The organism is Corallococcus sp. BB11-1 (genome assembly GCF_026626625.1).
Lineage (GTDB): Bacteria > Myxococcota > Myxococcia > Myxococcales > Myxococcaceae > Corallococcus > Corallococcus soli.
The window spans coordinates 1-57,671 of sequence record NZ_JAPNJY010000035.1; the positions used below are offsets into that span (position 1 = coordinate 1).

Annotated in this window: 35 protein-coding genes and 2 pseudogenes (1 of these 37 running past the window's edge); 12 read left to right on the forward strand and 25 right to left on the reverse strand. The window is 71.3% G+C overall.

The genetic code is table 11. The features are described from left to right. From OV207_RS29265 to OV207_RS29275, 3 genes are all read right to left on the reverse strand, one after another. On the reverse strand, nucleotides 1-686 hold a 686-nt coding region (locus tag OV207_RS29265), incomplete at its 3' end, for a SpoVR family protein (protein WP_267558362.1). Between the two features lie 50 nt (nucleotides 687-736). Further along, nucleotides 737-1,846 (reverse strand): DUF444 family protein, encoded by a 1,110-nt coding sequence (locus tag OV207_RS29270; RefSeq protein WP_193349236.1) that lies wholly within the window; start codon nucleotides 1,844-1,846, stop codon nucleotides 737-739. 31 nt (nucleotides 1,847-1,877) lie between these two features. Continuing rightward, a complete protein-coding gene (locus OV207_RS29275; RefSeq protein ID WP_193349237.1) occupies nucleotides 1,878-3,941 on the reverse strand; it encodes a PrkA family serine protein kinase in 2,064 nt (687 codons plus the stop codon). A 572-nt stretch (nucleotides 3,942-4,513) separates the two neighbouring features. Between OV207_RS29275 and OV207_RS29280 the strand changes: the two genes are divergently transcribed. Further along, complete coding sequence (locus OV207_RS29280) at nucleotides 4,514-6,100, forward strand: ArnT family glycosyltransferase (protein WP_267558366.1); 1,587 nt, start codon at nucleotides 4,514-4,516, stop codon at nucleotides 6,098-6,100. Between the two features lie 48 nt (nucleotides 6,101-6,148). Here the strand turns inward: OV207_RS29280 and ruvX are convergent, their stop codons facing one another. Beyond that, the gene (gene ruvX, locus OV207_RS29285; RefSeq protein WP_267558368.1) at nucleotides 6,149-6,607 is read right to left on the reverse strand and encodes a Holliday junction resolvase RuvX; all 459 of its coding nucleotides are present in this window, start codon (nucleotides 6,605-6,607) and stop codon (nucleotides 6,149-6,151) included. A 213-nt stretch (nucleotides 6,608-6,820) separates the two neighbouring features. Here ruvX and OV207_RS29290 point away from each other — a divergent pair, with 213 nt between their 5' ends. Together OV207_RS29290 and OV207_RS29295 are read left to right on the forward strand one after the other, a co-directional pair. Continuing rightward, nucleotides 6,821-8,362, forward strand: a complete 1,542-nt coding sequence (locus tag OV207_RS29290) for a hypothetical protein (RefSeq protein WP_267558370.1) — start codon at nucleotides 6,821-6,823, stop codon at nucleotides 8,360-8,362. 8 nt (nucleotides 8,363-8,370) lie between these two features. Beyond that, nucleotides 8,371-8,889 (forward strand): tetratricopeptide repeat protein, encoded by a 519-nt coding sequence (locus OV207_RS29295; RefSeq protein ID WP_267558371.1) that lies wholly within the window; start codon nucleotides 8,371-8,373, stop codon nucleotides 8,887-8,889. A 208-nt stretch (nucleotides 8,890-9,097) separates the two neighbouring features. On the opposite strand, the gene OV207_RS29300 is transcribed toward OV207_RS29295, so the two are convergent. The 4 genes from OV207_RS29300 to OV207_RS29315 form a co-directional block, all read right to left on the reverse strand. Next, nucleotides 9,098-10,291: a M48 family metalloprotease gene (locus OV207_RS29300; protein ID WP_267558373.1), complete on the reverse strand. Its 1,194-nt coding sequence runs from the start codon at nucleotides 10,289-10,291 to the stop codon at nucleotides 9,098-9,100. Nucleotides 10,292-10,360: 69 nt separating this feature from the next. After that, nucleotides 10,361-11,527, reverse strand: coding sequence for a tetratricopeptide repeat protein (locus tag OV207_RS29305; RefSeq protein ID WP_420715274.1), 1,167 nt, complete (start codon nucleotides 11,525-11,527; stop codon nucleotides 10,361-10,363). Between the two features lie 221 nt (nucleotides 11,528-11,748). Continuing rightward, complete coding sequence (locus OV207_RS29310) at nucleotides 11,749-12,861, reverse strand: ArsA family ATPase (RefSeq protein ID WP_267558375.1); 1,113 nt, start codon at nucleotides 12,859-12,861, stop codon at nucleotides 11,749-11,751. Then, on the reverse strand, nucleotides 12,858-13,778 hold the full coding sequence (locus OV207_RS29315) for an ArsA family ATPase (protein ID WP_267558377.1): 921 nt from the start codon (nucleotides 13,776-13,778) through the stop codon (nucleotides 12,858-12,860). The genes OV207_RS29310 and OV207_RS29315 overlap by 4 nt, the downstream gene beginning before the upstream one ends. 188 nt (nucleotides 13,779-13,966) lie before the next feature. On the opposite strand from OV207_RS29315, the gene OV207_RS29320 reads away from it, so the two are divergent. Continuing rightward, entirely contained in the window at nucleotides 13,967-14,281 is a 315-nt protein-coding gene (locus tag OV207_RS29320) for a hypothetical protein (RefSeq protein WP_267558378.1), read from the forward strand. Between the two features lie 25 nt (nucleotides 14,282-14,306). After that, nucleotides 14,307-15,113 carry a ParA family protein gene (locus OV207_RS29325; protein ID WP_267558380.1) on the forward strand — a complete coding sequence of 269 codons (807 nt, stop codon included), beginning with the start codon at nucleotides 14,307-14,309 and terminating at the stop codon, nucleotides 15,111-15,113. Nucleotides 15,114-15,171: 58 nt separating this feature from the next. Here OV207_RS29325 and OV207_RS29330 read toward each other — a convergent pair whose 3' ends face one another. Next, nucleotides 15,172-15,852 carry a polyhydroxyalkanoate synthesis regulator DNA-binding domain-containing protein gene (locus OV207_RS29330; protein ID WP_267558381.1) on the reverse strand — a complete coding sequence of 227 codons (681 nt, stop codon included), beginning with the start codon at nucleotides 15,850-15,852 and terminating at the stop codon, nucleotides 15,172-15,174. A gap of 168 nt (nucleotides 15,853-16,020) precedes the next feature. Between OV207_RS29330 and OV207_RS37830 the strand changes: the two are divergent. The 3 genes and pseudogenes from OV207_RS37830 to OV207_RS29340 form a co-directional block, all read left to right on the forward strand. Next, nucleotides 16,021-16,119: pseudogene (locus OV207_RS37830) on the forward strand (zinc-ribbon domain-containing protein); the annotation flags it as partial. Nucleotides 16,120-17,139: 1,020 nt separating this feature from the next. Continuing rightward, nucleotides 17,140-18,162, forward strand: a complete 1,023-nt coding sequence (locus tag OV207_RS29335) for a DUF3426 domain-containing protein (RefSeq protein ID WP_267558382.1) — start codon at nucleotides 17,140-17,142, stop codon at nucleotides 18,160-18,162. 7 nt (nucleotides 18,163-18,169) lie between these two features. Next, nucleotides 18,170-18,958, forward strand: coding sequence for a hypothetical protein (locus tag OV207_RS29340; RefSeq protein ID WP_193349259.1), 789 nt, complete (start codon nucleotides 18,170-18,172; stop codon nucleotides 18,956-18,958). Here OV207_RS29340 and OV207_RS29345 read toward each other — a convergent pair. Further along, nucleotides 18,955-19,176, reverse strand: a complete 222-nt coding sequence (locus tag OV207_RS29345; RefSeq protein ID WP_227027337.1) for a twin-arginine translocase TatA/TatE family subunit — start codon at nucleotides 19,174-19,176, stop codon at nucleotides 18,955-18,957. The two genes, OV207_RS29340 and OV207_RS29345, sit on opposite strands and share 4 nt — an antisense overlap. 118 nt (nucleotides 19,177-19,294) lie before the next feature. On the opposite strand from OV207_RS29345, the gene OV207_RS29350 reads away from it, so the two are divergent. Beyond that, complete coding sequence (locus OV207_RS29350) at nucleotides 19,295-20,038, forward strand: glycerophosphodiester phosphodiesterase (RefSeq protein WP_267558383.1); 744 nt, start codon at nucleotides 19,295-19,297, stop codon at nucleotides 20,036-20,038. On the opposite strand, the gene OV207_RS29355 is transcribed toward OV207_RS29350, so the two are convergent. From OV207_RS29355 to OV207_RS29365, 3 genes are all read right to left on the reverse strand, one after another. Beyond that, nucleotides 20,035-20,934: a hypothetical protein gene (locus OV207_RS29355; RefSeq protein ID WP_267558385.1), complete on the reverse strand. Its 900-nt coding sequence runs from the start codon at nucleotides 20,932-20,934 to the stop codon at nucleotides 20,035-20,037. The genes OV207_RS29350 and OV207_RS29355 overlap by 4 nt on opposite strands. Nucleotides 20,935-21,128: 194 nt before the next feature. Continuing rightward, nucleotides 21,129-24,374 carry an MXAN_5808 family serine peptidase gene (locus OV207_RS29360; RefSeq protein ID WP_267558386.1) on the reverse strand — a complete coding sequence of 1,082 codons (3,246 nt, stop codon included), beginning with the start codon at nucleotides 24,372-24,374 and terminating at the stop codon, nucleotides 21,129-21,131. A gap of 228 nt (nucleotides 24,375-24,602) precedes the next feature. Then, nucleotides 24,603-25,421, reverse strand: coding sequence for an EI24 domain-containing protein (locus OV207_RS29365; RefSeq protein WP_267558387.1), 819 nt, complete (start codon nucleotides 25,419-25,421; stop codon nucleotides 24,603-24,605). 59 nt (nucleotides 25,422-25,480) lie between these two features. On the opposite strand from OV207_RS29365, the gene OV207_RS29370 reads away from it, so the two are divergent. Further along, the gene (locus tag OV207_RS29370; protein WP_267558388.1) at nucleotides 25,481-26,818 is read left to right on the forward strand and encodes a glutamate--cysteine ligase; all 1,338 of its coding nucleotides are present in this window, start codon (nucleotides 25,481-25,483) and stop codon (nucleotides 26,816-26,818) included. A gap of 39 nt (nucleotides 26,819-26,857) precedes the next feature. Here the strand turns inward: OV207_RS29370 and OV207_RS29375 are convergent, their stop codons facing one another. The 5 genes and pseudogenes from OV207_RS29375 to alaS form a co-directional block, all read right to left on the reverse strand. Further along, on the reverse strand, nucleotides 26,858-27,481 hold the full coding sequence (locus tag OV207_RS29375) for a hypothetical protein (RefSeq protein WP_193349273.1): 624 nt from the start codon (nucleotides 27,479-27,481) through the stop codon (nucleotides 26,858-26,860). A gap of 107 nt (nucleotides 27,482-27,588) precedes the next feature. Then, nucleotides 27,589-29,187, reverse strand: coding sequence for an Hsp70 family protein (locus OV207_RS29380; RefSeq protein ID WP_267558729.1), 1,599 nt, complete (start codon nucleotides 29,185-29,187; stop codon nucleotides 27,589-27,591). Between the two features lie 4,128 nt (nucleotides 29,188-33,315). Next, nucleotides 33,316-33,609, reverse strand: a pseudogene (locus OV207_RS29385) (TIGR02266 family protein); the annotation flags it as partial. Then, a complete protein-coding gene (locus tag OV207_RS29390) occupies nucleotides 33,606-34,268 on the reverse strand; it encodes a hypothetical protein (protein ID WP_267558389.1) in 663 nt (220 codons plus the stop codon). The pseudogene OV207_RS29385 and the gene OV207_RS29390, both read right to left, overlap by 4 nt. Then, nucleotides 34,265-36,958: an alanine--tRNA ligase gene (gene alaS / locus OV207_RS29395; RefSeq protein ID WP_267558390.1), complete on the reverse strand. Its 2,694-nt coding sequence runs from the start codon at nucleotides 36,956-36,958 to the stop codon at nucleotides 34,265-34,267. The genes OV207_RS29390 and alaS overlap by 4 nt, the downstream gene beginning before the upstream one ends. A gap of 1,387 nt (nucleotides 36,959-38,345) precedes the next feature. On the opposite strand from alaS, the gene OV207_RS29400 reads away from it, so the two are divergent. Next, nucleotides 38,346-38,771, forward strand: coding sequence for a YeeE/YedE family protein (locus tag OV207_RS29400; protein WP_267558391.1), 426 nt, complete (start codon nucleotides 38,346-38,348; stop codon nucleotides 38,769-38,771). Beyond that, the gene (locus OV207_RS29405) at nucleotides 38,768-39,187 is read left to right on the forward strand and encodes a DUF6691 family protein (RefSeq protein WP_267558392.1); all 420 of its coding nucleotides are present in this window, start codon (nucleotides 38,768-38,770) and stop codon (nucleotides 39,185-39,187) included. Before OV207_RS29400 ends, OV207_RS29405 begins: the two co-directional genes overlap by 4 nt. A 377-nt stretch (nucleotides 39,188-39,564) precedes the next feature. Here the strand turns inward: OV207_RS29405 and OV207_RS29410 are convergent, their stop codons facing one another. The 7 genes in view from OV207_RS29410 to OV207_RS29440 are tightly spaced (at most 52 nt apart) and all read right to left on the reverse strand, a layout consistent with a single transcriptional unit that may run on beyond the window. After that, complete coding sequence (locus tag OV207_RS29410) at nucleotides 39,565-40,008, reverse strand: serine O-acetyltransferase (protein ID WP_193349281.1); 444 nt, start codon at nucleotides 40,006-40,008, stop codon at nucleotides 39,565-39,567. Next, entirely contained in the window at nucleotides 39,990-41,201 is a 1,212-nt protein-coding gene (locus OV207_RS29415; protein WP_267558393.1) for a GNAT family N-acetyltransferase, read from the reverse strand. The genes OV207_RS29410 and OV207_RS29415 overlap by 19 nt, the downstream gene beginning before the upstream one ends. A 35-nt stretch (nucleotides 41,202-41,236) precedes the next feature. After that, on the reverse strand, nucleotides 41,237-45,880 hold the full coding sequence (locus OV207_RS29420; RefSeq protein WP_267558395.1) for a hypothetical protein: 4,644 nt from the start codon (nucleotides 45,878-45,880) through the stop codon (nucleotides 41,237-41,239). A 52-nt stretch (nucleotides 45,881-45,932) separates the two neighbouring features. Then, nucleotides 45,933-50,936, reverse strand: coding sequence for a hypothetical protein (locus tag OV207_RS29425; protein WP_267558396.1), 5,004 nt, complete (start codon nucleotides 50,934-50,936; stop codon nucleotides 45,933-45,935). A 6-nt stretch (nucleotides 50,937-50,942) separates the two neighbouring features. Beyond that, complete coding sequence (locus OV207_RS29430) at nucleotides 50,943-52,064, reverse strand: hypothetical protein (RefSeq protein ID WP_267558397.1); 1,122 nt, start codon at nucleotides 52,062-52,064, stop codon at nucleotides 50,943-50,945. 35 nt (nucleotides 52,065-52,099) lie between these two features. Then, entirely contained in the window at nucleotides 52,100-54,739 is a 2,640-nt protein-coding gene (locus OV207_RS29435) for a hypothetical protein (protein WP_267558398.1), read from the reverse strand. Continuing rightward, nucleotides 54,736-57,671 carry the 3' portion of a poly-gamma-glutamate biosynthesis protein PgsC/CapC gene (locus tag OV207_RS29440; protein WP_267558399.1) on the reverse strand. The gene runs 250 nt beyond the window's last position, so the window shows 2,936 of its 3,186 coding nt (coding positions 251-3,186); the start codon falls outside the window, past its right edge; it ends in the stop codon at nucleotides 54,736-54,738. Before OV207_RS29440 ends, OV207_RS29435 begins: the two co-directional genes overlap by 4 nt.

Genomic DNA, 57,671 nt, shown 5'->3' on the forward strand with positions numbered 1-57,671 from the left:
CGCTCCGGGAAGCGCTTGCGCTGCGCCTTCTCATCTTCGGAGTGCTTGCGCTGCGAGTCCAGGAACTCCGAAGGGTTGATGTAGCCGCGCATGTACTCGCGGTTGACCTTGAAGCCCTCCACGCGCTCGTTGGACTTGAGCTCCTCCTCCGCGCGCTGCGGGTCGGGGTTGCGGCGGATGTGGGGCGCGTGCTGGTCAATGAGGTTCTCCAGCGACAGCGTCCGGTCGATGAAGTCCTCCACCTTCTCCACGCCAATCTTGTCCACCCAGCGGCGGACGCGGGTGGCGTGGTTGGCCATGTCGTCAATCATCCGGCGGTTGGTGTGCCGGAAGGAGAAGTTGTTCTTGAAGAAGTCGCAGTGCCCGTAGACGTGGGACATGACCAGCTTCTGGTCCACCTCCGGGTTGCTCTCCATCAAGTAGGCGTAGCAGGGGTCATTGTTGATGACGAGCTCGTAGATTTTGGAGAGCCCGTACTCGTACCCCTTCGCCAGCTGCTCGTACTCCATGCCCCAGCGCCAGTGGGGATAGCGGGTGGGGAAGCCGCCGTAGGCGGCGACCATGTTCATCTCGTCGTAGCTGACCATCTCGAAGACGGTGTCGAAGAAGTCCAGGCCGAATTCCTTGGCATAGCCGTGGATTTCGTCCCGCAGCGACGCGAGGCGGGGTGTCAGGCTCTTGGGCATCGGACGGGTGCTCCGCTGAAGGTTGCTCCGATAGGGGATGGACGACCGCTTCAGCGGCCCTTGCCGAGGAAGTCCTTGATGGACGCGTAGATGGCGTCCTTGTCCGCGATCTCGCTCAACGACACGTTGTTCGTGTCACCCACCGCCTCGCGCAGGTCCTTGATGAACTGCCCGCTGCCGTAGGGGGACTCGACCTGGCCGTAGGCGAACTGGTTCACCTGCGGGAGGATGTCGTTGCGCAGCATCTCAATGCACTGGCGCGTGTCGTCCGCGCTCCAGTTGTCACCGTCGCTGAAGTGGAACGGGTAGATGTTCCACGCGCTCTTCGGGTAGTCCGCCTGGATGATCTCCCGGCACAGCTTGTAGGCGCTGGAGATCATCGTCCCGCCGGACTCGCGGGTGTGGAAGAACGTGTCGCGGTCCACTTCGCGGGCGACGGCGTCATGGATGATGTAGCGCGACTCCAGCCCCTTGTACTGGTGCTTGAGCCACGTATCGAGCCAGAAGCTCTCGATGCGGACGATCTCCTTCTGCTCGTCCCCCATCGAACCGGACACGTCCATCATGTAGATGATGACCGCGTTGGTGTCTGGCAGCTCCTGGAGCTTGTAGCTGCGGTAGCGCCGGTCCTCGCGCGTGGGGATGATGACCGGCATCTTCGGGTCGTAGGTGCCGGTGGCGATCTGCCGCTTCAGGGCCTGCTTGAAGGTGCGCTTGAAGTGACGCAGCGACTCCGGGCCGGTGGTGTTGACGCCCGTGTACTTCACCTTCTGCGTGACGATGCGCTCGCTCTGCCGCCGCTCGATGCGCGGCAGTTGCAGCTCTTCGCCCAGTATCTGCGCCAGCTCCTCCAGGGTGACGTCCACCTCTAGGGCGTGGTCTCCCTCGCCCTGGCCGGCCTGGTGTCCGTCCCCGGGCTCCACCGCCCCGGGGCCCAGCTGCTGACCCACCTCGCCCTCGCCCTGCCCGACGCCGCCCTGCTCCTTGTGGCCGTACTTGAAGCGCGGGATGTCGATGAAGGGGATGGGGATGCTGATGGCATCCTTGCCCTTCTTGCCCAGCATCTCGCCCTTCTGCACGTACTTGCGCAGGTTGGCTTTGATCTTCCCGCGGACGATCTGTTTGAAGCGGGAATGGTCCTGGTGGATCTTCAAGGTCACGGCGGCACGTCCCCTGTGTGATGTCCGTCAGTTACTCCTTCGCGTCACCACGGGCGAAGATGCTGGCCACGAAGTTGAGGACGTCCGTGGAGCAGATCTCGCAGTACCCGTAGTTCTTCATCATCCGGTCCTTCACCAGATCGATCTTCTCCTGGGTCTCCTTGTCCACGACGGAGGACACGAGGTTCTTGAGCTTGATGCTGTCCTTCTGGTCTTCGAACAGCTTCAGCTCCAGCGCCTTGTGCAGCCGTTCGTTGGTCCGGTAGTTGAAGGTCTTGCCCTCCACGGCGAGCGCGCCGATGTAGTTCATGATCTCCCCGCGGAAGTCGTCCTTGCGGCTCTCCGGGATGTCGATCTTCTCTTCAATCGAACGCATGAGGCGCTCGTCAGGGACTTCGTAGATGCCGGTGTACTTGTTGCGGACCTTCTCCTTCTGGGTGAAGGCCTTGATGTTGTCGATGTAGTTGCCGCACAGCTTGCCGATGGCGTCCTCGTCGGCGCTGATGGCGCGCTGGACCTCGTTCTTGACGATGTCCTCGTACTCCTGCTTCACCGTGGTGAGCAGCTCCTTCATCCGCTTGCGCGCGTCCTCGTTGTTGATGAGGGAGTGCGTCTTCAAGCCGGCTTCCAGCTCGTTGAGCACCATGAAGGGGTTGATGCAGCCCTCGCCCTTGTCGCTCACCAGGGCGTTGGAGATTTTATCCTGGATGTAGCGGGCGCTGATGCCCTCCAGGCCCTCGCGCACGCTCTCCTTGCGCAGCTCCTTGATGTTGTCCTCGGTGAAGTTGGGCAGCGTCTTCCCGTTGTAGAGCTTGAGCTTCTGCAGGAGCGACAGGTTGTGCTTCTTGGGCTCCTCCAGGCGCGTGAGGACGGCCCACATGGCGGCCATCTCCAGCGTGTGCGGCGCGATGTGCTTGCCCTTGATGGCGCGGGAGTTGAAGTCCTTCTCGTAGATCTTCACCTCCTCCGTGAGCTTGGTGATGTACGGGATGTCAATCTTCACCGTACGGTCACGCAGCGCCTCCATGAACTCGTTGCTCTCCAGCTTCTTGTATTCAGGCTCGTTGGTATGCCCGATGATGACTTCGTCGATGTCCGTCTGCGGGAACTTCTTCGGCTTGATCTTGTGCTCCTGCGACGCGCCGAGCAGGTCGTAGAGGAACGCGACGTCCAGCTTGAGCACTTCGACGAATTCAATGACGCCGCGGTTGGCGATGTTGAACTCGCCGTCGAAGTTGAAGGCGCGCGGGTCGGAGTCCGAGCCGTACTCGGCGATCTTCCGGTAGTTGATGTCGCCGGTGAGTTCGGTGGAGTCCTGGTTCTTCTCATCCTTGGGCTGGAACGTGCCAATGCCGACGCGGTCCTTCTCGCTGAAGATGAGCCGGTTGACGTGCACGTGGTTCATGACCTGGGCGAAGTCGCCGCCGTACTGGGTCATGAGCTCCTTGAAGACGAAGCGGCAGGCGGGGCACAGCTCGCAGCCGTCCGGGATGGTGTAGCCGGACTCCGGCGGGGACAGCTCCGCGAAGATCTTCGGACGCCACTCCTTGGGGATGAGGTTGAGCGGCTCCTCGTTCATGGGGCACTTCATCTTCTCCTTCGTCACCGTGCCGTCCGGCTGCTTCTTGTCGGTGAGCCAGGAGAAGGTGTAGGCGGCGCCCTCCGGGACCTTGGAGTATTCCTCCATGCCCTTCTTGAGCAGGCGGGCGATGGTGGACTTGGACGACCCCACGGGCCCGTGCAGGAGGATGACGCGCTTCTCCGTGCCGTAGCCCTGCGCCGCGGACTTGAAGACGTTCACCAGCTTCATCAGCGGGACGTCCAGGCCGAAGATGGCGTCACGGCCGCCGAAGCGCTCGTCACTGAAGAAGTGGTAGCGCGTCAGCTTCTTCTTGTTGTCGATGTACTCCGACTTCCCGTGACTGAGGATCATGTCGTAGATCCTCTGGAAGGCGGTGCGGGTGACCTTGGGGTTCTTGCGGACGATTTCGAGGTAGTCCTCGAAAGAGCCGTCCCAATTGAGTTCCGCGTAGGTCTTCACGTCCTGGAACGCGGCGATTCTGGAGACCCACGAGCCCTTCTCAGCGTCCTTCATGTCTCTCCCTCGAGGCCACCCGGAGGGGCGCGAACGGTCGCGTCCTCTTCGGAGAAGCCAACATGGTGAACCTGGAGGGCTGGAAGGCCATTCCACACCCACCCCGATGAGGTCCCAGGCGACGACAATCGCGAAGCTCTCGCCCCTTCGGGACCCCGCCGCGGAGTGGGACCGCGCGTCAGCTCGTGTCGGAGAGAAAGCGCTCTCCTTCACGGGGTGAAAAGGCACTTTGATTATAAGGACCGTGGCCCGCGCTGGGAGGAGCCCCCCCGGTGCGATGTGTCGGGTCCCACCGCGTCCAACCGCGCACTTCCCGACGATTGGACCGCTGCTGGAGGACACCCCGTCCGGGGGAACCCCCACTGTGGGGCGGCGTCTCCGTCCGCTCCACATGTCGGCGTGATGGCCTGTTCCGCATTCCGTCCCGCCCAGAAGGGTGCGTAACGGCGCGAATCCCGCGCTGCCCGGGGAAGTGGTGGCGCGGGGGAGGTGCGGCAGGCGGGCGGGCATCAGGCAGGTGGGCGGGTCGCCGGCTTGGCTTTGAGCGCTGCCTGCGTATCCTCGCGCGCGCCATGGTCCCCGCATCGAGTCCCGCCTCCCTTGTGTCCACCCCCGCCGCGCCTGGCCTGTCCGCGGTGCCCGCGCCACGGCCCGAGCCGTCGATGCGCTGGTTGGTGGGCCTCTTGCTCATGGCGGCGCTGCTGCCCCGGTTGGGCGTGTTCTTCATCAACGAGAACCTCTACGGCGACGCGGTGGTGCGCACGGAGCTGGCGGAGCGGTGGTGGTCAGCTCCGCACGTCATCACCTCCTACAAGGACGGGACGTACCAGTTCGGCCCCCTGCACCTGTACCTGGTGGGCCCGCTGCTGTCGGTGTTCGACCGGGACGTGGCGGGCCGGCTGGTGAGCCTGGTGTTCGGCGTGCTGTCGGTGGTGCCGCTGTTCGCGCTGACGCGGCGGTTGTTCGGCTGGCGCGCGGGCGTGGCGGCGGGGCTGGCCTTCAGCGCGTGGGGCATGCACCTGCAGATGTCCACCACCGCGGGCAGCGAGGCGGTGTCGCTGTTCTTCATGCTGGGCGTGTTCGCGCTGCTGGCGGAGGGGGTGGAGGAGAACCGCTTCCAGCCGCTGTTCTGGGGCGCGGTGCTGCTCAACTTCGCGTGCGCGCTGCGCTACGACGCGTGGATGTACATCCCGCTGCTCACCGCGGCGCTGGTGTTCAGCAGCGAGGACCGGGTGGCGTCGCTCACGCGCGCGGTGGGCTTCGGGCTGGTGTGCCTGCCGTTCCCGCTCCTGTGGATGCAGGGCAACGAGATGGCGCACGGCGACCCGTTCTTCCCTCTAAAGGCAGTGGAGGACTTCCACCGGCAGTGGGTGGTGGACTCCGGTGGGGCCGGGGGCTCCGTGGGGTGGCGGCTGCAGCAGCTGGGGTTCTGGCCGGCGGTGGCGCTGTTCACGCTGACGCCCGGCGTGGCGCTGCTGGGCGCGGTGGGCATGGTGAAGGCGTGGAAGCAGCACCCGGAGACGCGCTGGCTGGTGGCGGCGGCGGTGCTGCCGGCGCTGTACTTCACCCTGCGCGCGGCGGTGCTGCTGAGCTTCGTGCCCCTGGCGCGCTTCACGGTGACGCAGCTGGTGCTGCTGCCCGTGTTCCTCGCGCCGGGCTTCGCGGCGGTGGTGGCGGGCCGGGGCGTCTTCGCGCGCCGCGCGGTGGTGGGCGTGAGCGCGGTGCTGGCGGTGGTGATGCCGGTGGCGCTGGGCATCTACACGTTCCGCACGGAGGGCGGGCTGCACGACTCGCTGCGCCCGGTGAGCCCCACGTCCACCAACCCGGTGGCGGTGATGCAGGTGGCGCGCTTCCTCAAGGAGGAGGTGGCGGCCAGGGGCGGCGCGGCGGCCATCGACGACGACCCGCGCTACATGGACCTGCAGGTGGCCTTCTTCTCCAACCTGCCGGAGATGCGCATGGCGCGCGTGCGCTGGGACACCTTCCGCCAGCGCCTCCAGGAGGCGAAGCCGGACGTGCTGGTGCGCTTCGACCAGGGAAACCTGCTGAAGGACCCGGGCGTGAAGCTGGAAGGGCGGACGCTGACGCTCGACGGCGTGGCGTACGTGGAGCAGGACGGCTTCTCCGCCCCCCTGCACGTCTACCGCCGCCAGCCGTAGCGTGGCGGCCCGGCCCCCGGCGGCTCCAGGGGGCGTCCCGGGCGGCCCTCAAGCCTCCGGGTCGTAGTCCTCGGGGTCATAGCCCTCTTCAACGGGGGCGCGGTGCGCGTCCAGCCAGCCCTGGAGGATGAACTGCGCGGCGAGCTGATCGATGACCTCGCGCCGCTTCGCGCGGCTGACGTCCGCCTCCAGCAGGGTGCGCTGCGCGGCCACGGTGGACAGCCGCTCGTCCCACAGCTCCACGGGCAGGCCGAGCGACTGGCCCAGCACGTCCGCGAACTTGCGTGAGGCCTCCGCGCGCGGACCCTCCGAGCCGTTCATGTTGAGCGGCAGGCCCAGCACGATGCGGGTGACCTCGTACTCCTTCACGAGCCGGGACAGCTCCGCGAGGTCCGCCTTGATTGACGAGCGCCGCACGGTGGTGACGGTCTGGGCGGTGAGTCCCAGCCCGTCGGAGACGGCCACCCCGATGGTCTTGGTGCCGTAGTCGAGCCCGAAGGTGCGCATGGGCTGCGGACTCTAGCCGCAATCCTCCGCCGTGGACCGACCCGTCCGCGCCTGGGGACGCACGCGCGCCCACCTCCCGTCCAACCCCTGGATAAGGCTCGCATCGCCCCGTGCCGCGGCCGGCATCGCCGCTGCAATGAGCAGGTCCCGTCCGAAGAGACGGCGCGCGGCCTCCAGGCAGCATCCACTTCAACCCGTCGCGCGGGAGTTTCGATGCTCGACATCCTCAAAGGCGTGGCGAACCTGCTGGGCGGCCCCATGACCGCCGTGGTCGACCTGGCCGGCAATGCCCTGGGTCTCCCCCCGGTCCTCACCAACTCCATCAAGACGGCCGCCGGGGTGATGACCGGCAACGTGATGATGGCGGCCAGTGGCGCCCTGGGCGTCGCGGACGAACTGAAGAAGAACCCCCCGGCGAAGACGGAGTACTGCGCGCCCCAGGACGCGGCGAAGGCGGGCGCGGGCTATGCGCCCTCCGCGAACGGGGGTGCTTCCCAGGCGCAGGCCGGGTCGGGGGGGTTGGGCGCCAGGAGCCCGTTGGATCCGAAGCTGCTGGACTACGCGGACTCGCTGCGCACGCTGGAGGCGAACTTCGGCTACCTGGACCTGATGGACGGCCGCAAGGACGGCACGCTGTCGCACGGGGACCTCCAGCGCATCGCGCAGGACACGAACGTGTCGCCCTCGCTGCGGGACGCGGCGAAGTTCCTGGTGGAGAACCGGGGCTTCTTCGAGCAGGTGGACACGTCGAAGAACAAGGTGCTCCTGCTGCCGGTGCCCAACGCCAACGACGACCGCATCGACCTGATGAGCCTCCAGCAGGAGTCGAGGCGGCTGGCGGCGGACTTCGCGAAGTACGGGCGTCCGGAGCGGCCGGGACGTCCAGCGCCCGCGCCGTCGGACTGTGAGCCGGTGCCTTCGGACTGCGCGCCGCCCGCCACGGGAGGGGGCTCCAGGCCGGGCAGCGGCGCGGGGCGGCCGGGCACGGGCACCGGTGGCGCGGGGCGGCCGGGAACGGGCGGTTCGTCGGGCTCTCCGGGCCACGGCGCGGAAGGCCCGGGGCGGCCGGGGAGCGGGAGCGGCGGGGGCGCGTTGGATCCGAACCTCGCGGGCTACCGCGACGCGCTCCGGGTGCTGGATCAGAACTGGGACACCTTCGACACGGCGGTGGGGTCGAAGGACGGCAAGCTGTCGATGGCGAACATGGAGGCGCTGCTCGGAAGTCCGGCGGCGTCCCCGACGCTCAAGCGCGCCGCGCAGTTCTTCAAGGACAACCCGGAGTACTTCAACCGCCTGGAGATGGCGGCGGGGAGCGGGAGCCGGGATGGCGTCGCCAGCCGGCAGGACCTGGCCGTGGAGCTGGCCGCGGTGTCGAAGCTGCCGGAGGTGCCGGGGGGGGCCCAGACGGGCCGGAGCACGGGGGGCTCGCGGGCGCGGGACATCGTGGACAACCCGAACATGAGCATCGAGCAGAAGGTGCAGGCGCTGCTCATGGGCATCACCGAGGACACCGACGCGGAGCTGCTGGACGTGATGAGCGAGATGGCCAGCGCGCGGGAGGAGCGCGCGACGCTGGGCACCAGCGACCAGGACAAGGCCCGCGGCGCGAAGCTGGACACCAGCATGCAGGAGCTGGAGCTGCGCCTCCAGACGCTGATGGAGAAGCGCAAGGCCATGTTCGACCTGATGAGCAACATGTCGTCGAAGTTCAACGAGATGGCGAAGACGGCCATCTCCAACCTGCGCAGCGCGTGAGAGCCGCCATGGGACGCATCATCAAACACGAAGGCGGCGAGGGGCTGAGGATGGAGACCGGGACGTTGCGCAGGCTGAAGGCGTTCGCGCGGGGAGAGTCGACCTGGGCGGAGGTGGAGGGGATGACCTTCGAGGAAGCGAAGGCCATCGCGCAGGTGGGCTGCGACCTGGCGGCCGCGGGACGGCTGGAGGAGGCGCGCATCCTGTTCGAGGGGCTCGTGGAGGGGAACCCGAAGGACTCGGCGGCGCACGCGGCGCTGGGCACGGTGTACCAGAAGCTCGGAAGGGTGGAGGACGCGCTCACCGAGTACACGCACGCGCTGACGAGGGATCCGCGCAACCCCGTGGCGCTGACGGGCCGGGGCGAGCTGCACCTGCGCCGCGGGGAGCGGCAGGGCTTCACGGACATCGCCAACGCGGTGGAGGTGGATCCGCACGGGGAGACGTCCGCGGGCCGCCGCGCGCGGGCCCTGGTGAAGGCCATCACCCTGGTGGCGGTGGAGAAGCTGAAGGACGCGCAGACGTAAGGGGGGGACTGCTCGCGCGAGCCGCTGTCCAGAAGCGACGCGGCTCGCCCGAGGCGGGGTTGGGGACGGGACTTTTCAAGACGGATTTGCCGCCGGACAGTTGGGGAGCGGTCCGGGGGCGGCTGCTGGAGGATGGGCCTGGTTGGCGAGGGGGAATCCGTGGAGTGGGGGCCCATCCACCAGCAGCTTCTTGATGCTGGACAGCAGGTCAGGGCGTGTCGAGCGTGGCGAGCCGTTCGCCGATGGGGGGGTGGCTCATGCCCTTGAGGACGAGCCAGCGGGGCGGCTCGGGGTCCATCTTGTTCACCCGGGCGGCCTTCACCAGCATGCGGCGGAAGGCATCGCGGTCGCCGGTGAGGCGCAGGCCGTAGCGGTCCGCCTCGCGTTCGCGCTCGCGGGAGAGGGCCCCCGCGACGGGGGCCCCGAGGTTCATCAGCAGGAAGACGAGGAACGACACCAGGGGCAGGGTGCGGATGTCGCCAACGCGTTGGACACCCCACCAGCCCCGGCGGGCGGCGAGGCGCAGCAACTGGTCGATGAAGAAGAGCAGGGCCACCAGCGCGAGCGACGAGGCGATGCGGCCGGGCCAGCGGGCCTCGTGGACGTGCCCCGCCTCGTGCGCCACGGCGGCGAGCACCTCGTCCTCGGAGAGCTCCTTCACGATGACGTCGTTGAGGACGATGGTGCGCGTGGGGCCCTGGCCGGCGAAGTAGGCCTGCACGCGCTTGGAGGTCACGGATGTCTTCTCCACCACGACGTCGGAGAAGGAGATGTCCGCCTTGCGCATCAGCGCGGTGATGCGCTCGCGCAGCGGGCCTTCGGGCAGGGGCGTCTGGTCGTAGTAGAGGCGGGCGCGGTAGGGGTCCACCGCCGCCGCCACCAGCATCAGCAGCGCCACCGGCACGCCCAGCACCAGCCACCAGCGGCGCACGCGGCGGGCCAGGCCATACATGCCGACGACGAGCGCGGTCAGCGCGAGCGCGGCCACGAGCGTGCCCTTGAACCACACCCAGGCGAACGTCACGGGCGTGAAGTTGGACATGCCGTACCGGTGCTCCAGCACGTAGTAGAACCAGACGTTCGCGGGGGCGTAGAGCAGCTGCGTCGCCAGGTCGATGAACAGGGCGAACAGGATGGCGGCGCCCCAGCCGGGCTCGCCCCACAGCCGGTCCATCGCGCTGAAGAACGCGCGGCTCACCGGGGCCGTGCGAAGCAAGCCGAACCGGCGCTCCAGCGCCGCCGCCGTCGCGCAGGCCCCCCGGTACACGGGCCGCACCAGCACGGCCATCAGCAGCACCGCCAACCCCAGCTGCACCAGCGGATCCACCGCCGCGCGGACGTAGTGCGGCTGGTGGTACGCGTGGATTTCAGCGAGCTGTTCGGAGGTGAAGAGCGGTTCCATGGGCGTTGGGCCGCGAGGCTACGCCCAGGGGTGGCTTCATGCCCAGCGGCCGCCCTCCAGGCCCGGGGCTCAGGAGTGCGGCGAGGCGGCGGCGTCCTCGGGGACCGGAGCGCTTTCGGCGTCCGCGTCCGCGAGCAGCAGCTTCTTCACCTTCTCCAGGCTCTGCCGCGTGCGGTCCACGAAGGCGCTCTGCGAACCGATGCGCTCGGCGGCCTCCAGGGTGCGCTCGTAGATGTTGATGGACTTGGTGAGCAGCACGCGGATCTTCTTGCGCAGCTCCTGGCGGTAGACGCCCGCCTCCTCGGCGTTGAGCTCCGGGGGCGTGGGCGAGTTCACCATGTGCTCGTAGAGGTTCTCGTAGAGGGCGCCAATCTGCGCGCCCGCGGCGGTGGCCCAGTAGCCGTTGCCCACGCGGATGGAGCGCAGGTAGTGGCCCTGCGCGGACAGCAGCAGCTCCGCCTTGTAGTTGAGGTCCGTGGCCAGCCCGTCGCTGCCCCGGCTGGCCTCCAGCTTCACGGCCTCGTAGTGCAGCCGGTAGATCTCCCCGACGAAGAAGTGCGCCTGCGCGGGGAAGTAGTCCTCCACCTCCGCCTTGTCCGGCAGGGCGTCATAGGCGGTCAGCGCCTTGCGCAGCGTGGCCTCCGCGTCGTCCGTCTTGCCGGACTCCACCTGGCAGATGCCCTGCTGAACCTGGGCCTCGATGCGGCGGCCCGCGGGCAGGTCGTCGCGGGCGACCAGCGTGGCCAGCATCCGGGTGGCCTCGTCGTAGCGCTCCAGGTGGTAGAGCGTCTCCGCCACGCGGAAGGAGGCCTCCAGCGCGTCGCCCTGGCCCTTCGCCGGCTCCGCCAGTTCGGAGAAGCGCCCGTAGGCGTCGTCCCATTCCTTGAGGCGCTGGTGCGCGAGCCCCGCGTTGTAGAGCGCCTGCCGGCGGTGCGGGCTGCCCGGGTGGAAGTCCACGAGCCGGCCGAAGTAGCGCGCCGCCTGCTTGAAGTCGTTGGCGGCGAACGCGGAGGTGCCGCCCGCGAAGAGCTCCTCGTCGTTGAGGCGGTCCAGCTCCAGGTCCGCCGTCACCGTCACGGGGTCGAACTCCACCACCTGCTTCGCCTGGGCCGGGTCCGGCTTCGCCGCGGAGCCCGTCGTGCGGCAGCCCGTGAGGCCCAGCCCCAGGCCGAGCACCCCCAACCACAGCCACCGCCGGGCGCCGCCGGTTCCATCCATCCGCTTCATGCCGTCCATGCGCCTGCTTCCTTCCGGAGTCCGCCGGGTCCCGCGGTGGGCCCCGGACATCGACATCCCGGGGACCCGGTGGGTTCCCCACGGAGCTTCCACCGAACGCCTCCGGGGTGGGGCCAGTCTAATGCGGGGTGCGTCGCCGCGCTGTCACGTCGCCCGCCTGCCCGGCATGCCCGCTGGAAATCTCCGGCGGGGGCGGCGTCACGCGCGGTGGGGGAGGGCGCTCAGGCGAGGACGTCGTCGCCCAGCAGATAGCGTCCGGTGTTCCACAGCGCGGTGAGGTCGTGCACGTCCAGCCCGAAGCGGGGCACCTGGATGAGGGGCGTGCCCGGACAGGCCGCGCGCAGCTGCGCCATGCCCTCCAGGTCCTGCTGCGCCAGCACCTGGAGCTCGCGCAGCGTCTCCTCCACCTTCGCGCGCCGGGTGGGCGTCAGCGAGGCCGCGTCCTTCCACAGCTCCGGGGTGGGCACCGGGTGCACGCGGTTCACCACGATGGCCGTCATCTCCATGCGGTTCTGCTTGAGCAGGCCGTGGAAGTGGATGGCTTCGTCCAGCCGCTCCGGGTTGGGGCTCGTCACCAGCACGAAGCCCGTGGTCTTGTCCTCCAGCAGCTCGCGCACGCCGCGCGCGCGCTCGCGGAAGCCCTCGTTCATGGAGGAGAGCGTCACCATGAAGGAGGACAGCTCCTGGAGCATCTCCGTGCCGGTGAAGCGCGACAGCGCGCGCGTCACGTAGCTGCCGCCCAGGTTGAAGAGGGACAGGCCCACCTTGCCCGCCCTCAGCGCGGGCGTGAGGAGCCACTTGGCCGCTTCGTTGTCCAGGAAGTCCAGCACCCGGTTGGGCGCGTCCAGGAAGTCCAGCGCGTGCGCGGTGGGCGGCGTGTCCAGCACGACCAGCTCGTAGTCGGTGCTGCGGCGCAGGTCCCACACCTTCTCCATGGCGATGTATTCCTGGCTGCCCGCCAGGGCCGTGGAGAGGGACTGGTAGAAGCGGTTGGCGAAGATGCGCTCGCGCTGTTCAGGCGGGGCCACGCGGGTGATGAGGTCGTCCCAGGTGGCCTTCATGTCCAGCATCATCGCGTGCAGCGCCGCCTTGGGGCGCACGCCCAGCGGCTCCAGCACGGAGGCCGGCACTTCGGCTTCCGTGTTGCCCAGGCCGGACAGGCCCAGCGAGTTGGCCAGCCGCTTCGCCGGGTCGATGGTGCACACGATGCTGGGGCGGCCATCCACCGCCGCGCGCAGGGCGAGCGTCGCCGCCACCGTCGTCTTGCCCACGCCACCCGAACCCACGCAGATGAGCACGCGCTTGTTCGCGAGCGCCGTTTGCAGCGCCGTCATGCTCCCGTGCCTCCCTTCACCAGCCCCTGCAGGTGCCCCATCACCGTCTCCACCGCATCCCGTCCGAAGCGCGGCACGAACAGCCGCGGCACCGTGTACACCGGCGCGTGAAGGTTGCGCTCCAGCTTCGTCCCGGCGAGCACCGCCTGCGAGGCCCGGTCATGGTGCGCCTGGGCCACCGTGCGCAGCTCCGGACAGCCCGCGAGCGCCTCCAGGTCCGCCTCCGTGAAGCGCTGGGGGAAGGCCTGGTTGAGCACCGCCGCGTGCGTGCGGATGTGCACCCGGTCGCGCAGCGCGCTGTGCAGCTCCAGGGCCTCGTTCACCGGCATCTCCTCCGGCAGCGACACCAGCACCGCGGCCGTGACGCCGGGGTCCACCAGCAGGTCGCGCATCTTCAGCGCTTCGCGCGTCATGGGGCCCGGGGGCACCGTCTGCAGCAGCACCTGCGGCACGCTCAGGAAGGAGATGGCGTGGCCGGTGGCGGGCGCGTCCAGCACGAGGGTTTCGTACTTCCAGCGGCCGTCCGGCAGCTTCTCCTGGAGGTGGAAGAGGATCTTCCCCAGGAGGACGAGCTCCTGGAGCGACGGGATGAAGCGCAGGAAGTAGCGCACCAGCCGGTTCTCGAAGACCGTCTTGTAGAGGGTCTCGAAGCGCAGGACCATCAGGCCGTACTCGCGCATGGACTCCTGGGGGCGCACGTTCACCGCCCAGAGGTTCTCCTCCAGCTTCTTCACCTCCGGGCCCGCTTCGGGCAGCTCCAGGAAGCGGCTGACGCGCTCCTGCGTGTTCACCTCGCACACCAGGGTGCGGCGCCCGGCGCGCACGGAGGCCAGGGCCAGCGCGGCGGCGACGGTGGTCTTTCCCACGCCCCCCTTGCCGGAGACGATCCAGAGACGTTTGTCGAGCAGTCCGGGCATAAGGGCGCGCGAACCGTAGGGATGGCCCCCTGGAGAGTCAACGAGAGTCCAGCGCGGGAAACACCCATTGTTGCCCTGCTTGACACGTCGCGTTGGCCCCTCCCAGAGTGCGGCGTCTTCTTCCCGACGTCCCGCCCGCCCCCCGGGGGCTCCTTCCTGGCGGGGCCGGATCCGAACGGTTCCAAGCCATGCTCAAGAACAACCCGATGATGAAGATGCTCGTGGAGACGGGCGAGGAGCGCGTGGGCAAGCTCGCGCAGCAGCTGCTCTCCAACGAGAAGTTCGTGGCGGCGGTGCAGTCGCTGGTGTCGCGCTCGCTCGCGGCCAAGGGGACGCTGGACTCCGCGCTGCGCACGGCGCTGTCGGCCATGAACCTGCCGTCCACGGCGGACCTGGAGCAGCTGCGCTCCAAGGTGGGCGACCTGGAGCGGCTGCTGGCCTCCGTCGAGGGCAAGGTGGACACGCTCGTGGAGCACGCGTCGTCGAAGCCGAAGAAGAAGTAGCGCGCGTCTTCCCGGGGCCATGGCCATGCGGCGCATCGCGTTCATCAACGAGAAGGGCGGCACGTGCAAGACGACGCTGGCGGTGAACACCGCGGCGTGGCTCGCGCTGCGCAAGCAGTGCCGCGTGCTGCTCGTGGACCTGGACACCCAGGGCCACGCGGGCAAGTCGCTGGGGCTGGACGTGCGCACGCTGCCGCGCAACGTCTTCCACCTGCTCACGGACCCGGAGGTGACGCTCGCGTCGGTGGCGCGGCCCACGGGCGTGGCCGGGCTGGACGTGGTGCCCGCGTACAAGGAGATGGCGGACTTCCCGGTGGTGGTGGCGCAGGACCCCCGACGCGCGCACCGGCTGGCGGACCGGATGCGGGAGGCGGAGGCCGCGGGCTACGACGTCGTGCTGTTCGACGCGCCCCCCTCCATGGGGCTCACCACGCGCAACATCCTGGTGGCGGCGTCGGAGGTGGTGGTGCCGGTGGCGCTGACGTACCTGGCGCTGGACGGGTGCGCGGAGCTGGCGGAGACGGTGCGTCAGGTGGGCGAGTCCGAGGGACGGCCGGACCTGCACGTCACCAAGGTGGTGCCCACGCTGTACCGCAAGACGGCGCTGGCGACGGCCATCCTGGAGCGCCTGAAGGCGTACTTCCCGGACGCGCTCGCGGCCACGCCGCTGGGCTACAACGTGAAGGTGGACGAGGCCCAGAGCCACGGCAAGACGGTCTGGGAGTACGCACCCCGGAGCCCGGGGGCGCGGATGCTCGCGGCCATCGCGGCGGAGATCCACGGCGGGCCCGCCCCGACGAAGCGGAAGCGGGCCGCGCGCAAGGTGGCCTGAGCGGCGTCCGGCTGCCCCTCATGGGCAGCAGCACGGACACCCGGGCTGCACTCCACGCCTAGGCGGCGCCGGAGTCCTTCTTGTCCTGCTTCTCCCAGGCGTCGAGCTTCTTCTCCAGCTCTTCCAGACGCTGGCTGAGCGCCTGCATGTCGCGGCCGAGGGCAGGGAGGTTGCCGGTGAGGTTCTCCACCACCTGCTTCACGCGCTCGTCCATGCGGCGCTGGAAGTCCTCGAAGGCGCGCTGGCTGGCCTTGAGCAGCTCCGCGGGGTTGAGGCTCGCGGTGGCCTCCGCGGACGTGCCGGGGGCGGGCACGGGAGCGGCGGGAGTGGTGTCCGGGGTGGTGGGCTCCGGAGAGCCGTCCTCGCGGCGCAGCAGCTTGTCCAGCCGCTGTTCGGCCTCCTCGCGGATGGAGGCCACGCGCGGCGTGACTTCCTTCTGGATGAACCCGGAGATGGATTCGCCGGGGTGGCGGATGATCTCCCGCAGCACCGACAGCGGCATCTGGTTCTTCTTCTTCTCCTCCTCGAAGATGATCTGCGCGAGGGTGACCGAGGTCAGGTCTTCCTTCGTGCGGTTGTCGACAATCCGCACCTCGGTTCCCTCCTTGATCATCGCGGCGATTTCATCAAGGGTGACGTACCGGCTCTCCACGGTGTCGTAGAGTTTCCGGTTCGTGTACCGCTTGATGATCTTCGGCTCCTTGCTGCTGGGAGCGCCTGCTTGCTCGGCCTCGCTCATGTCTGTCGTCTCCGACCCCGGCTGCGCCTTGGCATTTACTGGTTTACTACTTGAGTTCCAAAGGGGCGAACCTCGTATCAAAGGGGTTCGAAGCGAGCAAGTTGCCCGGACCCGACTCGCCGTGCCCTCCCGGTGGGCCTATGCTCCAACTCCCCCCGGCCCGACCTCATGATCGTCCAGTGCGAACAGTGCCAGACGCGGTTCAAGATCCCCGACGAGAAGGTGACGGAAAAAGGGGTCAAGGTCCGCTGCACCAAATGTCAGAACACCTTTCGGGTCGCCCGCGAGGCCGCGCCAGTCCCGGCGGCTCCCCTGCCAGCCCTGGCCCCGAGCGGGCAGGCAGACCCGTTCCAGGCGTTCGGTGACGCCCCGGAGCCCACCGGGGAGGTCACCCGTCCGGGCCCGGCCTACTACGCGCCCGGCGCGCCCGGCGCGCCCGGCGGCTCTGGGGCGAAGGCGTCCCCCGCCAGGTCCTGGGGTGACGTGGACGTGGACATCGACGTGGACGACGCTCACGCGGACCCCATCACGGTGCGTGGCGGGGGGGCGCTGACCCCCTTCGACGCGCCCCTGGCTTCCCCGGGCGTCGCGGCCCGGCGTCAGGCGCCTCCCGCTCCGGCGCCTCCCAAGGTGAACCTGTCCGGGCTGAACGAGGAGGACCCGTTCGCGGACTTCATGTCCGATGTTGGACCCTTGCCCGCGCCGGCCAGCGCTCCGCCCGTGGCGAGCCCGGCGGCACCCCGGCCGGTGGCCACGGCAGGCGTGGGTGCTCCGCCCCGGCCGTCGGTCACGGGGCTGCGGTCGGTGCCTCCCGGGGCCTTCGCGCCGCCGGCTCCCAAGGCCGCTCCTCCCGGGGCGTTCGTCGCGGGGCCTCCTGGCGCGCTTCGTCCTGGAGCGGTCGCGGGGCCCCCCACGCCCGCTGCCTTCGGAGCCGGGCCTTCCGCGCAGCCTTCGGGCCCGGGGGCTTTCGGGGCTGGGCCTTCCTCTGCGCCATCGGGTCCGGGTGCCTTCGGGGCCGGGCCATCCTCGCCGCCGGGAGGGGCCGGGGCTTTGGGTGCCGCACCGGCCCTGGCGCCTTCGGGCCTGGGGGGCAGGGCGTCCGCGCAGCCCGCAGGCCCTGGTGCCAGGGCGGGGGCTCCTTCGCAGCCCCGGACCGCGCCTGCGTCGGCGGGACGCCCCGCCCAGGTCGCGGCCGCCGTCCCCGCCGCGGCTGCCGATCCGCTCTTCGACTTCTCGCTGGAGGAGGATGCTCCCGCCGCGCCGTCGCGCCCGGCCGGGAACACCGCCGTGCCGTCCGCGCCGGGCGGGGGGAAGCCGCCTTCACCAGGGCTCGCCGCGCCAGCGCCGGCCTTCGCCTCCGAGGATCCGTTCGCGTCCATCGACATGGCCACGCCGTCCTCGGACCTGTCCGCTCCCGAGGACCCGCCGCCCGCCGCCGCCCCTCCGGATGCGATGGGCGACCTGTTCGACTTCTCCGGTGGAGGGGGCTCGGGCGAGGAGGGGATGTCCGCCTCGGACACCGGCCGCGCCGCGCTGCTGGGGGACGTTCCCGCCGAAGCGCCTCCAGACGCGGACGGCATCTCGCTGCTGGGCGACGTGCCGGCGTACGACGACGGCGACCCCTTCAAGATCACCACGCCCCGCCGTGAAGTGGTGGACCTGGCCTCCATGCGGGGAGGGCCCGCCGTCACGGTGACCAAGCCTTCCGCGCGGCTGGAGGAGGTGGGCATGCCCCAGCGCCGGCTGCCCGGCCGCGCGCGGAAGCTGACGGGGTTCATCGTCAACCTCACCGTCGCCACCGTGCTCGTCGTGGCGCTGGGCGCGCTGGGCATCGTGTACCTGCGCGACGGGAAGGTGAACGCCTCCACCCTGTCCCCGGACCGGCTGCGCGCCCTGGTGATGCCGCCCGCCAAGCCGTTCATCGCCAGCGACGTGTCCAATGGCCTGTACGCCACGCGCGACGGCCACATGCTCTTCGTCGTGCGCGGCGAGGCGGAGAACCGCACCGGTGCCGCGGCGTCCGTGCGGGTGCACGCCGCGCTCTTCGACGGCGACCAGCGCGTGCGCTCCTCCGAGGGGCTCGCGGGCGCGCTGGCCACCCCCGAGGACCTCCACGCCGTCACGAACCGCGACGCCGCCACCGCGCTGCGCCAGCGCCTGGACGCGGCCGCCCTGCCGGTGCCTCCGGGGGGCAAGGTGCCCTTCCTGGTGCTGTTCCAGGAGTTCCCCGCAGACCTCACGGGCTTCCGGCTGGAGGTGACGCTGGAGCCCGCGCCTTCCTCGCCCACGGCGGGCCGCACGGGGGAGTAGCGCCGCCATGCCCACCCTGGATGAGGCCCGCGCGCTCGCGCGCAACCTGCACGCCCTGGGCGGAGGCGCCACGGTGCGCCGCAAGGCCGCCGCGCGCGAGCTGGCCCGGCGGGAGCCGTTCGACACGAACGAGCTCATTGGCCACCTGCTGGCCCTGGCCCGCGCCGGCCAGGCCCCCGCCACCTGCGTGCTGTCGGACTTCATGGCCGCGCTGGCCCTGGAGGCCGAGCACATCCCCCACGTGGAGGCGCTCCGGCGCATGGCCCACGTGCAGTCCCTGGAGGCGGTGGCGGACCTCTTCGCCCAGGGGCCCGCGCGCAAGGAGCTGGACGCGGACGCGGCGGCCCGCGCGGATGCGCTCGCGGCCAACCAGTCCCTGGGACACCTGAAGCAGCAGGCCCGCCTCACGCGCGACCCGGACGTGCTGTCGCGGCTGGCCACCGTCAGCAACCCGGCCGTGCTGCGCAACGTGCTGCTCAACCCCCGCCTCACCGAGCCGCTGGTGGTGCGCATCGCCGCGCGCCGTCCCGCCCGCCCGGAGCCGCTGGTCGAAATCTGGAAGGCTTCCCGCTGGTCCGTGCGGCACGCGGTGCGCCGCGCGCTCGTCTTCAACCCGTACCTGCCACCGGAAGTGGGCGCGAAGATCGTCCCGCTGCTGAACACCGCGGACCTGCGAGAGCTGGTGGCGGACGCGGGGCTGCTGCCCGCCCTGAGACAACAGGCCGCGCGCCTGCTCCTGGAGCCAGCGCCCGGCACGCCGCCCGCCCCCCTGGTGATTCCAGGGGAGGAGGCCTAGGCGCGGCGGTCCTTGGGGGGCTCGGTGAAGTCCGCGTCGGTGCTGCCCCGGCGCGAACCGGGCAGGGTCTTCACGTCCACCAGGTCCTGTCCGCGCGACGCCTTGCGGAAGGAGTAGACGAACTTGCCCATCGCGTTGCCCAGCTGCCCCATCCGCGCGGCCGAGAAGACCACCAGCAGGACGAAGCCGAGGACGATGTACTCTCCGATGCCCAGCATGCGCCGGACACTGCAATAAACCCTCCCGGGAGGCAAGCCGGGCGCACGTCCACCCCTGGACGCCCGGCCGTTCGCGACGCTGCCCGCGCGCCCCGTTCCAGCGCAGACTGCGCGCCCCATGCTCCTGCTCGCTCACCGTGGTGCCAGCGCCGATGCCCCCGAGAACACCCTGGAGGCCTTCACCGAGGCCGTGCGCCAGGGCGCTGACGGGGTGGAGCTGGACGTCATGGTGTGCGGCTCCGGCGAGGTGGTGGTGTGCCACGACGAGCGCCTGGAGCGGCTGGCCGGCCAGCCCTGGGAGGTGCGCACCACGCCGTGGTGGAAGCTGCGCCGGGCCGACGTGGGCTCGTCCCTGGGCTTCGCGCCCGCGCGCATCCCGCTGCTGGAGGAGGTGCTGGACGCGCTGCCAGCGCACTTCCTCATCAACATCGAGCTCAAGTGCGACCGCGTCGATGACGGGGGCCTGGTGGCGGCCGTGGCCGGCATGGTGGCCGGGCGCCAGCTCTCCAACCGGGTGGTGCTGTCCAGCTTCAACCCGCTGTGCCTCTTCCGGCTGGCGGCGGTGGCCCCCACGCTGCGCCGGGGCTTCCTCATCGACCCGGACAAGGCCTGGGCGCCCCAGGCGTACGTGGTGAGCCCGCTGGTGTCCTCGCATTCGGTGCACCCCTTCCACGAGGCGTGCACGCCGGAGCGGGTGGCCGCGTGGCGCGAGGCGGGGCTGAGCGTGGCGGCGTGGACGGTGGATGACCCCCGGCGCGCGCGGGAGCTGGGCGCGCTGGGCGTCTCCTACCTCATCACCAACCGTCCGGGACGCGTGCGCGAGGCCCTGCGCGGCGACGCCCCGGACGCGGTGGGTGCCTAGAAGTCCAGGCCCAGCGTGGTGTTGAAGGCGACGACGGAGGACAGGTCGCGGCTCACGTCGCCCGGCACGTCGAAGCTGCCCAGGTTCGTGATGGAGAACTCGGCGCCCAACTGCAGCGCGCCGCCAATGAAGCGCGCGCCCGCGTAGAAGCGCGGGGTGAGGTTGTCGCCCGCGGACACCCGGGCGTACGTGCCCGTGTTGCCGTTGGCCAGGGTCGCCCGCGAGTCGTCCCTCAGTGAGTCCTCCAGCGACAGGGAGGGGTTGAAGACGAGCGAGCGCGACGCGGCGCTGACGAAGGCCAGGTCCAGGCCGCCGTAGGGCGTCAGGGTGATCATCCCGCCCAGCGGGAACTGCTTGCCCACGCCGATGTCCAGGCCCGTGGTGGTGAGGTCCAGGTCGTGCGCGCCGAACAGCTTGGTCACGTGCAGGCGAACGCCCACGTCCGGCAGGTAGGTGAAGCCCTCGTTGACGGCCCACTTCAGCTCGCCGGTGGCCGTCACCATGCTGCTCTTCTCCACCCAGCCCACGCGTCCGCCCAGCTCCAGCGAGAAGGGCAGGCCCTTGCGGACGTGGACGGAGGGCACCAGCACGGAGCCCGGCTGTTCGCGCTCGGTGGGCAGGAAGACGCCGTCCGGCAGCGACACCACCGACAGCTCCGCGTTGAACGCGTAGCCCGAGTGGCCCGTGGTGCGCGGGGGCATCAGGTTGGCGGAGTTGATGACCGCGCCGAACGTGCGCGCGAAGGCGCGGAAGTCCGCGCTCGCCAGCGCCGCAGCGTTCGGCTGCCCGAACCTGTCGATTCCGAACCGGGAAATCGACAGGTCATTGTCGTCCGCGTGGGCAGCAGCCCCGGACAGCGCCGTCGCGAGGACCAGCCACCGACTGAACGTCCGCATTGGGGATTCACGCCTCCGGGACGCGTACCGGCCAAGCGGGCGCCCACCTCCAAGGACCCTAAATCGGCCTTCGGTAGAGCGTCAACAAAACGGGCGGCCCTCCTCCAAGAAGCCTCCTCCCGTGTCGGGAAGGAGGCCCCTGGAAGCAGGCCGCCCGTCTCAGGCGTCCAGGCTCCGGCTTCGAGGCCGGGGGACTACTGCTGGCGCGGCTTCACCGGCGTGGTGGCCGCGGCGGCGGGCGTCGTCACCTTCTGGGCCACCTCCGCCGGGCGGCGGCGGATGACCAGGGTGCGGCGGCTGGCGAACTCGGTGCTCTCGCGGGCCACCACCAGCACGTTGTTGTTGCCCTCCTTCAGGTTGAAGTCCGCGGTGAACTTCAGCGTGTTGGGCTCGCCGCCCTTGGGGTCCACGGCCTTGAAGTAGACCTTCTGGTCGTTGACCAGCACGTAGACGTCCAGCAGGCCGTTGGGGTCCTTCACCGCGCCATTGAGGGTGAACTTGTCGCCGTTCACCACCACGCCGCCGTGCGAGGGGTCCACGTCCAGCTTGATCTCCGGCGGCTGGTGCGTGGTGGCCCACGCCACCGTCTTGGGCGCCGCGGCCTTGCCGGACTTCACTTCCTTCGCGTCCTGCGTGCGCACGAAGGCGGAGCGGTCCTTGTCCAGCGCGACCTTGTAGTAGCCCTTGGTGATGCCCTCCAGGGCCAGCGTCGCGCCCTGGGGCAGCTTCGCCACCGCGCGGGCGTCCGCCGTGGGCGCGCCGAACAGCTCCGCCTTGTCCGACAGCTTCACCAGGCCCTTCTTCGCCTCCAGCGTCGCGACGGGGCCGTCCTTCACGGGCAGCTGGAGCTTCTCCAGCACGAACTCCTCCAGGGGCTCGTCCAGGATGGCCAGCTTCAGCGGGAAGGTGGTCCCCTTGAAGCCCTTCTTCAGGGACACCTGGAAGCGCGCCGTCTTCGTCTCGCCGGGCTTGATCTCCCCCAGCTTGAAGCGGCCCTTCTCGATGAAGACGTTCGCGTCGCCGCCGTTCTTGATCTGCGCGAACGAGTCCAGCGCCGCGCCCGCGCCCGTGTTGGTGACGTCCATCACCACGGTGACGTCCTCGCCGCGCTGCACGACGCCGTCGCCGTTGCACTCGGCGCAGTCGTCCTGCACCTGCCAGTTGAAGGCGAACGTGGGGCGGGGCAGCTCCACGAAGGACAGCTCCGACACCAGCGTGTCGCGCAGCGAGCCGTTGTCGTCGAACAGCTTCACCTTCACGTCGTCGCGGCGGCTGGTGAGGTCCTTGGGCAGGCGCACCTGCACCTTCCAGGACTTCTTCTCCCCCGGGGCGATGGCGCCGAAGAGGAACTCGCGGCGGTCGAGGAACGCGTTGTCGCTCTCCGTCCAGCCACGCACGCGCTTGAGCGGCTCCGTGCCCTTGTTCTCCACGTGGATGACCATGTCCAGCGCCTCACCGGCGGCGATCTTCGCGTCGTTGCCCGGCGCGAAGCTGGCGTCCACCAGCACGTTCTTCGGCGTCGGACCCGGGCTCCAGTCCACCCCCAGCGCCGCGATGGCGCTGTTGATGCGCTGCTCCTCTTCGTTGCGCTTCTGCTCCACGAAGGTCTTGCCCTGCTTGAGCTGCTCGGTGCGCTTCACCGCCGGCACGCGCAGGACGAAGTCGCGGGCGAACTGCACCTCGAAGTCCTCCTTGATCTCCTCCTGGGACTCCGCGTCCAGCTGGTCGTCCAGGTCCTCGCCCTGGCCAGCGACGTCCACGTCCAGCAGCGGGTCCTTCTCGCCGTGGGCCTTCTTGTCCTTGCCGGTGGCCTTGGCCGCGACCTTGTCCTTGGCCTCGTCCTTCTTGGCGGCGGCCTGGGCGGCCTTCTCGTCCACCTTCAGGTACTTGAGGCTGGTGCCCGGCTTCTCGCGGTCCAGCACCTCTTCGCGCTTCTTCGCGACAGTGGTGGAGTCCGGGTTGCCGAAGTGCTGGTCCAGGTCCGCCTCGCCCATGGACTTCCGGGGCGCGAACACGTCCACCCGGTCCGCGGTGACGCGCGTGGGGATGAGCTGGATGTCCGGGACGATGCCGACCTCCTGGATGGAGAGGTCGCCGGGCGTCAGGTACTTGGCGATGGTCAGCTTGAGCGCGCTGTCGTCCGGGAAGTCGTAGAGCACCTGCACGCTGCCCTTGCCGAAGGTCTGCCGCCCGATGATGACCGCGCGGTCCAGGTTCTTGAGCGCGCCGGCGACGATCTCAGAGGCGGAGGCGCTGCCGGCGTTCACCAGCACCGCGATGGGGTAGGACTCCTCGCCCTCCGTCATGCGCGCGCGCTTCTCCTCGCGCAGCTTGTCGGAGAGGCCCACGGTCGCGACGATGGTGCCCTTGGACAGGAACGTGTCCGACACCTGGATGGCCTGCTCCAAGAGGCCGCCCGGGTTGCCGCGCATGTCCAGCACCAGGCCCTTGAAGCCGCCCTTGGCGTCCGCCTGCTTGCGCATCTCCGTGAGCGCGGACTCCAGGTCGCGCGTGGTGTTGCCCTGGAAGTTCTTCAGGCGCACGTAGCCCACGCCGCCCGCGAGCAGCTTGTGCTGCACGCTTTCGATGGAGATCATCGCGCGCGCCACCGTCATGGGGCGGGGCTTGTCCCAGCCGTCGCGCTCCACGGTGATGGTGATGCGGCTGTCCACCGGGCCGCGCAGCTTGGACACGGCCTCGTTGAGGTCCATGTTGACGGTGGACTCCTCCGCGATCTTCTTGATGCGGTCGTCCTTCTGGATGCCGGCCCTGGCCGCGGGCGTCTTGGGCAGCACCTTCACCACGGTGAGGTTGCCCTCCTTCATCTGGATGACGAAGCCCAGGCCGCCGAACTCACCCTTGGTGGACAGCTTCATCTCCCGGTACAGCTCCGGGCGCAGCAGCACCGAGTGCGGATCCAACGTGGACAGCATGCCGTTGACGGCCGCGTATTCGATGTCGCGCGTCTCCTCGATGGGACGCATGTTCTTCGACAGGAAGTCGAAGACGTCCTTGAGCGCGAAGGACATCTTCCACAGGGAGTCGACGTGGGAGATGTCGAACTCCTTCTGCTTGCCGTTCACGTTGACGTTGAGCTTGCCCGTCTCCGGGTTGCCGTCGACGAGCACGTCCGGGACGCTCTTCTCCACGTACTCCAGGGAGGCGATCATCATCTCCTTGGGCTTCACCCGCTTGGGGTCGACGTAGTTCTCCTTCACGTAGAGGATGACCTTGGTCAGCACGCGCAGGCTGTTGAGGTCGTGGGGGGCCTTCTCGCCCTTGCTGGCGGACGGCAGGGCGCCGTCCCAGGTGTCCTGCCCCGCCTCCGCCGCTCCCAGGGTGAGCGGAAGGGGCGCGCGGTCACTGCCCGCGAATGCCCAGGCCCCCAGTAGAACGGCGACGGCGGTGATGCGGCGGAAGATACGCGGCATGCGGTTCATCCAAGCTGGGGCACTCTGGGCGCCCCGGGGTGAAGCGTGAAAAGCCCTGTGAATCCGAACAGTTCGGCGTGAGCCAGGGTCCTGGTAGCGGCCGGGCAAGCCTAATCACGGCTTCCAGGTGCTTCAAGGCATGGCCTTGTCACTAGCGTCCGAGAACGTCTGCCGCAGGCAATGCGTTCCCGGATCGCCTCACGGGTACGGACAGCCGGCGCCCTGCTTTATTTCGCCTCAAGCCCCCCTGCCAGGCGGGACGAGCGCATCCGGGGGCGGGGGCAGGTCGCCCGTGGCGCGCAGGCCCCGGTACAGCAGGGTGCCCCCGATGACGGCCACCGGGAGGAAGAAGGTGTTGAGGATGGGAACCCAGAGCAGCAGGTAGACGCCTGCCCCGAAGCCCATGCACAGGGCCCGTCGCTCGCGAAGCATGCGGCGCACCTGGGCGAACGGGTAGAGGTGGCGCGTCATCGGGGCGGCCAGATGTTCAGCGGCCATCCACAGCATGGTCCACAGGCTGGCCAGCACGGTGAACGCGAGGCTGCCCAGGCCCGGGACCAGGTTGAGCGGCAGCAGCACCGCCAGCCCCAGGAACAGGAGCGCCAAGCGGGCGAGCGTGTGCAACAGCCCTGTCGTCAGCCCGCGCAGGAACGAAGCGGGCGACGTGGTGGCGTCCGCTTCCCCACATTCTGCTTCGGTGGCCTCCGACAGCGGGTCCTGGAGGGGGGCGAGCAGGAGGGGCGGCACCACGTTGGCGCCCACCACCCAGGCGACCAGGGAGGACAGGATGAGGACGGTGTACCAGCCGGCGCGCCCGTACCAGGACTCGGGCCGGGTCCAGACGGAGTCCAGCAGGCCGGGGGCGTAGCGGTAGAGCAGGATGCCCAGGCCCAGCAGGGCGATGGCGGTGATGGCCGCGCAGAGGGTGGACAGCAGCAGCAGCCGGCGCGAGCGGAACACCAGCCCGAAGGCGCGACCGAGCAGCCCCACGCCCTGGAAGAAATCCGACAACCGGGGCCGGGGGGACAGGACGGGGATGGGGGACACAGGACGCATGGGGGCGGGTCGTTCAATTGAGGGCAAGGGAAACGAGCCCCGTTATATAGGGCGCCTTCATGTCCCTCGACCTCAAGCGCGTGGCCTCCGAGCCCCTCACCTCCGTGGCCCCGTTGGTGGATGGCCTCCGGGCCGCGGAAAAGCCCCGGGCCGAGCACCGGCTCGGGCTGGAGCACGAGAAGTTCATCTACCCGGTGGGGTCCGCCCAACCCGTGCCCTACGAGGGACCGAACGGGGTGGGGGCGCTGCTGGAGACGCTGGCGCCGGGCGGCTACGAGCCCTTCCGTGAAACGCCCCAGTCGCCGGTCATCGCGCTGCAGAAGGGCATGGCGGCCATCTCGCTGGAGCCGGGCGGGCAGTTCGAGCTGTCCGGCAGCCCCTTCTTCACGGCGCGCGAGGCGCACGAGGAGAACCTGGCGCACCTGAAGGAGACGAAGGCGGCGGCGGCGCGGCTGGGCCTGCGGCTGGTGGGGCTGGGGTACCGGCCGGTGGGCACGACGGGCGAGATGCCCTGGATGCCCAAGACGCGCTACCAGGTGATGCGCCGCACGCTGCCGGAGCGCGGCCGGCTGGCGCTCAACATGATGTTGATGACGTCCACCGGGCAGGTGTCGCTGGACTGGGCGGATGAAGCGGACTGCGTGAAGAAGACGGTGACGGTGGCGCGGCTGTCGCCGCTGCTGGTGGCGCTGTACGCCAACAGCCCGCTCGTGGAGGGCAAGCCGTCCGGCTACATGACCTTCCGCAGCCGCGTCTGGGAAGAGGTGGACCCCACGCGGTGCGGCTACCTGCCGTCCTGGTTCGACGGCTCCTTCTCCTATCAGGCGTACGTGGACTGGGCGCTGGACGCGCCGCTGCTGTTCCTGCGGCGCAATGGCGAGTACCGCCACCCGAAGCTCACCTTCCGCCAGTTGATGAAGGAGGGCTACGAGGGCAAGCCGCCGGACATGGGGGACTGGACGGACCACCTGTCCACGCTGTTCCCCGAGGTGCGGCTCAAGAAGGTGCTGGAGGTGCGCGGCGCGGACTGTGGCAGCGCGGCGATGACGGGCGCGCTGGGCGCCCTGTGGCGCGGCCTCCTCTATGACGCGCAGGCCCTGGAAGAGGCGCAGCTGCTGCTACCCCGGTTGAACTTCACCGAGCACCTGTCCTTCCACGACACCGCGCGCCGCGAGGGCCTGGCCGGGAAGCTGGGGGCACACGAGCTGCACCGGCTGGCCGGGGAGATGGTGTCCATCGCGAAGCGCGGGCTCCAGCGGTTGGATCCCCAGGACGCGCCGCTGCTGGCGCCGCTGGAGGAGGTGGCCGCGTCGGGGCGCTCGCCCGCGCAGGCGGTGCTGGACGCGTGGGCGAAGGACCCGCGTCCGGAAGTGCTGATGACGCGCTTCGAGCTGTGAAGCGCGTCCCTTCGCGGACGCGGACCCCGGGGCGGTGGGCTAGAAGCGGCCGCCCACGGTGATGTTGCCGTTGAAGAGGCTGCCCTTCGCGTCGTCGCTGGTGCCGGGGACGGTGACCAGCTCCTCGCCGCCCACGAGGCGGTAGGTGCCACGCACGCCGGCGAAGAGGTTGCCCAGGCGGTAGTCGATGCCCGCGGTCATGGGGAACTCCGTCTGCCAGTCGTTGCTGTAGACGGGCTCCGAGCCGCTGGAGGAGTCCAGGTAGCTCAGGCCCAGGCCGATGCCGACGAACGGGTGCAGGTTGTTTTCGAGCACGGGGCCCACCTTGCCCAGGATGGTCCCGTTGTTGCGCCAGATGTGGTTGCCGCCGCTCACGCGGGCATCATCAATGGGGACGCTCTGGCCTTCGTAGCCGACCTCCACGCCGACGAGGGGCGCGGGCTGGGCCACGGCGGTGATGCCGAACAGCGGGCCTATCCCCGTTTCATCACCCAGGTCGCCGGTGAAGCCGCCCAGGCCCACGCGCACGTCCAGGCCGGCTTCGACCTCCTGTTCGTTGAAGCCAATCTTGCGCCCCACCTGGGTCGCGTCCACCGCGAAGGCCGGGCCCGCGATGCACACGCCGACCACCACCACTCCCGCCATCTTCGAAAGCTGTCTCATGTCCAGGCTCCTCCCGTTTTGTGAACTGCGGGACCTGGAATGGAAGCTGCGACTCCGGGGGCGGACGTCGCATCTGCCCTGGAGGTGGAGGCAGGGAGCCGAGGGCCCTAACGGCGGCCGAAGAGCTTCTTCAAGCCGGACAGCAGCCCGCCGGGGCGGGACCCGGGTTCGGTGAGGAAGGGCGAGCGGGCGATGAGGGCCTCGCGGGCGGCGTCGTCCAGGTCCTCCGTCGCGAGCGTCACGGGCTGACGCTTGCCCCCGGGCAGGGTGGCGCCGAAGGCCAGGGTGCCGTCGGGGGACAGCTCCAGGTGCACCTCCACCTCGCCGGGGCGCTCCACGGTGAGGTGGAGGGCGCCGAGCCATTCGTTCTCCGCGGAGGCCTGCGCGGTGCCCTGGAAGAACGCGAGCACCAGCGGGCCGGGCGCGGCCACGGGCAGCACCAGCGTCTTGGAGGTGGGCAGGCGGGTGTTGCGCTCCAGCACGCGGCGGAAGGCGCCGGAGTGTTCAGCGACGCCGATGGGGGAGGTGAGGACCTCGGAGACGCTGGCGGCGGGCTTGCCGACCTCCGCGAGCAGCAGCGCGTGGCCGAGCATCGCGGCGCCGCGCACCCCGGCGGTGCACGCGTCCACGTCCTCGCGCACGGGCACGCCCAGGCTCTCCTCCAGCCGGCGGCGCACGAGCGGGGCCCGGCCCTGTCCGCCCACGAGCACCACGGCGTCCAGCCCCTGCGGGGACAGGGCGTTGGATTCGAGCACGTCGCGGGTGACGGCGACGACGCGCTGGGCGAGGTCGGCGGTGAGGGCCTCCACGCGCTCGCGGTCGAGCGTGGGGCCGGGGCCGGAGGGCAGGACGACGTCCACGGAGTCCCGGGTGGAGAGGGCCTCCTTGGTGGACCCGGCGATGGCGCGCAGGGGGAGCCAGTCGAGCGGGTGTTCGGGGCGGGGCTGGCCCTGTCCGGGGAGGTCGCTGACGAGCGCCTCGGCGATGCGGGCGTCGAAGTCCATGCCGCCCAGGGTGGGGTCGCCGCCGGTGGTGACGACCTCCAGGTCGTCGCCCGTCACCTGCACCACGCAGACCTCCAGGCCGCCGCCGCCCAGGTCCACGACGAGGACGCGCTTGCGGGCCAGGCCCCGGCCATGCGCGTACGCGAGCGCCGCGGCGGCGCTGTTGGTGAGGACGCGGCGCACGTCCAGGCCGGCCTCGAGCGCGGCGTCGCGAAGGGTGGCGCGCTGGCGTTCGGTGAAGTGCGAGGGGGCGCAGAGGACGGCGCGCGTCACCTTGCGGCCGAGGAACGCGGTGGCCGCTTGATGCAGCTCGCGCAGGAGCAGCGTGGTGAACTGGGCAGGGCCCACGACGCGACCGCCCAGCTCCACGCCCGCGTCGCCGCGAAGGTCGGTGGCGAGGGGGAAGGGGAGCTGGGGCCCGAGCCAGCGAAGCTGCGGGGAGCGTGCGCGCAGCCCGAGCAGGCGCTTGAGGCCGAGCGCGGCGCGGCGGGGCTCGCGGGCGGCTTCGGCCAGGGCGGCGGCGCCGACGTGCAGCTCACCGGCGCTGTCCATCGCGATGACGGAGGGCAGGCCCGCTTCGTGGGGGCCGGGCAGGGGGATGAGGGTGGCGACGCCGTCGATGAAGACCGCGACGCGAGCGTGGGAGGTGCCCACGTCGATGCCGAGCACGACCTCCGCCGCCGCGGGCGTGGTGGTGGGCACGGTGGGCAGGTCGAGGCGGGTGCGGCGGCGACCGCGCGCGCCGGTGTCCGCGACGGTGGGGGCACGGGCGGCTGTGTCGGCGGCGGGCGTGGGCGGGCTGTCAGGACCAGAGGCCTGGGCGGTAGCGGGCGTGGACGGGCTGTCAGGACCGGAGACTTGGGCGGTGGCGGGCGTGGACGGGCTGTCAGGACCGGGGGCCTGGGCTGTGGCGGATGGCGCGGCGTCGGGTGGGGCCACCTCGTCCGGTGCGCGGGGAGCCGTGGGACGGCGTTCGTGGGGTCCGGGATGAGAGGCGGCTTCGTCCGTGGAACTGGCCGCCGTGGAACTTGTCGGGGACGCGAGCGGGGCGCTGATGGCGCCGGTGAGGGCCGAGGGTGACGCCACGATGGGCGGGACCTCAAGCGCGGCGTCTTGCGTCGGGGAGGGCAACGGACCTGGCTCCGCGTGAGCACCGGATGGTGTCGCGGAGGAGGGCTGCGCTGGGGTGCTGGGGGACGCGGAGGGAGGCTGCGCTGCCTGGCTTCCCGCCGCCTCTGTCGAGGCCGTAGCCGATGCGGCCGTCGTCAGGGACGACGGTGCCTCTGCTGCGTGAGGTGTTGCGTTGGCGGTAGGCGTGACAGGCGAAGGCGCCGTTTCAACGCCGGGGGAGGCCTCCGCGCGAGTTGCGGTAGCCGGTGGAGCCGAATCGGCGGCGATGACCGCCGAGCGCAACAGGTCCGGGGTAGCCGCCTGCTGCGGGGCTGGGCCTGGCTGCTCGTCCAGGCGAACCGGGACACCTGTGGTTGTTGAGGTCTCCGCGAGCGGGGTTTCGTCCGAGAGGGCCGGTCGAGACGCGGATGTCGTCTCAGGAAGAACCGCTGCCTTGGATGGGTCGCCGTGGAACGCGGATGCGGTGGTGTTCGGAGGAGCTGTTGCACCTGTCGGGCCCTCGCGCGTCTCGGAGGCCGTCTCCGGGAGGGCCGCTGCGCCTGCCGGGTCTTCGTGGGATGCGGATGCAGTCTTCGCAGGGGCCGCTGCGCCTGTCGGGTCTTCGCGGGTCTCGGATGCTGTCTCCGAAAGGGTCGCTGCGTCTGACGGGCCCTCGTGCGTCGCGGATGCAGTTCGGGCGAGGAGCGCTGCGTCCGGCTGATCAGTGCGGGTGATGGATTCAGTTTCGGCAAGGATCGCCGTTGTTGACGGGTCTGTGTCGACTGCGGAATCCGCTCGGGCGGGGAGCGCTGCGTCCGGCTGAGCCGTGCGAGTGATGGCTGCCGCTTCGACGAGGGGCGCCGTTGCTGACGCGTCCGTGTCGGTTGCGGAAGCAGCCTTCGTGGATGACGTTTCTGTCGGGCCCGGGACGAGGGCTGAAGGAGTCGCGGCCGAAGACGTTGCTTCCGTGATGCTCGCTGGGGCGGCCTCCACTGCACTGGTGGCCGGAGCTACTTCAAACGAGAGCGGTGCTACGGAAGCAGATGCGCCTTCATGTGAGGCCACGACTTCCGGTTCGGACTCCGAAGACAGTGCTGTTGCTTCGGCATCCGCGACACGGTCGGCATCAAGCTTCGCGAATCCGGTCGCGAGCGGATCCTCGCTCTCTGTCCCGGTCGTGGAGGAGGAGAGCGTGGTCCCCTCCGCGCTCGTGGATTCGATGTCGTCCGCAACAGCCGCGTCGAAGGTCCGCGAGTCCTGCTCAACGGCACCCGGAGCAGACGTGGACTCGGAGTCCACCGTGAAGACGGTCGGCTCTTCCTCGGCCCAGTCCTCGTCGACAGGCGTCGCTGTCTCGAACACGTCAGCATCGGGATTCGCCAGCGACGTGTGTGAAGCCTCTTCGTTGCGCGGAGATTCCGGGCGCACGACATCGGGAGGGGGCGCTGATGCAGGGACGTGCGGGGACACGCCTTGCGTCGCTGCTCCCTCAACCTCCGGTGCTGCGTGCATCGCTGCGGATTCGGACGAAGGAGCTTCCGCGACGAGCCCATCCACCTGGGAGGCCGGTGCACGGACGGATGCTGCTTCCAAGGAAAGCGCTTCCGAGGAGGGGTCCGCTTCGTGGAGCGGAATCCCTTTGGAGAGCGATGCCTCGCCCGGGTGGAGCGTCCCCATCGCTGGTGCCCCAGCTTGAGAAGGCGCTTCCTCCGAATGGAACTCCACCGCGTCTGACGCTTCGACGAAAGGAGGTGCCTCCTCCGGAGGAAGCTCCTCAGTGCCTGGCTGCGGCGCTCCTGGTGCGAGTTCCCCTGTATGCTCCATCGCAGGGGTTGACGGCCCTTCCTCCTCGCGAAACGCGTCAGCTTGATCTGGCTCCAGGGGGAACCCGGATGAGAGCCCTCGCACATCCGCTGTTTCCGGAGGCGACTCAAGCGATGCCGATGCCTCGATGAGCGAGGTCCATGCATCCTGGGCCCCCGTGGCACCCTCGGACGTCTCGACGGACGCGGTGGCCGGCGTGGACGTGTGTACGGCTTCATCCGGCCATGCGGTGCTGGCCTCGTCCGCCGGGGACTCGGAGGGGGCCTCGGTCGCGGCTTCCCACTCCGACAGGGGCTCCTCGGCGCGTGCCTCGAACGGTGTCGCGACGGGAGGAACCGGGGCATCCGCGGTCGCCGTGTTCCCGACCACCGCATCCGCCGCGTTCACGTCCTCGCTTCCCGCTGTCCCCGGAGCAGATACCTCCAGCCGTGGAGCGGAGGCGTCTTCCGGAGCAGGCTGTTCCGCCGGTTCGCTCGTGGCGACGGCCTGCTCCAGCGCGGCGGAGAACGGATCCACCTCCTCCGGCAATGCGCTCGCTTCGTGCTGGAGGGACGTGGGGTCGATGCCCCACGCCAGCAGTCGCTCGGTCTCCAGTGGGTGCGGCGTCGCATCCTGCTCACGGGAGCGGAGCGGCTCCGGAGTCGTCAGGGTGGCCGCAGGCGTGGACTCCGGCTCGGGCGTTTCCGCCCTGCCGTCGAACCCGGCGGCGCTGTCCGTCGCGGCGGCGCGCTCCACCGGCGTGGACCCCTCGTCGGCCTCCATGTGGAGGTCGACATCGAAGTCGAGCGGTTGCTCGGCGTCGTCCGCGGACGCCACCGGAGGCGCCTCCGGCCGAACTGGCTCCTCCCCCGCGCTGGAAGTCTCCGCGAACGCTGGCGTGTCCTGTGCTGACGCCTCCGCCGCGTCGGCAACGCTCCGCATGTCGGGTGCATCAGCGCCACCCACGTCGGCACGTTCCGCGTCGCCCTCCCGGGCGCCCGCCGGGACATGGGCTTCCCCGAGGACCCCGTTCGGATCGAACGCCTCCACCGACGCAGGGGTGAACCCCGCCAGCGCGGTCGCATCGAGCCCAGCGGCAGGCTCGGGTGTTTCCGCGCCCGGCGCCGGCTCCGTGAAGGCAGGTGCCTGGGGGGCCTCCACACGGCCTTCCGGAAACTCCGGCTCCGTGAAGATCGCGAAGGCCTTCGCTCCGTCCTCGACCGTGTCCTCGGGTTCCGACTCGAAGGGGTCCGGATCCGTGCGGCGGAGGGACTCGCGCCCGGCCTCGGACGGGGACCCGCCTTCTCCCTTCAGCCTGGCTTCATCCGATGGAAGCCGGATGGCGGGGAAGGTCCCGGACGATGCGGGAGGCATCTTCCAGTCCTTCGCTTCGGGCTTCTCCGCGGACGCCGAGCGGATGGTGAACATCTCCCGCGTCGACCGCTGCGGCATCCCCGGGACGGACTTGTTCCCCCGCGCATCCCGCGAGGGACCCACGTCCGGAATCGTCGCGAGGGCCGGCTCCCCCTCCTCGTGCTCGGGGAAGAGCGACACCGGCTCATCCGGTCCGGCCAGCACCGGGGGCGGGGCCGCATGCGCCACGTCCTCGGCGGGCACGGACCTGCTCGCCGCCCGCCGCTCGCCACCCGGAGTCGCTCCCGTCTCCGGCGGCGCAGCCTCCGGAGGGGGCGGAACAGGCGCCTCCTGCCGCGCGGGAGTCGAGGGCGTGCTCGGCGGCACCGCCACCGCCCCCAGCCGCATCGTGGGCCGCGAGGGCGCCACGGCCGGGGTCCTCCGCACGAGCCCAGGCGGGAGCGGCGCCGGGGTCGCCCTGGGCGCGGGAGCCGAAGCCGTCCCCGGCTCCGTGTCCTCGCGCTGCTCCGACTCCGTGCCGGTGCGCCGCGCGACGATGCGGTCGATGAGCGCCTTGCTCGCGGCGTCCAGCCGGGTGAAGCGCACCGTCATGCCGGCCCGCGCGCTGCCCACGTCCGGTTGCGCCTTGAGCACCACGCCTTCACCGCGCAGCAGCCGGGTGCCGTCCGCGAGGACGAACTCGAACGCCAGGCCCGTGCCTTCGGGCTTGAGCGCCCGGGTGGCCACGAAGACTCCACCGCGCCCCACGTTCGAGCCATACCGCTCGATGAACTCCTCCTCCGCCGTGTACGGCAGGCGGATGCGCAGGGGCAGGAGCTTGGGGGCCGACCCGGTCATCGCAAGGGGATCCGCACGTCCCCGCCAGCGCCCTTCACCACGAGCGCCAGCCCATCGTCTTGCACGGCTTCCGGAGGCAGCTCGAACAGCAGCACCACCTCCGTGCGTTGCTCCGGGGCCCAGGTGGCGGGCAGGGGCTTCGTGCCGGCCACCGCCTGCGCGTCACGCGCCAGCGGGTACGTCTGCCCCTTCGCATCCGTCAGCCACGCGCCCGCCAGCGACAGGGACGCGGGCGCCTTCCCCACGTTCTGGGTGACCAGCTCCACGCGCAGGAACAGGTCCTCCGTGGTGAGCCCCAGCCCCGTCTTGCCGGAGCTGCCCTTCACCGTGTGCGAGGACTCCAGCCCGGTGAGCTTCATCGCCACCGTGTCCACGTGCACGGTGTCGTTGGGCGCGGGCAGCCGCAGCTTGCTCGGAGCGGTCTCACCCATGCCCGCGGCCAGGCCCGCCAGCCGCGCCTCCTGCTCCGGCTCCGCCTCCGGACGGGCGGAGGGCGCGCCGCCCTTCCTCACCCGGTCCGCCTCCGCGCGCAGCTTCCGCAGCGTGTTCCCGGAGGCCTCCTGCCCGGACTCGGGCGTGGAGGCGTCCTGCGTGCAGCCCCCCAGCAGGAGGGCCGCCGTCAGGAACATCCGGGGCCAGGTCGGAGCGCGGGGACTCACGCCGGGCTCGCGCCCTTCACCAGCTCGTAGAGCTTCTCCAGCGCCGCGGGCAGGTTGGCCGCGTCCGGACCGCCGGCCTGCGCCATGTCCGCCTTGCCGCCGCCCTTGCCGCCCACTTCCTTGGCCATCTCGCGCACCAGGTTGCCCGCGCTCATGCCCTTGGCGACCATGTCCTTGGTGAGGGCCACCAGGATGATGGCCCGGCCGTCCTTCTCACCGCCAATGGCAATCACCCCGGACCCGATGCGGTCGCGCAGCTGATCCGCCATGCCGCGGAACACCTTGTCGTCCGCCGGGTCCACGCGCGTCGCCAGCACCTTCATGCCGTTGACGTCGCGCGCCTGGTCCAGGAGGTCCTTGTTGGAGGCCGTCTGGGCCTTCACCGCGACCTCCTCCACCTTGCGCTCCAGCTCCTTCACGCGCTTCTGGGTCGCCTCCACGCGCAGGGCGACCTCCTTGGGCGACGTGCGCAAGAGCGCCGCGACCTTCTTGAGCTCGTGCTCCTGCTCGCGCACGAACTGGAGCGCGCCCACGCCCGTGACGGCCACGATGCGCCGCACGCCGGACGCGACGCCGCTCTCGCTGGTCACCTTGAACAGGCCGATGTCACCGCTGCGCTTCACGTGCGTGCCGCCGCACAGCTCCGTGGACTCCGGGTGCACGGTGACGACGCGCACGGTGTCGCCGTACTTCTCACCGAACATGGCCACCGCGCCGGACTTCTTCGCGTCGTCCAGCGTCATGATGCGCGTCTGGGCGCCCGCGTTGTCGCGCACCCACGTGTTGACCAGGTCCTCCACCTGCTCCAGCTGGTCCTGCGTCGCGGGGGAGAAGTGGGAGAAGTCGAAGCGCAGGAAGTCCGGCGCGACGACGGAGCCCGCCTGCTTCACGTGCTCGCCCAGCACGAGCTTGAGCGCCTTGTGGAGCAGGTGCGTGGCGGAGTGGTTCGCGCGGATGGACTTGCGGCGCTCCACGTCCACGGACGTCTGCACCATGTCGCCGACCTTCAGCGTGCCCTCCGTCACCTCCGCGGTGTGGACGATGAGCCCCTGCACCGGGCGCTGCGCGTCCTTCACCTGCAACACGGTCTTGCCGCCGTGGGCGACGATGCGGCCGGAGTCACCCAACTGGCCGCCGGACTCGCCGTAGAAGGGCGTGCGGTCCAACACGATGTCCACCGTGGCGCCCTGGGAGACCTGGGGCACCTCCACGCCGTCCTGCACGAGCGCGAGCACGCTGCCTTCGCCCTCGTGGCCTTCGCCCTCGTAGCCGAGGAACGTGGTGGGGCCCGTGCGGCCGACGACGTCCTGGAAGATGTCCCCGACGGACTTGCTCTTCGTGTCGAACTTCTGCCGGGAGGCTTCGTCCTCCTGGAGCTTCTGGAAGCCCTCCAGGTCCACGTCGAAGCCGCGCTCGCGCGCGATGATCTGCGTCAGGTCCCACGGGAAGCCGTAGGTGCCGTGCAGCAGGTAGACGACGTCGCCGGGGAGGACCTTCTGGCCGGAGGCCTGGAGCTTCGCCAGCTCGTCGTCCATCAGCTTCAGGCCGCGGTCGAGCGTGCGGCGGAAGCCCTCCTCCTCGTGCTTGGCGACCTCCAGCAGGAAGGTGCGGCTCTCGCGCAGCTCCGGGAACGCGTCGCCCATGAGCTCGATGACGCGGTCCACGACCTTGTAGAAGAACAGGTCCTTGAGGCCCAGCTGCGTGGCGCCGTGGCGGATGGCGCGGCGCATGATGCGGCGCAGGACGTAGCCGCGCTCCACGTTGGAGGGCTGGACGCCGTCGGCCACGAGGAACGCGGTGGCGCGCGCGTGGTCGGCGACGACGCGCTGGGATGCGCCGGTCTCCTGGGAGTAGGGCTTGCCGCACAGGGCGCTGACGGTGGAGAGGATGCCCTGGAACAGGTCGGTGTCGTAGTTGGAGCGCTTGCCCTGCACGACGGCGGCGATGCGCTCCAGGCCCGCGCCCGTGTCGATGGACGGCTTGGGCAGCGGGATGAGGGGCGCGTCCTTCTCCTTGCGCTCGAACTGCATGAACACGAGGTTCCAGATTTCGAGCCACCGGTCGCAATCACACGCGACGCCCTGGCACGGACGGCCCGCGGCCTCCTCGACGCACGGGATGTCGTTGCCCTGGTGGTAGTGGATTTCCGAGCAGGGACCGCACGGGCCGGTGTCGCCCATGGCCCAGAAGTTGTCCTTGTAGCCGAGCTTCAGGATGCGCTCGCGCGCGACGCCCTGCTGCTCCCAGAGGGCGAAGGCCTCTTCGTCCCAGGGGACGCCGCCCTCGCCGTTGAACACGGTGACGGCCAGCCGGTCCACGTCCAGGCCGAGCCTCTTCGTGACGAACTCCCAGGCGAACGCGATGGCGTCCGACTTGAAGTAGTCGCCGAAGGAGAAGTTGCCGAGCATCTCGAAGAACGTGTGGTGCCGGGCGGTGTAGCCCACGTTGTCGAGGTCGTTGTGCTTGCCGCCCGCGCGCACGCACTTCTGCGACGACGTGGCGCGGCGGTAGTCGCGCTGCTCACGGCCGGTGAAGACGTCCTTGAACTGGACCATGCCGGCGTTGGTGAACAGCAGGGTCTGGTCGCCGACGGGTACCAGCGAGGACGAGGCCACGCGACGGTGGGAGCGCTCCTCGAAGAACTGGAGGAACGCCTCGCGGATCTGGGCGGCGGTGAGGGCGGAAGGCATGGTGTGGGTATATGCCACAAGAGGGCCGGGCGCAGCAGTTCCTGGACGGGTCATCCCCCCTGGGACGGTGCCTGGAAGCGGGGCTGACGGCAGGGGGGCAGGGGGACGGGCGGGGGGGTGGTGGGCGCCCTGGGGCCCCGGGCGGTTGGGGCTCCAGGTTTCCACCGGTGCGTGGAGGCATGTTCCTCAGGACCCTTCGGAGAGGGCGTGCACGGCGGGGGGACCCTGGATGCCCCTGGCGTCCCCGGATGAACGCCTCCTCGGGGGGAGGTGGATCTTGTCTGGTCATTCGCAAGTCCTGCAGGGCTGGTGACTGGAGATTTCCGTCGACAAGCAATCCCCTGTGCTCAGGACGAAGGCTTTCTGGAAGGGCCGGATTCGTGGCGGTCACGACGCCTCTGGAAGTAGATTCTCCCATGACCTGGGCAGCGCATCTGCTCGCGGTAGGAACTCCACCGTCCATCATGAGTGCCCACCCAGAGCCCCCACCCGCACGCCAAAGCCCTGCCTCTCCGTCGCGTGCTGTCCGCGGCTGTGGGGCAGTCGTTGCCGTGGGGGTGCTTGGGCTGCTGTGGCAGCCCTTGGCGTGCACGCGAAGCCCTGGAACGGGAGCCGGAGTCGCGCGCCATGAAGGCTCTTGGGGGCCCTCATCCAGGTACATTCTTCCGCTGTGTTACAGCCCTTGTGAGCACATCCAGGACGATGGCGGCGTTCTGAGCTGTCAATGCCCGCAGGGAGGTGACGCTGGCGCTCCCGAAGCGCGTCTTCTTCTACGTAGCGAGGCCCTCGGCCTGACCTGCGGGACGGGCGCAGGAGAGGCGCTGGCCGGCCGTGGGGGCGCTTCGGAAACCGTGTTCCGCCCGTATGCCTGCGTGACCTTCACGGATGATGTCCTCAGGCGCTTGAGGGGCGGATGAGCATGACTCCGGCGGGGATGAAGGTGGTTCTTCGGACGGTGGGGATTTCAAACCTCGTTGGAGGCGCCTTCACGGTGCTTCTGGGGGCGATTGGATATGTCTGGGCGTCGGAGCCCGCGACGGGTTCCGGTCCCCGAGGTGTGGGGCTCATGCAGGTTTCTGCCGTGTCGCTCGCGGTGGGCCTCGTGGGCGTCATTGTCCTGGGCTGTAGCGTTGCGTTCATGTTGGGGTATCGAAAGGCATGGCTACCACTCGGGCTCTTTGACGGAGCCTGGTTGTTCGGCGGTTTGTGGCTCGCCTGGCACGGGGGCGCTGGATGGTTCCTGACCGTGCCTGTCGCCGCGTGGCTCGTCTGGCAGTGCTGGGCACTGCGGGAATAGCTACCGGTCCTCCCGGGGCATGCGTCCGCGGCCCGCGAACTGGCGTCGGAGGTGCTAATCCCCCATGGGTACGCGCTTCCGAGGGTTTCCATGGCCTCTCTGATTCTTCCTCTGCTGGGTGGAGCCCTCATCGGCTTGAGTGCTTCGCTGCTCCTGTGGCTCAACGGACGCATCGCCGGTGTCAGTGGCATCGCCGGAGGGGTGTTCGGGGCCGCGCGCGGGGACCGGGGCTGGCGTCTGGCCTTCCTGGCGGGGCTCCTGGGCGGAGGGCTGCTCCTGCGCTTCGCGTGGCCTGGAACGTTGGGGGCACCTCCCGTGTCCAGCCCCTGGTGGCTGGTGGTCGCGGGCCTGCTGGTGGGGGTGGGGACCCGGCTGGGCAATGGCTGCACCAGCGGGCATGGCGTGTGCGGCATCTCCCGGGGCTCGCGCCGGTCGGTGGTGGCCACGCTCACGTTCATGGCCACGGCCATCCTGACGGTCTTCGTGGTGCGCCACGTGCTGGGAGGTGCGACGTGAAGGCCCTCCTGGTCGCGGGGCTTTGCGGCGTCCTCTTCGCGCTCGGCCTGGGGCTGGGTGGGATGACCCAGCCCGAGAAGGTGCTGGCCTTCCTGGACGTCGCGGGCCAGTGGGATCCCTCCCTGGCGATGGTCATGATGGGCGCGGTGGGGACGCACGCCGTCCTGCTGCGGCTCATCCGCCGTCGGCCTGCTCCGGTGCTGGCCTCCCGGTTCCCGGCGCCTGCCCAGACGCGGGTGGACATGGCGCTCGTCGCGGGCGCGGCGCTGTTCGGCGTGGGGTGGGGGCTCGTGGGCTACTGCCCGGGCCCTGCATTCACGTCGCTGGCCACGGGTGGACGGGACGTGTTGCTGTTCGTTGGCTCCATGCTGGCGGGGATGGTGTTGTTCAGCGTCTGGCCGCGAGCCAGGGCGTGAATTGGCGTCTTGCCGTCGTCCTGTTCGTGGCCCTGCTTGTCGCAATGGCAGCCCTGGTGAATGCGTCCCGGCCATACTGGCTTTGGGTGTCGCGGAGTGACCTGGGCATTCCACGTGGGTTCTACTCGTGCGGTGTTTCCGAAGAGCCCGGGCGCCGCGTCCGCCATTGCTCCATTGGAGGGGATGGCGCCATCCTGCTCGAAGAGAAATTCGCGGATGGGGCCATTCAACGAACCTGGTTCGCTGCGGGTCGGATTGAGTGCAGCCGCGAGGTGATTGAGTCCACCGGGAGGCGACGGGTGCTGATGGAGGACGATTGTCTTCGAATCAGTGAGTCCGAGGTTCCCTGAGCGGCGCAATGCCGGGCACCGCGGCGATCACGTCCCCGTCGGCGGGATGTGCTTCTTCAGGTCCCGCGCGGGAATGCCGGCCACCACGGCCCCGGGGGGCACGTCCTCCATGACGAGCGCGTTGGCGCCAATCTTCGCGCCGTCGCCCACCGTCACCGGGCCCAGCACCTGGGCTCCCACGCCGATGTAGACGTCGCGCCCCACGCGGGGCACTCCCGCGATGCCGGGGGCGCCTTCCAGGCTCACGTTCTGGGAGATGAAGCTGTTCTCTCCAATCTCCACGCCCGGCGCGATGATGACGCCGATGCCGCCGTACCCCAGCTCCACGCTGGGGTGCAGCGCGGCCCGCGTGTCCACATGGCTGTTGTGCAGGCGGTTGCCCACCGCCGAGACCACGCCCGCCAGCCTGGGGACCTTCAGCGCCTGGAGCCGCTTCGCGGCCCAGTAGAAGCTCAGCGCCGTCGGACCCATCTGCCCACCATCCTTTTCGCCACCGGTGCCCAGCGGAACTTGGACCGCTGCAGGGCCTGCCCCACCAGTGTATCCCGGTAGATGAACAGCCAGTGGTGTTGCCGCACTTCTCGCGTCCACTCGCGCTTGTACGGGGCGTCGTCCCCCAGCAGGTCCAGTTCCTTGAGCCCCTTGCCGATGAAGTCCTGGAGCAGGCTCTCCGTCAGGAGGTGGCCCGGGCTCACCTCACCCAGGCTCTCGTCGTATCCGGGCTTCATCGCCAGGTAGCGGTCCCCGTACTCCAGCCCGTACTGGAAGGCGATGGGCCTTGAATCCAGCCGCAGGAAGTACAAGCCCAGCCAGCCCCGGTCCGCCGCCATCCGGGCCAGCGAGGTGTAGAACCCCCGCCGGTGCTCGGCCTGCGCGATGGCCGTGCCCTGCTGTGCCTTCCAGCCGCTCTGCTCCAGCGCGAACGCCTCCTCCAGTCTTGCCTCCAGCCCCTCGGACCCGGACACGCGCTCCACCTCCACGCGGCCCTTCTCCTCCAGCCTCCGGCGCCTCCTGCGCAGCGGCTTCGCGTTGCTCCGCCCCTTGGTCCAGGCCTCCACCGTGGAGGGCAGCGGCAGGTACGGCGAGCGCGCGCTGGGCCAGGCACCCCAGGGCATCCCCGCGCCCCGGGCCGCGTGCATCAGCGCCCACGCCGCGCCGTCCTCCGGCACGTCCGACAGCCGGAGCACGTCCCAGTCTGGATCCCCCATCAGGTGCGACAGGAAGGCCGCGGAGGCCTGCTTCGGCTCCTCCGCCAGCAGGTCGAAGCGGCAGGAGTGCTTGTTCGTCAGCGACAACAACTGCCGCACCGGCACCCCGTACTGGTGGCCCTCCTGCTCCTGGAGCCCCAGCACCGCCACCAGCCCCCCCAGGGCGTTCCTCGCCGTGAGGATGCGCAGCGTCGCTCCGGACGCGAAGTGCTCCAGCCAGCAGCGCACGAACTCGTGCCGGTAGAAGACCTGGTCGTCCACGCGCGTCACCAGCGCGTTCCACTCCGCCTCCAGCGCGTTGAAGCCGGCCAGGTCCCGGACCTCGGCCACCCGCAGGGGCTCCGCGCGCCGTCCGGGGCGGCGCGCCGCCTGCCGCCATACGCGAGGGGCGTTGTCGCAGGGCCTCGTGGGGACGCGCCTCCCGAGCATCGCGTCCGTGATGGGACTCTCCTCCATGAATGTGTCTCCTCGGGTCTCTGGCTCGGGAGGGCTCAGGACAGGGGCTCGCCCGCGTCATCCACGGGCGCTCCAGGCTTCGGGACATCCGGCCCCTGCGGTTTCGCGGGCCCGTCACGCAGCAACACGGGCCCTTCGCCCTTCGTCAGCGCGTTCGTCTCCGTGGAGACCTGCCGCACCGGCACCGTGCCGCGCGGCTCCGCTGACTGCTCGAACACGACCTGCGCGGGCGTCGGCCGCGCCCCCTCCGCCACCCTGACGGGCTGGGACACGGACACCTCCGCCAGCACCGGACCGCGCTGCTTCGGCTGCTGCTTCTTGAGGCCGCGGAAGAGCCAGCCGCCCTTCTGGCGTTCGTACAGCTTGCGCGTCTCCACCGCCGCCCGCGCGTGCGACACGCGGCCCTTCTCCAGGTCCTCCAGCAGCATCTCGCTCAGCCTTCGGCGCGTCACGCTGTCCAGGTAGTCGAACACCTTCTCCAACTTGCGCACCACCACCTGCGTCGCGCCACCCGCCGCCGTGTGCGTCAGCGCCGAAAGCTTCAGCGCGTGTCGTGCCCGCGCGCGCTCCGCCAGCTTGCGCAGCCGGTCCGCTTCGTCCGGTGAGCCCGCCTTCTCCACCAGCGCCGGCAGCACCGTGCGCGCCAGGCCCGCGTCCACGAAGCCCGAGTCGTCGAACGTCTCCAGCGACTCCAACGCCCGCCGCCGCGCCTCCACCGACGTGCCCTCCAGCGCCTTGAGCGCGGACGTCACCCGGTCCAGCGCCATCCAGCGGTACACCCAGTCCAGGCCCGTGCCCTTGATGTTCTGCGCGCCCATGATGCTCACCTGGAGGCCCGGCGCCACCGCGCGGGCACAGGCGTCCACCACCTGGTCGCCCGTCGCCTGCGCGTCCGACACCGGCACCAACTGCTCCAGGAACAGGCCCCGGTAGGCTTCGCGGAACTTCGCGTGGAACGCCTTCACGCGCCCTGCCGCGTCCCCGGTCGTGCCCCGGGGCAGCGCCTGCTTCAGCCGCGCGTGCACCGCCATGCGCGCCAGCAGGTACAGCGCGTGCTCGCGCACCTCGTCCTTCGTCGCCGGGGTCAACACCTCCGGCAGGGCCTGCGGCTGCACGCGCGACACCGGGGACAGCGCTTCATCGATGAGCGGCCCCACCTCGCGCTCCAACGCCCGGCGCACCTTCTCCACGCCCACGTCGTCGTCCGCGCCGCTGAGCGCCTGCTCCACCGCGGCGGTCAGCCCCACGGTGGGCGTCACCTGGAGGTTCGCGCCCGCCGCGTACCGCTCCAGCCGGTCCAGGAACGTCCGGGCCGTGGGACGCGGCACCTTCAGCCGCGCCAGCTCCTTGGCGAGGCGGGCCTCCGCGCGGTCCACTCCGTCCCCGGTGGACAGCTCCTCCGCGGCCACCACCTCCGTGCTCCGCAGGTGGCGGTCCACCGCGTCGCGCACGTACTTCTGGAGGCCCTCCAGGTTCGTGCCGATGAGGACGTGCCGGTCCGCGGGCGCGTCCTCCACCATGATGCGCGCGAACACCTCCGAGCGGGACACGCGGTCCCAGCGGTTGTTGATGACCGTGATGACGGCGCGCTCCGGGTTCGCCTCCGGGTCCACGTCCCCCAGGCCCGTGCGGGTCCAGTTGTTCATGAAGCCCGTGCGCTCGTTGGCCGAGTGCCCGTTGATGAACGTGAGCAGGCGTCCGCGCACCCGCGTCTGCGGGAAGACCTTCAGCACGCCGATCTCCGGCTGCACGTGCTCCGCCATCAGCGCCAGCGCGTACGACCGCGACACGCCCAGCTGTTCGGCCAGCGTCGCCACCAGCGCCATGTTGCGCGGGTGTTCGCGGTAGGGGAACAGCGCGAGCAGCTCCTCCGGAATCAGCTCCGCCTCCCACCACGCGCTGTGCAGCAGCGTCGTGTCCTTCTCCTTCGCCTGCTGCTTGAACAGCGGCAGGAAGTGGTCCTCCGTCGTCACCACCTTGCCGCCCCTGGGCATGAAGTTGGTGATGACCGACGCCACGTCCATGCCGGCCGGCCCCTGGATGTCCTCATGGTCCGGGTAGGCGTTGGTCAGCGTGGCGAAGTCGTCCTTCATCCAGTCGTTCTGGAGCAGCTCCACGAAGTTGGGCTGCAGCGCCATGCACTCCCAGAGGAACACCTCCGTGCCCAGGCGCGCGCCCAGCTCCACCATGTCCTTCTGCTCCCAGATGGTGGCCTTGTCGTAGGGGCGGAAGATGAAGAACTCGGACGGCCCGGCGCCCGGGGCGCTGTGCACGAACATCGCCTCCGAGCCCGTCGTCTTCGCGAAGACCTCGAAGCCCATGCCGGAGAAGAGCGCCGCCTTCAGCCGCTCCGTGCCGGACTTGCCGCGCGTGCCCCAGCCGCCGATGCACAGCGGGATCCGGGCCCGCGCCTTGCGCACGTTCTGGCGCTTCACGTACGTGTCGCCCAGGAACACGGAGAAGAGCGCCGCCGTGAACAGCCCGAGCGCGGCGATGCCGTTGCCGCCCATGCCCAGGAAGTAGCCTTCGTTCTCCAGGATTCGCTCGGTGAGCAGCGCCAGGAACCCGCTCTGCAAGCCCAGCATCGCGGGCGTGTGCAGCGTGGTGGGCTTCGTCACCGTCTCCGCGGTGTCCTGGAACAGCGTCGCCAGCGGGGCGGGGACGCGCTGCCCCTGGCCGTACGGCGTGAAGCGCACCTGGACGCCCAGGTCCTTCTCCACCTGCTCCACGAAGCGGCGGCGCTCGCGCGGCTCCTCGCCGCCCAGCGAGTCCAGGCGCAGCGTGGCGAGCCTCCGGTAGTCCTTCGTCACCTTGAGGCGGTTGGCCAGCCGTCGCAGCCGGGAGGCGGGCGGCACCAGCACCGTCTCGCCGTGGCTGCTGAACAGGTGCACCTTGCCGTCCTTCGACAGCGGCAGGTCCAGCAGGTCGTCCACCGTGGGCAGGTGCCGGCCCCAGCTTCCCTGGCTCGCCACGTGGACGCGCTCGCCGGGGACCAGCGTCTCCGTGACTTCATCCAGGTGGCCCGGGTGCGCGCGCAGCGTTCCCGACAGCTTGCGCCCCGTGGTGTGCAGGAAGGCCTGGCGCTTGTTCGGCGCGGGGCGTCCCAGCTCGTGCCACACGCGCCACAGGCGGCGCTGGTGCCGGTCCCCGTGCCACAGCGTCAGCGTCGTGTTGGAGCGCTCCGCGTACAGCCCGTACCCGTCCTGCGACAGGTCCGCGAGGATGGCGCCCAGCCACTCGGGGCCTTCCGGCATGGCCGGCAGGCCCTCCGGGGGCGGCTCCAGCGTCACGCGCGTGCGGCCGCCCGGCTTGAGCTTGCTGACGCGGCCCGCGAGGTGCGCCGTCCACGCCTGGCGCACCGGATCCTTCACCCGCCGCAGCACCTGCGCCGCCGCGGCGGCGGCCTCCACCACCGGCCCGGTGGCTCCGGGCTGCGTCGCCAGCGACTCCACCGCGTCCAGCAGCGCGGCGTGCGCGGGGCCCAGTCCGGCGGCGCCCAGCGCTTCGGCCAGCGCGGCGGCCCGCTCACAGGCCACGCGCAGCACGAGCGGCGCGGTGTCCTGTCCCAGCACGTCCACGAGGACGCGCAGGGCCGGGCCCCTCACCTTCGGCGTCGACATCGCGGCTTCCACCGAGGCCAGCACGGCGGCGGTGCGCACGCGCGGGCTCACCTCCGACAGCGTCCGCTCCGCCGCGTCCTTCGCGATGGCCGGCACCGGCTCCAGGCCCGCGAGCCTGCGCAGCAGCGGCTGCCCCTCCGGCTTCACGGCGATGAGCGCGCACAGGCCCATGCGCACGTACTCGCTCGGGTCGTGGTGCGCGACCTCGGTGAGCAGCGGCATCCGGTGCTCTTCGGAGAGCAGCGGCGCGCACTGCTCCAGCACCTGCCGGCGGAAGAGGAAGTCCTTCTCCGCCGGGGCCTTCGCGCGCAGCCGCTGGCGCAAGAGGGCCAGGCCCGCCAGCGCATCCACCCGCAGCAGCGCGCGCAGGGCCTCCGCCTGGAAGAAGGGGCTCACGTCCTCCTGGCCCGCGAGGCTCGTCAGCGTGGGGCCCACTTCAGGCAGCGTGGACGCGACGCCCGGCACCACCTGCACCAGTTGCCGGAAGGCCTCCAGCGCCGCGAAGCGGTTCTGCGCGCGGGGCGCGTCCACCGCGCGGTCCAGCAGCTGCCGGGCGAGCGGAATGGCGGAGGGCTGGAGCTCCTGCCCCGTCGTCATGGAGAGGATGCCCGTCAGGGCCCGCAGCGCCGTCTCTTCTTCAACGAGCAGCGTGTGGCGGCGCTTCTCCTGGCGCTCCCGCAGGGCATCGAAGCCCATCCACCGGTCCAGGGCGCGCAGGTCCTCGCGGCGGTCCTTGCGGTCCTTCACCGTGGCCTTGAGGTGGTTGACCAGCACGTCGCGTCGCGCGGCGTCATCCACCGCCTCGTTGTGCTGGCGGGTGAACTGGACCTGCTCCTCGTGCACGGCCGCCAGCTCCGTCTCCAGGACCTCCAGGGCCACGCCCAGCCACGGGGCCAGGCCGTCCGCTCCGGCGGGGCGGGGACAGGTTTCCACCAGCCGCCGGGCCAGCGCTTCGACCGCCGCGTGACGCACGCGGCGGTGCAGCGGGGGCAGGGCTTCCAGCAGCAGGGTTTCGAGCTGTTCGGTCGACAGGTGCATGTCGCGGCCAGAGCTATTCATTGCTTGAGAAACCTGCCCGGCCCCCCCGGGCGCCCGTTCGGATCAGGACAGCTCACGGCTGCAAACGTCGTTCATCCAGCAGCTCCTCGAACTCCTCCTCGGTCGGCGTGACGTCCTGCAACCCACGTCCGCCGGTCCAATCCCACCGCGCTCCCAGTGAAAAGACGTTCTGGAAGCCGTACGGGCCGGAGAGGAACGCGCGGTCCTCGGCGTAGAGCATCAGCCGGTTGCCGCCGCGCCCCATCCACACGTTCCAGTCCACGCGCCCCGACACGCGGTGGCGCAGGTAGGCCGTGGAGCGGTGGTCGTCCTGGAAGCGCTGGGACGCGCCGTAGCCCAGCTCCGCGCGCGTGCCCCGGAGCTTGCCGCCCAAAAGCCCCGCCCAGCTCGCGTAGGCGCCCGCGTTGTCCAGCGTGTAGAGGTTGGCGTTGCTCGTGGCGGACGTGCCCACCGTGGCCACGTGGTCCTGGAAGGGCTGCCAGCGCAGGGCCAGCCGGGGCGCCAGCCGCTGGGGGTGGTCCTTGCCGTAGCGCCAGTAGACGCTCTGGTCGTAGCGGGTCGCGTCCACCGCGCTGGTGCCCTGCATGGACTCCACCGTCAGCCCCAGGCCGGGGATGACGCCCACGTCCGGGGACAGCCGCACGTAGCGGTCCGCCGACACGCGGCCCCGGGCGCTCCAGCGCGTCCCGCCGTCGAGCGACTGGGTGAACACCGAGCCCTGCATCGACAGGCGCAGGTCCCACGGCAGCCGCGTCAGGTACGCCGCCGCGCTGCCGCCCAGCACGGCGCTCCGGCCCAGCGGGTAGCGGGCCTCCGGCGTGACGCGCAGCCACGCGCGGCCCGGGGACAGCTCGCGGCGCAGCGACAGCCGCACCTCCATGCCCGTCTGCAACGGGCGGTTGAGCAGCTCGCCTTCCTCCACGTCCTCGCTGCGGAAGCCCAGCTCCGCGGACAGCATGCCCGGGCCACGGCCGGGGGCCTCGGGCGCCATGCCGTCCGGCAGCAGCGCCAGGCCCGGCGGCAGCGCGGGCCAGGGCAGGGGCTCCAGGCCCGTGGTGCCCTGGGCCCACGTCGTGGCCGCGAGCGCGCTCGGATCCGCGACGACGCCCAGCTGCACCTGCACCAGCGCTTCACCTTCGGGAGACTCCAGGCTCACCCGGTGCGGCCCGCGCGAGGGCAGCAGCAGCCACGTCTCACCCGCGCGGCCCAGCGGCTGCGACGCGCCCTTGAGGCCGGGGTCCGCGTCCCCGGGCAGGCCCAGGTGCATCAGCGGCCCTTCCTCCGCGCCGGAGCCGCCCGCGCCGTCCCCGGAGGGCAGGGGCGTGCTGCGCAGGAGCAGCTCGCGGCCCGCCGTGGGCGCCAGCGCGTGGGCCCGCACGCGCAGGGCGGTGGGGCCCAGCACCGTCATCACCACGGGCGCGCCCGGACGGCTGCGCAAGAGCGACAGGGGCTGCGGCGCGACCATCACGCGGGCGTTGGCGGCGCCTTCGTCGGACTCCACGAAGCGCACCAGGCCGGTCTGCTGCGTGTCCGCCCGCGCCAGCACCACCTCCACCTGGTGACGGCCGGGGACGTCCAGGCGCGTGCCCAGCACGGCCGTCTCGCCCTCGGCCACCTTCAATTCCTTCACCACCCGGCCGTCCACGCGCAGCGCGAACGCGCAGGTGCCGGCCACGTCCACGCCGGGCCGCGGCGTCGTGCCGCACAGCACCTCCGCGCCCAGGGGCCGGGGCTGCTTCACCACCAGGCTCATCACGCGGGACGCGCCCGAGGGCAGCAGCTTCGCCTCGGACAGCTTCCACGGCGGCGCGAGCAGCGCCTTGCGCACCGCCTGGGCCACGTCCTCGTCCTCCACGCCGCCCTCCGACGTGGCCTCCAGCGAGCCCGCCGTCTCCTCCGCGTCGCGCAGCCGCTCCCAGCGCGTCCAGCGGCCCGCCGTGAAGCGCATGCGCCGCACGTCCGGGTGGTCCGCCCACGCCTGGAGCTGGCCCGCGAGCGCCGCGCCCAGCGGCGCGCCGCCGTCCCTCCACGCCTCGGGCGAGTCCTGCAGCCGCTCCAGCATTCCGAGCGCCTCCAGGCCCACCTGCGGCAGGTCCGTCTCGCGGTACAGCGCCGCCATCGCCAGCGCGCCCGCCGCGTCCTCGCCGGAGGCCGACAGCAGCCGGGCGCGCAGGTAGCGGCCCGCCACGCTCTTGTCGCCCGACACCGCCGCGAGCGCCTCCGCCGCGCGGCCCTCGCGCGCCTGGGCGCTGGAGGCCGCGAGCTTCGCGTCGCCCGTGTCCGGCAGCACCGCGAAGGCTGGCGACACCAGCGTGGGCTTCGCGATGGCCTGCGTGAAGCGCACCGTGCGCGGCGCCGCCTGCGACAGGCGGTCCATCAGCGCCAGCAGCCGCTTCTGCTGCTCCGGCGTCAGCGTCGCCTGCGCGTCCAGCAGGCGGCCCACGTCCGCGCCGGCGAAGCCGTCCTCCTGGAGGGACGCGAGCAGCTCCGCGCGGGCCAGGCGCGGCTCCGCTTCCCCGGGCGTGGCGCGCAGCGTGCGCGAGAGCGCCTGGAGCGCTTCGTACGACGTGCCGGCCTGGGGCTGTGGCGTGGCGGGAAGCTCCGCGGGCGCGGGCACCTGGGCGCGGCGCACCGCCAGCGAGACGACGAGCGAGGCCTTCACGTCCTCGGGCTCGAACCAGACTTCACGGGCCTGCGGTGGCAGCGTCACCACCAGGGAGACCGGCGCGGAGGACGTGCCCCGCGCGCCTTCCAGCGCCAGGTGCCGGCCGCTCGCGGCGGCAGGCCGCAGCACCAGCCGGCGCGACGGGCCCACGTCCGTGGACATGCGCACCACGAGCGGCTTGCCCGCGGGCGCCCCCAGCGGCCGGAGTTGCACGCGCACGGGCGAGGGCAGCTTCGCGTCCGGCACGCGGAAGCGCACCGCCTTCGTGCCCACCTTCACCGGCCACTGCGTGCGCACGTAGCCGACCTCCGCGGGCGTGCCCTGGGCCTTCACGGGCGCGAGCGACAGGAAGGCCCGCGTGCCCGCGGCCCCCTCCAGCCGGAGCGCGTGCTCACCGGGCGGCAGCGCGATCTCCACGGGCTCCAGCGACGACAGCGGCAGCAGCGGGAAGGCGCTGTCGCCCACGCGCAGCACCGGGTGGGTCCGCGTGCCCGGCGGCGTCATCACATAGGCGCGCAGCAGGGTGGGGGCCTCGGCGGGGCCGGTGGCCTGGACGTGGGTGGTGCCTCCGGCGGCGAGCGGCCACAGCGCGCTGTCCGCCATCGTGGCGTCGGCTTCCACGCCCTGGAGGTCCAGCCACCGCGAGGCCTTCACCTCGGCGCCCGTCGGGGCCGCGTCCATGGCCGAGGGCGACACCTGCGACCAGCGGCTCTCCCGCCACCACGCGGCGCGGTAGCGGCGGCGGATGTCCTCCGACAGCGGCTCCGCGCGCCAGGCCAGCTCCAGCGCGGCCAGCTCGCGGCTGCGCAGTGGGTTGCCCAGCGGTAGGCGGGACACCAGCTCCGAGGCCTCGGCGGTCAGGAAGCCCGCCTCCGGCAGCGCGGGCGCGGTGCCCAGCAGCGTGTGCGCGGCGTCCGTCCGGCCCTGGTCCAGGAGCTGCTTCGCGGTGAGCAGGCGCAGGTGCCACGCGAGCGGTGACGCGTCCGCGCCCTTCAGCGCCTCCACCGCCGCGTCCGTGTCGCGGTCCCCGATGGCGGCCAGCGCGCGCAGGAGCGGCGACAGGCCCTCGGTCTTCGTCTTCCCGTACGTGCCGCGCGCCAGCTCCGGCATCAGCGCCACCAGCCGCTGACGCAGCAGCGACGGACGGGGCGCCGTGTCCGTCTTCACCTGCTCCCACGCCTTCTCCGCCAGCTCCGTCCACTGCGTCTGGCGCGACAGCGCCTCGGCCAGCGTGGGCCGCCGCGTGGCGACGCGCGCCCGGAGCATCAGCGGCCCGCCCTTCCAGCTCACGCGGTAGTTGTGCTTGCCCGGAGACAGCACCACGCGCAGCTCCTCCGCGATGCCCACGCGCTCGCCCGACGCGAGCTTGCGCGCCGAGCGCCCGTCCGGGAGCGCCGCGCCTTCAGGGGCCTGCGCCCACGCGGGCTGCGGGGTGAGCTGGGCCTGCGCGAGCGTGGCGCCCACGCCGTACACCTCCAGCTTCGCCGCCTCCACGGTCGCGTCGTCGCCCAGCACGGAGCGCGCCTCCAGCGACAGTACGCCCGGGCCCTCCAGCTCCAGCGCCCAGACGTTGCCCTTCACCTCCGGCCGGTACCAGGGCGCGTCCATGCCCTCCAGCACGACCTCCGTGCCGGCGGGGCGGGGGCGCTCCACGCGCATCGCCTGGCCCCACAGGGGAGACACCAGCGCCCACTCGCGCAGCACCTCCGCCTTGCGCCACGCTCGCACCGCGTCCCGCAGCGGCGAAGCGGGGGGCTCGTCGCGGACGAGCTCCGCCTCCAGCGCCGCGACCACGTCCAGCCGCGCGCGCGTGCCCGCGTCGAACGCGAGCGCCGGGCGCGGCCCCTGGCCGTCCACCCACTGGAGGAGCGCCTCGCGCATCCGCTCCTCGGTTTTCACCGTGGAGGTGGGCCTGGGGCGCTCCACCGTGACGCGCGCGTTCTTCGTCGCCGTCACCCACCAGATGCTGCCGGCCCCCATGGGCTCCGCCAGGTACCAGCGGCCCGGACGCTCCGACACGCCCTCCTCGTCCACGCGCGCTTCGGGCGCGTCCTTGTCCTCCACCAGCGGCACGCGGGAGAAGCGCAGCGCCCCGGCCGGGCCGGTGACGCGCACCACGTCGAGCGGGCCCAGCCACAGCGCCGCGCCCTGCCGCGGGGTGACCTCCACGGCGCCCGTCACCTGGGGCACGCCGTCCGGCACGTAGGGCGCGCGGCCGCGCACGTCCTCCAGGGCCACGGGGCCCCGGACGGCGCTCGGCTGCCAGGACATGCCCTCCTCGCGGCGGGCGATGGCGGACGGCTGCGAAACAGTCGGCTGCGCGATGACGGGCAGCGCCGCGAGCGCTCCCACGAGCAGGGTGAAACGGGCGCGGCGTCGAACGGGAAACATCGGCGCTCAGTCCTCCAAGGGTGCGAACAGAATCTGTCCCAGGCGCTCCAACCGCGCCGGGCGGGTCAGCGCTTTGCGCGCGCGGGATGACATTTCGAGATGCAGGAAGCGGGCTTGCGGATACGCCTGGAGCAACCGGGCCTGGGCGTTCTGGGTCCCGCCCAGCACCCGCACCCCTTCCGGGAACAACTTCACGCTGCCCCCCAGCGCCTCATCCAGGGAAGCGGAGACCTGGCGTGCCCACGCACCGGGCGTCCGCGAGCCATCGCTCACCACCGCCGTCAGCGACCCGTCGCGGCCCTTCTGGACCTTCGATTCGCCGAAGCCGTGGAGCTGCACCACGCGCAAGGCAGGGAGGCTGCGCGCGGCCAGGTCCGTCACGGTCTGGAAGAGGTGATCCGGGTTGTGGGCCACATCCGCGGGGTGCTCAGGGTCCTCGGGCGTCTCGCCGGGCGTGCCGTGGTAGCGGTGCGCGGTGGCGGTCATGAACAGGCGCGGCGCGCGGCCCTCCGGCGGGCAGGAGAAGAGGCCCGCGCCGATGTCCTCCGTGCCGATGTCGAAGTAGGGGTGGGGCACCTGCACCACGTCCCCGGTGGCCTCGCCCGTGCGCACCACGTACGCGCCCGCGCCGTGGTGGCGGTCCGACCGCTCGCGCAGGACCCAGAAGGTGTCGCGCGGCGTCGTCCACGTCTCCAGGAAGAAGCCCACTGCGGCGGCCACGTTCGTCAGCTCCGGCGGCACGTCCTTCTGCTTCGGCGCCGCCGCGAGCAGCGCGGGGATGAGCTTCGCGAAGGCTGCGCGCTCCTCCAGCGTCGTCGGGTGGAACGTCACGGCGGCCACGCGGGGCCACAGCCCGGAGAAGCGCGCATCCACGCGGCACCCGTCCTGCGCGTCGGCCTCCACGGTGGGATCCTCCTGGGGGATGCGCTCCCGCGCGGGCTTCCTGGGCGCCTTCGCGCTCACGGTGGCCCGGGGCGCATCGGTCTTCTGGGACTTCTGCGCCAGGGCCTCCGCCTCCGCTGCCGGCTTCGTCGCGCTCACGGTGGCCCGGGGCGCCGCGGAGGACGGGGCCTGCTGGCCGTGGGCACCGGGCGCGAAGCCCAGCGCGGACACGACCCCCGCGGCCACGAACGGGCGCCACGACCCGGTCCTCCGGGGCGACTTCACAGCGCTTCCTCCAACTGCCAGCCGCCCCGGTTCCACTCGCGCGGGGCGGTGTCCTCCGGCGCGTGGCCGAAGACGAAGAAGCGCGCCCACATGGGCTCGTTGCCCACCGCCTGGATGCGGACGGTGTGCAGGCCCGGCGCGATGTCCTCGCCCAGCGTCACCGGCACGGTGCGCGCGTACCACTTCACGCCCGGACGGCCCGCCGGCATGGCCGGATCGCGCTCGGAGGCGGACAGCGCCACCGTGCGCTCGGCGCGGGTGACGTGCGGCACCAGCACGCTGGCGCGGCGCACCGGGTTGCCCCCATCCACGGAGATGGAGAGGCGCGGCCCGGTGGAGGCCTCCGCCACCGGCGTGTAGACGACGACGTTGAGCGTGACGGCGCCGGGGCCCGTCTTGCGCACCGGCACGCGCAGCCCGCCCGTGCCCACCGGATACACCGACCGTGAGCGCAGGCCGCTGCCCGCCGCGGGCGGCCGGTTGAGCATCGCCGTCAGGCCGGGCGCTGACGAGCGCAGCAGCACCTCGTGCTCGCCGGGCGGCAGGGGCGGCAGCAGCTCCCGCGCGCGGGTGGAGCGCACCGTGAAGCGGTGCAGGGGTTCGCCGTCGAGCAGCACCTCCACCTCGTTGCCCAGCGCCGTCGCGTCCTTCAACGACAGGCGCACCTCCGGGCGGGTGGGCGTGCGCGCGTCGAACTGCGCCCGCACCGCGCGGCCCGGCTCCAGGAAGGTGGACAGCGCGCGCACCACGTCCACGCTGTCCGACGGCGCGGACTCGAGCACCTCCACCACGGAGGGCGTCCCGTACGGGCGCACCACCACCGCGTCACCCGAGGGCGCCACGGCTTCGTTCTCCGGGCCCAGGGGCTCCAGGCGCACCTGGCTGAGCAGCTCCATGCGCGCGCCGCCCTGCATCAGCGCCGTCAGGTTGGCGGGCCGCATGGGGTGCCACGCGCGTTGATCCACGGGGGCGTTGCGCCAGCGCACGCCGGTGAGCGCGGCCTCCGTGTACGGCGCCGTGGGCGCGAGCGGCTGTCCACCGGGCAGGAAGCTGTAGAGCTGCACGATGGTGGAGCGCGGCGCCTGCACGCGCAGCTTGCGCGCACCCGGCGGCAGGAAGAGCCGCGCGCTCGCCACCTGCGACACCCAGGCGGGCAGGTCCGTCACTTCTCCGGAGCCCGCGGAGCCCGCGGAGCCCGCGTCCGAAGTCACCGCCGCCACGGGCATGCACGGCAGCGCGCCGCCGGGCAGCGACACCAGGTCCGCGCCCTCGAACGGCGCGGGCTCCGTGGTGGCGTCCAGCGCGGCCTGCCCCAGCGGCCGGCCCTGCGCATCCAGCACGGTGAGGCTCAGGTGCAGCGGCTCCCGCGACGGCGCGCGGTCCAGCGAGCGTGCGTCGATGCGCACCAGCCGTCCGGCCGCGTCCATCCGCGGGTCCAGCTCCAGCTCCAGCTCCGGGCACGCGGGGCCGGTGGCGAACGCCTCCGTGCGGCGCGTGTCCGGCAGGAAGGCGACGCGTCCGTCGGCCGCGGCGCCCGGCGCGGGACGCGGCCCGGCGGGCATCAGCCACGACTCGAAGGGCCCCTCCACCGTGTAGCGCAGGTCCTGCTGGCCCTCGTTGCGCACCGTCACGGTGTGCACCCCTGGGGGCAATTCCAGCGGATGCGACATGGGCGAGCCCGCCACGGGGCCCGGCAGTTCGAGCGTGTTGACGACGCCGTCCTGCGACAGCGTCCGCACCGTCACCGGGCCATGCGCCTGCGGGCGCGCGTCCGTCGCGTCGCTCCACAGCCACAGCACCGGCTTCGCGGGCCCGGTGACGTTGAGGGCCACGGCGCGCCCCGCGCCCAGCCGCTCCTGCACGGACTCGGTGGCCTCCACCAGCGGCAGCCGGAACGCAGTGCGGTAGACGGGCTCGATCTGGTAGTCCGTGCCCGCCTCGCCCTCCGCGTTGAGCCGCTCCCAGTGCTCCTCCGTCAGCCAGCGGCGCGTGTCCTCGGACAGCTTCTCGAAGGGCTCGAAGGTGGCGCGGCCGGCGCGGACCTCGGCGCGGGCCTGCGCCAGCTTCTGCGACGCGAGCAGCGGCAGCGTGCGGTGCGCCCGGACGTACACGCGCGCCAGCAGCGTGCCGCGCGTGCCCGCGGGCCGCAGGTACAGCACGGAGTGTTCGGGCCGCTCCGGCAGGCGCAGCACGAACTCGCGCTCGTCCGTCACCTGCGCGGTGGCGTTGGTGGTGAAGGCGCTCTCCTCCAGATAGGTGCCGTCCTCCTGCGGCTGGCCCTTGCTCTGGCGGGTGCGCGTGAAGATGGAGCGCTCCAGCACGATGCCCGCCGGGGCGCGCAGGATGGCCTGGAGGCCGTACTGGTACTGCTTCTCCGGCGCGTAGGGCGTGCCGTCGGGCAGCAGCTCGTGCGTGACGATGAGCAGCTCCTCCGCCTCGCGCGGGACGCGCACGCGCATCTCCTTGCCCGGCTCCAGGCGGTAGAAGATGAGGCGCTCGGCGTTGACGAACTTCGCGTCGCGGCGAGCGGTGGGCGTGTCGGTGTTGCCAAGGACGGCCAGGCTCGCGCCCCAGATGAGCGCGAGGCCCGCCACCAGGCCCAGGAGCGCCAGGAACGCGCGGCTGCGGGTCTTCATCGACGTGCCTCTTCGCGGGAGACTTCCCCGGTCAACACCACCGGACGGCGGTGGCGCAGCGCCACGTCCACCGCGCTCGCGAGCCCCGCGTCACCGGCGGTCAGCTCCGCGCGCTGGTGCGGCGACGGGTGCTGCTGAAGGAAATAGACGGCGCGCAGCACCTGGCGGCCCTGCCGCGCCTCCACCAGGAGGAAGGGCAGGCCGTGCTCGGCGCTGAAGCCGGACTTCACCACCCGGGACACGCTGCCCACGCGCCTGGGCTGGGACAGCGCGCGCAGGTCATGGACGTTCTGCTGCGCCAGGTAGCGCTCCGCGCTGGCGGTGAGCTCCGCGAAGCCCTCCTTCAGCGCGGCGGACACCGGCTGCGAGGGCGCCACCAGCCGGTCCGCCAGCAGCGCGCGCTCCGGCGACTCGCGCGGCTCCTCGGGCGTCAGGCCGGTGAGGGCCAGCTCCTCGGCCACCAGCCGGGGCCCCACGAAGGCGCCGCGCAGCGGCTCGGACAGCCACAGCGTGGCCAGCTTCGCCCCACCGAAGGTGCGCGAGAAGACCTGCTGCGGGCTCGCGTCGTTGAGGCCCGTCAGCTCCGGGGAGCCGTCGTTGTAGCGCACGCGCGACCCCAGCCAGCCCAGGGGCCCGGACGGCGACAGCAGCCGCTCCAGCTCCGCCGGCCGCTGCGCCGGGGTGAGCACCGGGCTGCCCACGTCCACCAGCACGTCCGCGTTCACCGAAGGTCGGCCGGAGAAGCCGCGCACGTGCAGCACCTGACCCTGATCCCTTGGCAGCGCGCGGTGCACCGCCTGGTGGAAGGCCTGGAACGCGGTGCGCAGCGCGCCGAAGGTGGCCGGGTGGGGCCCCTCGCGGTTCGCGGTGGCGAACACCAGCGCGGTGGCGCCTGACTCGTGCCACAGCTCCGCGGCCACCGGCAGCGTGCCCGCCTCGCGCACCGGCGAAGGCACCTCCAGCGCGAGCGGCGCGCCGCCCTGGCGCACCAGCAGCCCCGCGCCCAGCCGGCCCGGTGTCCCTTCCGCGTCCGTCACCCACCAGCAGTCCTTCGCCTGGGCGCAGTCCGTCACCGGGTGCACCCGCAGGCCCAGCAGCGACGCCATGGCCCCGGCCCAGCGCGCGCGCAGCTCCACGGGCACGTCCGGCGTGCCCCCGCCCAACAGCGGCGTGGCCACCTGCTGCTCCAGCACCAGCAGCTCCGAATCCGAGGCCTGCGCCGCCGGCGTGAGCGCCAGCTCCGACGCCACCATCAGGGTACCCAGCGCTTCGCGCTCCGTCACCGGCGAGGCCAGCTCCGGCGACTCTTCCAGTACCAGCGCCGCGAAGTCCCCGGGCGCCGCGCGCAGCACGCTCAGGCGGGCCTCGCCCCAGGTGTCCCCGGGCTCCGGCGGCGCGGCGGACGTCACCTTCGCGTCGGGCCACAGCGCGGCCAGCGCCTGGGGCGCCTGACCGTCCGGCGTGTGCAGCACTGCCTGTCCCGGCTTCAGCGACGCATCCACGCGCACCTGCACCCGCTCGCGCGAGGACAGGGCTTCGTGGGCGTGGCGCAGCGGCGTCTCCGCCTGCGACAGCGCGTCGCCCAGCACCAGCCCCGCGCGGCGTGAATCCACGCCGCTCACGATGATGGCCCGGCACCGCACGCGCTCGCACAGCAGCGCGGACACCTCCGCGCTGGGCGCTTCGGTGAGGGGACGCGGCACCTCCAGCACGGGCCCCCTGGCGCCGGGCACCAGCAGGGACGTGTCCCAGCCCGCCTTGCCCTCGCCGTCCACGCGCTCCACCAGCGCGAAGCGCGCGGGCGAGCCCTCCTGCACCGGCAGCGCGCGCAACTCCAGCCCCAGCGCCACCGCCTGCGTGCGCAGCGCGCTCAGCCCGTCCTCGCGGCCCGTCTCCAGCCACGCGTCCACGTCGCTCCACAGCGCGGAGTACGTGCGCAGGTCGCCGTGCTTCAGCCGCAGCGACACGCCGCCCGCGTCGCTCTCCCGCGCGGTGGCGCGGCCCATGGCCATCAGGCCCAGCGGCGTGCGCTCCAGGCCCAGCCCGGGCACCCGCTCGCGCGCGGCCTGCGCGGTGAGCGCGGTGGCCGGACGCGGCTCCACGAGCGACAGCCCGAAGCCCGCCAGGCTGCCGATGAGGAAGCCCGCCAGCGACGTGTGCAGCGTGGCCAGCACCACGCGCGCCACCACCTGCTTCTGGAGGATCTTCACCGCCAGCAGCGTGGGCACCAGGTAGCCGAAGCCGAACAGGTCCGTCACCTTCAGGCCCGGCACGCGGCCGCCCATGGCCCACCCGATGACCCACTTCACGCCGAAGCCCAGGAGGAACACGAGCACCGTCTTGCGCGGGCCCTCCAGGTTGAGCGTGCGCAGCCCCGGCACCGACAGCACCGCCTTGGCGGCCAGCACCAGCAGCAGCACCTCCGCCAGCGTGGCGACGAGCTTCAGCGGCTCCAGCCACGTGAGCGCCAGCAGCGCGGGCACGAGGATGCCGTTGAAGTCCCAGCCGTACTTGAGGTTGAAGCGCGCGGCGAGGAACGCCGTCGTCAGCAGGATGATGTAGGCCTTGGGGCTGGACAGGAAGTCCTGCGCCACGTCCTCGTACATCAGCTCCAGGCTGGAGAAGGACAGGTTCGTCCCGGGCAGCAGCACGTAGCGCAGCAGCAGGTACGTGAGCACCACCGGCACGCCCACCTGCCACAGCCCGCGGTGCAGCTTCAGCTTCCAGAACGCGTTCGCCGTGAGCGGCACCAGCACCAGACCGATGCTGTGCAGGCTCCGGTCCACGATGAAGGACGTGCCCCAGCGGTCATCCATCCACCGGCCGAAGACGGGCAGCAGCCACGTCTCGCTCACCGCGCGCACCATCACGCTCGCCAGCACGATGGAGAAGAAGCGGTCGCGGCCGAAGAACTCGCTCCAGGCCCCCGTGC

Bases quoted from the DNA above. Each gene is read 5' to 3' on its own strand.
- OV207_RS29275 (WP_193349237.1), bottom strand. From the start codon at position 3,941: ATGAAGGACGCTGAGAAGGGCTCGTGGGTCTCCAGAATCGCCGCGTTC.
- OV207_RS29280 (WP_267558366.1), top strand. From the start codon at position 4,514: ATGGTCCCCGCATCGAGTCCCGCCTCCCTTGTGTCCACCCCCGCCGCG.
- ruvX (WP_267558368.1), bottom strand. From the start codon at position 6,607: ATGCGCACCTTCGGGCTCGACTACGGCACCAAGACCATCGGGGTGGCC.
- OV207_RS29290 (WP_267558370.1), top strand. From the start codon at position 6,821: ATGCTCGACATCCTCAAAGGCGTGGCGAACCTGCTGGGCGGCCCCATG.
- OV207_RS29295 (WP_267558371.1), top strand. From the start codon at position 8,371: ATGGGACGCATCATCAAACACGAAGGCGGCGAGGGGCTGAGGATGGAG.
- OV207_RS29300 (WP_267558373.1), bottom strand. From the start codon at position 10,291: ATGGAACCGCTCTTCACCTCCGAACAGCTCGCTGAAATCCACGCGTAC.
- OV207_RS29305 (WP_420715274.1), bottom strand. From the start codon at position 11,527: ATGGACGGCATGAAGCGGATGGATGGAACCGGCGGCGCCCGGCGGTGG.
- OV207_RS29310 (WP_267558375.1), bottom strand. From the start codon at position 12,861: ATGACGGCGCTGCAAACGGCGCTCGCGAACAAGCGCGTGCTCATCTGC.
- OV207_RS29315 (WP_267558377.1), bottom strand. From the start codon at position 13,778: ATGCCCGGACTGCTCGACAAACGTCTCTGGATCGTCTCCGGCAAGGGG.
- OV207_RS29320 (WP_267558378.1), top strand. From the start codon at position 13,967: ATGCTCAAGAACAACCCGATGATGAAGATGCTCGTGGAGACGGGCGAG.
- OV207_RS29325 (WP_267558380.1), top strand. From the start codon at position 14,307: ATGCGGCGCATCGCGTTCATCAACGAGAAGGGCGGCACGTGCAAGACG.
- OV207_RS29330 (WP_267558381.1), bottom strand. From the start codon at position 15,852: ATGAGCGAGGCCGAGCAAGCAGGCGCTCCCAGCAGCAAGGAGCCGAAG.
- OV207_RS29340 (WP_193349259.1), top strand. From the start codon at position 18,170: ATGCCCACCCTGGATGAGGCCCGCGCGCTCGCGCGCAACCTGCACGCC.
- OV207_RS29345 (WP_227027337.1), bottom strand. From the start codon at position 19,176: ATGCTGGGCATCGGAGAGTACATCGTCCTCGGCTTCGTCCTGCTGGTG.
- OV207_RS29350 (WP_267558383.1), top strand. From the start codon at position 19,295: ATGCTCCTGCTCGCTCACCGTGGTGCCAGCGCCGATGCCCCCGAGAAC.
- OV207_RS29355 (WP_267558385.1), bottom strand. From the start codon at position 20,934: ATGCGGACGTTCAGTCGGTGGCTGGTCCTCGCGACGGCGCTGTCCGGG.
- OV207_RS29360 (WP_267558386.1), bottom strand. From the start codon at position 24,374: ATGAACCGCATGCCGCGTATCTTCCGCCGCATCACCGCCGTCGCCGTT.
- OV207_RS29365 (WP_267558387.1), bottom strand. From the start codon at position 25,421: ATGCGTCCTGTGTCCCCCATCCCCGTCCTGTCCCCCCGGCCCCGGTTG.
- OV207_RS29370 (WP_267558388.1), top strand. From the start codon at position 25,481: ATGTCCCTCGACCTCAAGCGCGTGGCCTCCGAGCCCCTCACCTCCGTG.
- OV207_RS29375 (WP_193349273.1), bottom strand. From the start codon at position 27,481: ATGAGACAGCTTTCGAAGATGGCGGGAGTGGTGGTGGTCGGCGTGTGC.
- alaS (WP_267558390.1), bottom strand. From the start codon at position 36,958: ATGCCTTCCGCCCTCACCGCCGCCCAGATCCGCGAGGCGTTCCTCCAG.
- OV207_RS29400 (WP_267558391.1), top strand. From the start codon at position 38,346: ATGGCCTCTCTGATTCTTCCTCTGCTGGGTGGAGCCCTCATCGGCTTG.
- OV207_RS29410 (WP_193349281.1), bottom strand. From the start codon at position 40,008: ATGGGTCCGACGGCGCTGAGCTTCTACTGGGCCGCGAAGCGGCTCCAG.
- OV207_RS29415 (WP_267558393.1), bottom strand. From the start codon at position 41,201: ATGGAGGAGAGTCCCATCACGGACGCGATGCTCGGGAGGCGCGTCCCC.
- OV207_RS29420 (WP_267558395.1), bottom strand. From the start codon at position 45,880: ATGAATAGCTCTGGCCGCGACATGCACCTGTCGACCGAACAGCTCGAA.
- OV207_RS29425 (WP_267558396.1), bottom strand. From the start codon at position 50,936: ATGTTTCCCGTTCGACGCCGCGCCCGTTTCACCCTGCTCGTGGGAGCG.
- OV207_RS29435 (WP_267558398.1), bottom strand. From the start codon at position 54,739: ATGAAGACCCGCAGCCGCGCGTTCCTGGCGCTCCTGGGCCTGGTGGCG.